This window comes from Sinanaerobacter chloroacetimidivorans (assembly GCF_018128545.1).
GTDB classification, from domain to species: domain Bacteria; phylum Bacillota; class Clostridia; order Peptostreptococcales; family Anaerovoracaceae; genus Sinanaerobacter; species Sinanaerobacter chloroacetimidivorans.
This window is the reverse complement of the sequence record NZ_JAGSND010000006.1, coordinates 57,672-115,012: the sequence shown is the minus strand read 5'-3', so window position 1 is coordinate 115,012 and position 57,341 is coordinate 57,672. Positions and strand designations below refer to the sequence as shown.

Annotated in this window: 59 protein-coding genes and 2 riboswitches (2 of these 61 cut by a window edge); of the genes, 42 read left to right on the top strand and 17 right to left on the bottom strand. The window is 42.2% G+C overall.

All coding sequences use genetic code 11. The features are described from left to right. The 12 genes from KCX82_RS10620 to KCX82_RS10565 all read left to right on the top strand — a co-directional run. On the top strand, positions 1-249 hold the 3' portion of the coding sequence (locus KCX82_RS10620; RefSeq protein ID WP_227018443.1) for a GIY-YIG nuclease family protein. It extends 24 nt beyond the left edge of the window; only the last 249 of its 273 coding nucleotides appear in the window; its start codon lies off the left edge, out of view; it ends in the stop codon at positions 247-249. A 1-nt stretch (position 250) separates the two neighbouring features. Next, positions 251-1,285 carry a MerR family transcriptional regulator gene (locus KCX82_RS10615; protein ID WP_227018442.1) on the top strand — a complete coding sequence of 345 codons (1,035 nt, stop codon included), beginning with the start codon at positions 251-253 and terminating at the stop codon, positions 1,283-1,285. Between the two features lie 178 nt (positions 1,286-1,463). Next, positions 1,464-2,771 (top strand): L-cysteine desulfidase family protein, encoded by a 1,308-nt coding sequence (locus KCX82_RS10610; RefSeq protein ID WP_227018441.1) that lies wholly within the window; start codon positions 1,464-1,466, stop codon positions 2,769-2,771. 110 nt (positions 2,772-2,881) lie between these two features. After that, entirely contained in the window at positions 2,882-4,294 is a 1,413-nt protein-coding gene (locus KCX82_RS10605; RefSeq protein WP_227018440.1) for an amidohydrolase family protein, read from the top strand. 69 nt (positions 4,295-4,363) lie between these two features. After that, positions 4,364-5,743, top strand: a complete 1,380-nt coding sequence (locus KCX82_RS10600; protein WP_227018439.1) for a Na+/H+ antiporter NhaC family protein — start codon at positions 4,364-4,366, stop codon at positions 5,741-5,743. Between the two features lie 76 nt (positions 5,744-5,819). After that, the gene (locus tag KCX82_RS10595; protein WP_227018438.1) at positions 5,820-7,232 is read left to right on the top strand and encodes a Sapep family Mn(2+)-dependent dipeptidase; all 1,413 of its coding nucleotides are present in this window, start codon (positions 5,820-5,822) and stop codon (positions 7,230-7,232) included. A gap of 24 nt (positions 7,233-7,256) precedes the next feature. After that, the gene (locus tag KCX82_RS10590; protein WP_227018437.1) at positions 7,257-8,183 is read left to right on the top strand and encodes a DMT family transporter; all 927 of its coding nucleotides are present in this window, start codon (positions 7,257-7,259) and stop codon (positions 8,181-8,183) included. A gap of 114 nt (positions 8,184-8,297) precedes the next feature. After that, on the top strand, positions 8,298-8,678 hold the full coding sequence (locus tag KCX82_RS10585; RefSeq protein WP_227018436.1) for a RidA family protein: 381 nt from the start codon (positions 8,298-8,300) through the stop codon (positions 8,676-8,678). 293 nt (positions 8,679-8,971) lie between these two features. Then, entirely contained in the window at positions 8,972-10,072 is a 1,101-nt protein-coding gene (gene hisC / locus KCX82_RS10580; protein WP_227018435.1) for a histidinol-phosphate transaminase, read from the top strand. Between the two features lie 373 nt (positions 10,073-10,445). Continuing rightward, positions 10,446-10,586, top strand: coding sequence for a hypothetical protein (locus tag KCX82_RS10575; RefSeq protein ID WP_227018434.1), 141 nt, complete (start codon positions 10,446-10,448; stop codon positions 10,584-10,586). A gap of 1 nt (position 10,587) precedes the next feature. Next, entirely contained in the window at positions 10,588-10,962 is a 375-nt protein-coding gene (locus KCX82_RS10570; RefSeq protein WP_227018433.1) for a hypothetical protein, read from the top strand. Between the two features lie 228 nt (positions 10,963-11,190). Then, a complete protein-coding gene (locus KCX82_RS10565; RefSeq protein WP_227018432.1) occupies positions 11,191-11,850 on the top strand; it encodes a histidine kinase in 660 nt (219 codons plus the stop codon). A 165-nt stretch (positions 11,851-12,015) separates the two neighbouring features. Here the strand turns inward: KCX82_RS10565 and KCX82_RS22965 are convergent, their stop codons facing one another. Continuing rightward, positions 12,016-12,144 (bottom strand): hypothetical protein, encoded by a 129-nt coding sequence (locus tag KCX82_RS22965; RefSeq protein WP_264373251.1) that lies wholly within the window; start codon positions 12,142-12,144, stop codon positions 12,016-12,018. Between the two features lie 224 nt (positions 12,145-12,368). Between KCX82_RS22965 and KCX82_RS10560 the strand changes: the two genes are divergently transcribed. After that, positions 12,369-12,737: an ACT domain-containing protein gene (locus tag KCX82_RS10560; protein WP_227018431.1), complete on the top strand. Its 369-nt coding sequence runs from the start codon at positions 12,369-12,371 to the stop codon at positions 12,735-12,737. A 32-nt stretch (positions 12,738-12,769) separates the two neighbouring features. Here KCX82_RS10560 and KCX82_RS10555 read toward each other — a convergent pair whose 3' ends face one another. Further along, positions 12,770-13,105, bottom strand: coding sequence for a hypothetical protein (locus KCX82_RS10555; RefSeq protein WP_227018430.1), 336 nt, complete (start codon positions 13,103-13,105; stop codon positions 12,770-12,772). Between the two features lie 223 nt (positions 13,106-13,328). Here KCX82_RS10555 and KCX82_RS10550 point away from each other — a divergent pair, with 223 nt between their 5' ends. The 6 genes from KCX82_RS10550 (at position 13,329) to ybaK (ending at position 20,356) form a co-directional block, all read left to right on the top strand. Continuing rightward, on the top strand, positions 13,329-13,952 hold the full coding sequence (locus tag KCX82_RS10550; protein ID WP_227018429.1) for a TetR/AcrR family transcriptional regulator: 624 nt from the start codon (positions 13,329-13,331) through the stop codon (positions 13,950-13,952). A 67-nt stretch (positions 13,953-14,019) separates the two neighbouring features. After that, positions 14,020-14,721 (top strand): ABC transporter ATP-binding protein, encoded by a 702-nt coding sequence (locus KCX82_RS10545; RefSeq protein WP_227018428.1) that lies wholly within the window; start codon positions 14,020-14,022, stop codon positions 14,719-14,721. Next, positions 14,715-17,078, top strand: coding sequence for an ABC transporter permease (locus KCX82_RS10540; RefSeq protein ID WP_227018427.1), 2,364 nt, complete (start codon positions 14,715-14,717; stop codon positions 17,076-17,078). The genes KCX82_RS10545 and KCX82_RS10540 overlap by 7 nt, the downstream gene beginning before the upstream one ends. A gap of 47 nt (positions 17,079-17,125) precedes the next feature. Further along, positions 17,126-18,208, top strand: a complete 1,083-nt coding sequence (locus KCX82_RS10535; protein ID WP_227018426.1) for an efflux RND transporter periplasmic adaptor subunit — start codon at positions 17,126-17,128, stop codon at positions 18,206-18,208. Positions 18,209-18,416: 208 nt separating this feature from the next. Further along, positions 18,417-19,844 (top strand): TolB-like translocation protein, encoded by a 1,428-nt coding sequence (locus KCX82_RS10530; protein WP_227018425.1) that lies wholly within the window; start codon positions 18,417-18,419, stop codon positions 19,842-19,844. Positions 19,845-19,864: 20 nt separating this feature from the next. Further along, positions 19,865-20,356 carry a Cys-tRNA(Pro) deacylase gene (gene ybaK / locus KCX82_RS10525; RefSeq protein ID WP_227018424.1) on the top strand — a complete coding sequence of 164 codons (492 nt, stop codon included), beginning with the start codon at positions 19,865-19,867 and terminating at the stop codon, positions 20,354-20,356. Positions 20,357-20,487: 131 nt separating this feature from the next. Here ybaK and KCX82_RS10520 read toward each other — a convergent pair whose 3' ends face one another. From KCX82_RS10520 to KCX82_RS10505, 4 genes are all read right to left on the bottom strand, one after another. Then, positions 20,488-20,670, bottom strand: a complete 183-nt coding sequence (locus KCX82_RS10520; RefSeq protein WP_227018423.1) for a FeoB-associated Cys-rich membrane protein — start codon at positions 20,668-20,670, stop codon at positions 20,488-20,490. 30 nt (positions 20,671-20,700) lie between these two features. Beyond that, the gene (feoB, locus tag KCX82_RS10515) at positions 20,701-22,722 is read right to left on the bottom strand and encodes a ferrous iron transport protein B (protein ID WP_227018422.1); all 2,022 of its coding nucleotides are present in this window, start codon (positions 22,720-22,722) and stop codon (positions 20,701-20,703) included. Positions 22,723-22,826: 104 nt separating this feature from the next. Further along, entirely contained in the window at positions 22,827-23,048 is a 222-nt protein-coding gene (locus KCX82_RS10510) for a FeoA family protein (RefSeq protein WP_227018421.1), read from the bottom strand. A gap of 47 nt (positions 23,049-23,095) precedes the next feature. Continuing rightward, entirely contained in the window at positions 23,096-23,305 is a 210-nt protein-coding gene (locus tag KCX82_RS10505) for a FeoA family protein (RefSeq protein ID WP_227018420.1), read from the bottom strand. 192 nt (positions 23,306-23,497) lie between these two features. Here KCX82_RS10505 and KCX82_RS10500 point away from each other — a divergent pair, with 192 nt between their 5' ends. The 6 genes from KCX82_RS10500 (at position 23,498) to KCX82_RS10475 (ending at position 27,835) form a co-directional block, all read left to right on the top strand. Then, positions 23,498-23,875, top strand: coding sequence for a metal-dependent transcriptional regulator (locus KCX82_RS10500; protein WP_227018419.1), 378 nt, complete (start codon positions 23,498-23,500; stop codon positions 23,873-23,875). A 493-nt stretch (positions 23,876-24,368) separates the two neighbouring features. Next, a complete protein-coding gene (locus KCX82_RS10495) occupies positions 24,369-24,785 on the top strand; it encodes a Fur family transcriptional regulator (protein WP_227018418.1) in 417 nt (138 codons plus the stop codon). Between the two features lie 11 nt (positions 24,786-24,796). Continuing rightward, positions 24,797-25,798 carry a metal ABC transporter substrate-binding protein gene (locus tag KCX82_RS10490; protein WP_227018417.1) on the top strand — a complete coding sequence of 334 codons (1,002 nt, stop codon included), beginning with the start codon at positions 24,797-24,799 and terminating at the stop codon, positions 25,796-25,798. Beyond that, positions 25,799-26,533 carry a metal ABC transporter ATP-binding protein gene (locus KCX82_RS10485; RefSeq protein WP_227018416.1) on the top strand — a complete coding sequence of 245 codons (735 nt, stop codon included), beginning with the start codon at positions 25,799-25,801 and terminating at the stop codon, positions 26,531-26,533. It begins immediately after the preceding gene. Then, positions 26,526-27,359 (top strand): metal ABC transporter permease, encoded by an 834-nt coding sequence (locus KCX82_RS10480; RefSeq protein ID WP_264373250.1) that lies wholly within the window; start codon positions 26,526-26,528, stop codon positions 27,357-27,359. Before KCX82_RS10485 ends, KCX82_RS10480 begins: the two co-directional genes overlap by 8 nt. Next, positions 27,356-27,835, top strand: a complete 480-nt coding sequence (locus KCX82_RS10475; protein ID WP_227018415.1) for a TIGR03943 family putative permease subunit — start codon at positions 27,356-27,358, stop codon at positions 27,833-27,835. Before KCX82_RS10480 ends, KCX82_RS10475 begins: the two co-directional genes overlap by 4 nt. Before the next feature lie 193 nt (positions 27,836-28,028). Here KCX82_RS10475 and KCX82_RS10470 read toward each other — a convergent pair whose 3' ends face one another. Both KCX82_RS10470 and KCX82_RS10465 read right to left on the bottom strand, forming a co-directional pair. Next, on the bottom strand, positions 28,029-28,865 hold the full coding sequence (locus KCX82_RS10470; RefSeq protein ID WP_227018414.1) for an Mrp/NBP35 family ATP-binding protein: 837 nt from the start codon (positions 28,863-28,865) through the stop codon (positions 28,029-28,031). Positions 28,866-28,996: 131 nt separating this feature from the next. Then, positions 28,997-29,464 (bottom strand): DUF134 domain-containing protein, encoded by a 468-nt coding sequence (locus KCX82_RS10465; RefSeq protein ID WP_227018413.1) that lies wholly within the window; start codon positions 29,462-29,464, stop codon positions 28,997-28,999. A 264-nt stretch (positions 29,465-29,728) separates the two neighbouring features. On the opposite strand from KCX82_RS10465, the gene KCX82_RS10460 reads away from it, so the two are divergent. Both KCX82_RS10460 and KCX82_RS10455 read left to right on the top strand, forming a co-directional pair. Next, complete coding sequence (locus KCX82_RS10460) at positions 29,729-29,968, top strand: 4Fe-4S binding protein (protein WP_264373249.1); 240 nt, start codon at positions 29,729-29,731, stop codon at positions 29,966-29,968. 107 nt (positions 29,969-30,075) lie between these two features. Next, the gene (locus KCX82_RS10455) at positions 30,076-30,669 is read left to right on the top strand and encodes a hypothetical protein (protein ID WP_227018412.1); all 594 of its coding nucleotides are present in this window, start codon (positions 30,076-30,078) and stop codon (positions 30,667-30,669) included. Between the two features lie 85 nt (positions 30,670-30,754). On the opposite strand, the gene trxA is transcribed toward KCX82_RS10455, so the two are convergent. The 3 genes from trxA to KCX82_RS10440 all read right to left on the bottom strand — a co-directional run bounded on the left by trxA (position 30,755) and on the right by KCX82_RS10440 (position 33,293). Further along, complete coding sequence (gene trxA / locus KCX82_RS10450) at positions 30,755-31,066, bottom strand: thioredoxin (protein ID WP_227018411.1); 312 nt, start codon at positions 31,064-31,066, stop codon at positions 30,755-30,757. A gap of 181 nt (positions 31,067-31,247) precedes the next feature. After that, complete coding sequence (locus tag KCX82_RS10445; protein ID WP_227018410.1) at positions 31,248-31,907, bottom strand: glycoside hydrolase domain-containing protein; 660 nt, start codon at positions 31,905-31,907, stop codon at positions 31,248-31,250. 63 nt (positions 31,908-31,970) lie between these two features. Beyond that, a complete protein-coding gene (locus KCX82_RS10440; RefSeq protein WP_227018409.1) occupies positions 31,971-33,293 on the bottom strand; it encodes an FAD-binding oxidoreductase in 1,323 nt (440 codons plus the stop codon). A gap of 185 nt (positions 33,294-33,478) precedes the next feature. Continuing rightward, positions 33,479-33,601: riboswitch (cobalamin riboswitch) on the top strand. A gap of 154 nt (positions 33,602-33,755) precedes the next feature. Between KCX82_RS10440 and KCX82_RS10435 the strand changes: the two genes are divergently transcribed. The 6 genes from KCX82_RS10435 to KCX82_RS10410 are packed head-to-tail and all read left to right on the top strand — an operon-like array spanning position 33,756 to position 39,711. Next, entirely contained in the window at positions 33,756-35,108 is a 1,353-nt protein-coding gene (locus KCX82_RS10435; protein WP_227018408.1) for a stalk domain-containing protein, read from the top strand. Positions 35,109-35,161: 53 nt separating this feature from the next. Continuing rightward, entirely contained in the window at positions 35,162-35,863 is a 702-nt protein-coding gene (locus KCX82_RS10430; RefSeq protein ID WP_227018407.1) for a DUF4430 domain-containing protein, read from the top strand. Continuing rightward, positions 35,860-36,747 carry an energy-coupling factor transporter transmembrane component T gene (locus KCX82_RS10425; protein WP_227018406.1) on the top strand — a complete coding sequence of 296 codons (888 nt, stop codon included), beginning with the start codon at positions 35,860-35,862 and terminating at the stop codon, positions 36,745-36,747. Before KCX82_RS10430 ends, KCX82_RS10425 begins: the two co-directional genes overlap by 4 nt. Then, positions 36,720-38,435, top strand: coding sequence for an ABC transporter ATP-binding protein (locus KCX82_RS10420; RefSeq protein WP_227018405.1), 1,716 nt, complete (start codon positions 36,720-36,722; stop codon positions 38,433-38,435). The genes KCX82_RS10425 and KCX82_RS10420 overlap by 28 nt, the downstream gene beginning before the upstream one ends. Further along, positions 38,402-39,127: an ECF transporter S component gene (locus tag KCX82_RS10415; RefSeq protein ID WP_227018404.1), complete on the top strand. Its 726-nt coding sequence runs from the start codon at positions 38,402-38,404 to the stop codon at positions 39,125-39,127. Before KCX82_RS10420 ends, KCX82_RS10415 begins: the two co-directional genes overlap by 34 nt. A 17-nt stretch (positions 39,128-39,144) precedes the next feature. Continuing rightward, a complete protein-coding gene (locus tag KCX82_RS10410) occupies positions 39,145-39,711 on the top strand; it encodes a DUF2284 domain-containing protein (protein ID WP_227018403.1) in 567 nt (188 codons plus the stop codon). A 71-nt stretch (positions 39,712-39,782) separates the two neighbouring features. Here the strand turns inward: KCX82_RS10410 and KCX82_RS10405 are convergent, their stop codons facing one another. Next, positions 39,783-43,844: an S-layer homology domain-containing protein gene (locus tag KCX82_RS10405; protein ID WP_227018402.1), complete on the bottom strand. Its 4,062-nt coding sequence runs from the start codon at positions 43,842-43,844 to the stop codon at positions 39,783-39,785. On the opposite strand from KCX82_RS10405, the gene KCX82_RS10400 reads away from it, so the two are divergent. The 4 genes from KCX82_RS10400 to KCX82_RS10385 all read left to right on the top strand — a co-directional run bounded on the left by KCX82_RS10400 (position 43,834) and on the right by KCX82_RS10385 (position 46,855). Beyond that, a complete protein-coding gene (locus KCX82_RS10400) occupies positions 43,834-44,094 on the top strand; it encodes a hypothetical protein (RefSeq protein ID WP_227018401.1) in 261 nt (86 codons plus the stop codon). The two genes, KCX82_RS10405 and KCX82_RS10400, sit on opposite strands and share 11 nt — an antisense overlap. 4 nt (positions 44,095-44,098) lie before the next feature. Beyond that, a complete protein-coding gene (locus tag KCX82_RS10395) occupies positions 44,099-44,260 on the top strand; it encodes a hypothetical protein (RefSeq protein ID WP_227018400.1) in 162 nt (53 codons plus the stop codon). An 87-nt stretch (positions 44,261-44,347) separates the two neighbouring features. Further along, positions 44,348-44,536 carry a hypothetical protein gene (locus KCX82_RS10390; RefSeq protein WP_227018399.1) on the top strand — a complete coding sequence of 63 codons (189 nt, stop codon included), beginning with the start codon at positions 44,348-44,350 and terminating at the stop codon, positions 44,534-44,536. Continuing rightward, positions 44,531-44,716: riboswitch (cobalamin riboswitch) on the bottom strand. (Overlaps the previous gene by 6 nt.) 225 nt (positions 44,717-44,941) lie before the next feature. After that, a complete protein-coding gene (locus tag KCX82_RS10385) occupies positions 44,942-46,855 on the top strand; it encodes a sensor domain-containing diguanylate cyclase (protein ID WP_227018398.1) in 1,914 nt (637 codons plus the stop codon). Between the two features lie 62 nt (positions 46,856-46,917). Here KCX82_RS10385 and alr read toward each other — a convergent pair whose 3' ends face one another. The 3 genes from alr to KCX82_RS10370 all read right to left on the bottom strand — a co-directional run bounded on the left by alr (position 46,918) and on the right by KCX82_RS10370 (position 49,748). Next, on the bottom strand, positions 46,918-48,048 hold the full coding sequence (alr, locus tag KCX82_RS10380) for an alanine racemase (RefSeq protein WP_227018397.1): 1,131 nt from the start codon (positions 48,046-48,048) through the stop codon (positions 46,918-46,920). A gap of 141 nt (positions 48,049-48,189) precedes the next feature. Continuing rightward, a complete protein-coding gene (locus KCX82_RS10375; RefSeq protein WP_227018396.1) occupies positions 48,190-49,038 on the bottom strand; it encodes a DMT family transporter in 849 nt (282 codons plus the stop codon). A 32-nt stretch (positions 49,039-49,070) separates the two neighbouring features. After that, positions 49,071-49,748 (bottom strand): YczE/YyaS/YitT family protein, encoded by a 678-nt coding sequence (locus KCX82_RS10370; RefSeq protein ID WP_227018395.1) that lies wholly within the window; start codon positions 49,746-49,748, stop codon positions 49,071-49,073. Between the two features lie 270 nt (positions 49,749-50,018). Between KCX82_RS10370 and KCX82_RS10365 the strand changes: the two genes are divergently transcribed. The 5 genes from KCX82_RS10365 to KCX82_RS10345 all read left to right on the top strand — a co-directional run bounded on the left by KCX82_RS10365 (position 50,019) and on the right by KCX82_RS10345 (position 55,835). Continuing rightward, complete coding sequence (locus KCX82_RS10365) at positions 50,019-50,666, top strand: GntR family transcriptional regulator (protein WP_227018394.1); 648 nt, start codon at positions 50,019-50,021, stop codon at positions 50,664-50,666. 195 nt (positions 50,667-50,861) lie between these two features. Then, the gene (locus tag KCX82_RS10360; RefSeq protein ID WP_227018393.1) at positions 50,862-51,632 is read left to right on the top strand and encodes a dimethylarginine dimethylaminohydrolase family protein; all 771 of its coding nucleotides are present in this window, start codon (positions 50,862-50,864) and stop codon (positions 51,630-51,632) included. Positions 51,633-51,778: 146 nt separating this feature from the next. Continuing rightward, positions 51,779-53,260 (top strand): amino acid permease, encoded by a 1,482-nt coding sequence (locus KCX82_RS10355; protein WP_227018392.1) that lies wholly within the window; start codon positions 51,779-51,781, stop codon positions 53,258-53,260. A 7-nt stretch (positions 53,261-53,267) separates the two neighbouring features. Then, on the top strand, positions 53,268-54,143 hold the full coding sequence (locus KCX82_RS10350; RefSeq protein ID WP_227018391.1) for a dimethylarginine dimethylaminohydrolase family protein: 876 nt from the start codon (positions 53,268-53,270) through the stop codon (positions 54,141-54,143). Positions 54,144-54,161: 18 nt separating this feature from the next. After that, a complete protein-coding gene (locus KCX82_RS10345) occupies positions 54,162-55,835 on the top strand; it encodes a M20/M25/M40 family metallo-hydrolase (RefSeq protein ID WP_227018390.1) in 1,674 nt (557 codons plus the stop codon). A 400-nt stretch (positions 55,836-56,235) separates the two neighbouring features. Here the strand turns inward: KCX82_RS10345 and KCX82_RS10340 are convergent, their stop codons facing one another. Both KCX82_RS10340 and KCX82_RS10335 read right to left on the bottom strand, forming a co-directional pair. After that, positions 56,236-56,895: an HAD family hydrolase gene (locus KCX82_RS10340; RefSeq protein ID WP_227018389.1), complete on the bottom strand. Its 660-nt coding sequence runs from the start codon at positions 56,893-56,895 to the stop codon at positions 56,236-56,238. Between the two features lie 112 nt (positions 56,896-57,007). Further along, on the bottom strand, positions 57,008-57,341 hold the end of the coding sequence (locus KCX82_RS10335) for a transketolase family protein (RefSeq protein WP_227018388.1). 656 nt of this gene lie beyond the right edge of the window; only the last 334 of its 990 coding nucleotides appear in the window; its start codon lies off the right edge, out of view; its stop codon occupies positions 57,008-57,010.

The following is a 57,341-nucleotide window of genomic DNA, read 5'->3' as shown; positions in this document are numbered from 1 at the left end:
GTAATCTGCGGAGATAATACCTTATATACCGGCTGGACCAACAACCTGGAGGCAAGAATGATGGCTCATAATCAAGGTCAGGGGGCGAAATATACGAGAGGAAGACTTCCTGTCCGATTGGTTTACAGTGAAGCTTTTGACACAAAGCTGGAGGCTCAAAAAAGGGAGAGAGAAATTAAAAAACTTACAAGGAAGCAAAAGCTGGATTTGATTTCCGGCAGAGCAAAGAAAGGCGGCACTCTATCGTAATATGAACACCAAAGAAGTTTGCAAACAATTATCTGTCACCCCTAAAATGTTAAGAGTTTATGAAAGTTTAAACCTTATCCGTATTGAGCGGGGCGAAAATAATTATAGAAATTACTCAATAGACGATATCCTGCAGATACAAATCATTGTGACATTACGCGAATTAGGGTTTTCTTTAAAAGAAATCAAATCCATTCTTGATTTTAAAAAAACAGAAAATGATTATTTATACCATTTTTATCTTCAATTAAAAGCAATAGAGTCGAAGATCACTGAATTAATTAAAATCAAAAAAAAACTCAATGCCACAATCAATAAGTTTTTAAATAATGATAGAGAGCAAATCCAAATGAATGCCAACTCTTTTTTTGCAAATTTTAAAAGTGACAATGAGTCAAAGCTGTATGATAAAATAATTAACCGTTGGAATTTTGATCAAATGGCAGTTGATTATGTAAATCGATTTCATAAAGAAGATCAAGTATATTTTGATACGATAATGGCTTTAAGAAATTTAATTGCTAAAATGCCTTCGGGTAAAAGCTATCTGGACGTAGGAGGAGGTACATGCCATATATGGTCGGATTTCCGCCGCGATACTAATTTAACGGTAATTGATAATAGCCTGCAGATGATTTTTGCCGCCAAGAAAAATATACCCTGGGCAACATTTATTTTAGAAGATATCATTACTTTAGATAAAAATAAATTGAATACATATGATGTTGTAGTTTCATCTTTCACCTTGCATCATATCTCTTACGAACATCAAGGAAATGCGATACGAAATATGATCGATTTATGCAAGGAAAAAGGTATGATTATTATATTTGACAAAAGCTATCGAAATGAAGCTGAAAAAGAGCGGATTGAAAAGAATCTTGCAGATCAGGGGAAACATGAGGTCCTGGAAACGATAAGGTCGGAGTTTTACTTGATAGAAGAGAATATCACTCCTTTTATACACTATCTAGGCTATGAGATAAAAACACTTTCTTTTGAAAACCAGGTATGGGGCTTTATGATTCAGAAATAATCCGGCAATATCAGAGCTTTTTGCAAATATTTTGCAAAAAGCTCTTTTCTGCTGTTGACCCTGCCCTTAGGGCAGGGATTATAATGCTATTAAAGAGTATTATGCATAATCTTGTAGGATTTAAGTGTTATTGCAAAAGGTAGGCCGGGAATGGCTAAAGGTTAAATTGAGTGGGATTATGAAACATGAAGCATTTATAAAAATTTTAAATAAGGAATTAGTACCAGCTCTTGGCTGTACTGATCCAATAGGAGTTGCTTTCGCTGCTGCTTATGCAAAAAAATATGCGAAGGGAGAGCTGCAATCAATTACGGCAGAGCTATCGGCAAATATTATTAAAAATGCCGCGGCGGTTTGCATTCCTAAGACGGAAGGAAAGTGCGGCGTTGCACTAGCTCTTGCATTAGGAGCACTGGGAGGAGACTCAGATAAGGGGTTGGAGGTGCTCTCTGACATTACGAAAGAAAATGTAAAGCAAGCAGAAGCTTGTATTGAAAAGGGATTGATTCAAACAACGGTTTCAGAGAATGCAAAAAAACTTTTCATGAAAATCAACATGAAATCAAAAGATACGGAAGTGCTCGTAACGGTGGAAGACAACTATCTGGACATTACTTCCATAATTGTTAACGGTGAAATTATTTTTTGCAAAGAACACAAGAATCATGTCGCAGAAAATGAAATATCATATGATATGCTCTCTCTTGAAAGTATTTTAGAATTTGCGGAAACTGCGCCGATTTGTAAACTGGATATCATTGAGCAGGCAATTAAAACCAATATGCATATCGCAACTGAAGGTTTTTCTAAAGATTATGGTGTTGCTATCGGAAAGAATATTAAGGCCCTTGTCGAAACAGGTATCATGAGTGAGGATTTGGCCAATGTCGCTATGATGTGGACAGCTGCTGCAACCGATGCAAGAATGGCAGGGTGTGATTTTCCAGTGATCAGCAATACGGGAAGCGGAAATCAAGGGCTGGCTTCTACCATTCCTGTTATCAGCATCGCAAAGAAGTTAAACACCGACTATGAGAAAATGGTAAGAGCCGTTACAATCAGCAGTCTTGTAACCATCTATATCAAAGAAAAACTGGGAACACTTTCCCCTGTATGCGGAGCAGTAATTGCAGGTGTTGGCACAAGCTGCGGAGTTGTTTATCTATTAGATGGCAAAAAAGAGAACATGGAGTTTGCTTTACAAAACACTCTGGGGGATATTACCGGTATGCTATGCGATGGAGCAAAAGCAGGATGCGCTTTAAAGGTAGCTACTTGTACGAATACTGGTGTAATGTCTGCTTTGATGGCTATGAAGAACATCAGAATTCAGGGTACAGATGGCATTGTGGGAAATGGTGAAATGCAAACCATAGATAATTTTATCAAAATAGCTACAGATGGAATGCACAAGATGGATCGTGTAATTTTAGACATAATATTAAAAAAAGAAGATATGGATGTATCAATAAGGCAAAATAATTAATAAAGTGCAGGTGGTTCGAAAAATAAAAGGATAGAAAGTATGACTCACTTTAAAAATTTGGGAGGTGATCGAAACTAATTGTATCTATAGGCAAAAGGAGGTTACATAAAATGACACAAATGGAAAATGAGTTTCTGAGGATCGAATATAACTATGTAATTAACAATGGAACCGTAATTGATCCCAGGACTGAAGTCAGAACGATAGCGAATGTAGGAATAAAAAAAGACAAAGTAGCTGTTATTACCAGGGCGGAACTGAAAGGAAAACATGTGATCGATGCCACAGGGAAAATTGTCTGTCCGGGTTTTGTTGACCCGCATAGCCATGCAGACGGACAGTTATTCAGTGCTCATGTTATGGCAAACATGGGTGTCACCACGATCATCATAGGATCCTGCGGGGTTGGACCTTATCCTACACAGAAGTTTCTTAAAGAGTTATATCAATCCGGGTATCCAATCAACTGCGGAGCGCTCACGCCGGAATCATGGATCTTGCGTGAAAAAGCAGGAATCCCTTCTCCTTACGATGAAGCTTCCGAAAAGCAAATCGCTATGATTTCCGAATGGGTGGAACAAGACCTGCTGGAGGGTGCGATGGGAGTTTCCCTAGGGCTGGAATATGCGCCCAAAACATCCTGGGAAGAAATGGTTGCCATTGCAAAGGTAGCAGCAAAATACGACAAACCTGTGCCAATACACTCCAGGGCAGGGGGTTGGAATAGTTTGGCAGCGACAAGAGAAATTATAAAACTGCAGGAAACCACTGGGGCTAGAGTTTTAATTTCTCATCATGTATACCAGTGCGGGCAGGGAATGCTTGCCGAATCCCTTCCGATTATCGAAAAGGCTTATCGACAAGGATATAAGATAGCGGTTGACAGTGGTGCATACTGTGATTTTGCCTGTCCGATAGGTTCCGAAGTCTTTTGCGATGGCTGGCAGCAAATTTATGACTGCACTTACCATGATATTTTAGCAGGAACCGGCGTTTACGCCGGACAGAGACTCACGGAATCAACCTTCCATGAGTTAAAAAGAGATGATCCGGATGCTAGTGTGACGGCATTTGTCGGAAAGCCTTATGAAGTTGCTCTAACTTTAAAACAACCTTATACAATGATTTCTACAGATGGCGGCTTCCCCAACTTAGCTCCAGGAGTGGGTCATCCTCAAAGTGCAGGAACCTATCCTAAGATTTTAGCCGAACTTGTAAGAGAGCAGGACGTTCTTTCAATGATGGAATTTATCAAAAAAGCGACCTGGATGCCTGCACAATTTTTTGGTTTGGAAAATAAGGGATGGATCGGGGAAGGTGCCGATGCCGATATCCTTATTTTTGATCCGAAGACTGTGAAGGATAATGCTGCATTCCCGGGCTTAGGAGATCCAATGGCTGCACCGGACGGAATAGAATATGTTTTCGTAAATGGTGCACCTGTGATAGCTGATGGAAAAGTAATGGCTGATGCTAGACCAGGTAAAATGATTTCCTCAGAAGCCCGCATCTGGAAACTGTAAAAGTATTTATTCATTTTCGTTATTATTTCGATCATTACCCTAATGATCAAGAATTAGGAGGTAATACAAATGGAATATGGCATCTTAACTTTATTGCCGATAGCAGTACTATTTATTTTAATCTTTACTACCAAAAGGATGTTGCTTTCATTAACCGTTGCGTCATTAGTCGGCTCTCTTTTACTTGGGGGCATTAAGGGCTTTGCCGGGGTCTGGCTGGAGAAGGTGCAGGCCGCTTTCTCCGCCGGAACATTGGGATATCTTATTTTATTACTGGCTTTGTTCGGTATCCTCATTGCCTTACTTGATTCCTCAGGAGCTGTAACGGAATTTGCTTCATGGCTCAGCAAATATGCCAACACAAAAAAGAAGGCGTTATTGATTACATACTTGCTTGGGTGGTTAATATTTGTTGATGACTACCTCAACAACATGGCCATTGCAACGGCAATGAAAAAAGTTGCAGATAGCCATAAAATCCCCCGTACATTTCTTGGTTATGTTATCAATTCAACAGCTGCACCAGTTTGCATATTAATTCCGATTTCAACGTGGGCGGTATTTTACGGAGGTCTCTTTGAAGAGTTTGGAGTCACAGTCAATGGAACCGGAACAGGAGCGTATCTGGCTGCAATTCCTTATTTATTCTTCGCTTGGATCTCTCTTATCATTCTGGTATTAGTCATTCTTGGTGTGATACCAATGATAGGAATTACTAAGAAACATAATCAGATTGCCCAGGAAACGGGAGTCGTATGCCCAATGGATGTTAATTTGGATGGCAACGAAATTACAGCTCCGGATTTCTCCTCTATTGAAGGCTTTGATAGTAATGCAAAACCATGGAATTTCTTGGTGCCCCTCGCAATCCTAGTCGCTGTTACCATCATTGCAGGAACCAATGTTTTGATCGGCTGTATGGCTGGAATTGCTGCTACTGCTATTTTGATGCTGGCGCAGAAAAAGATAAAGATTACAGAACTGTTTGATAACGCTTATCAGGGCGTACTGAGTATGGTTATGATCAGCGCAATTATTACGATAGCCTTAACGCTGGTTGAAATTAACAGTGCCACAGGAATGTCCGATTTTGTTGTAGCTACGTTGACACCTTATCTGCACGGTGCATTATTACCTGCGATTGTTTTCGCGTTCTGTGCGGTGTATTCTTATTTCGGAGGCGGCTTCTGGGATATGTCCATGATCTTCATGCCCATTGTAGTACCTCTTGCAAATGCATTGAATGTCAACCCGCTGCTACCATGTGCGGCGTTGGTTTGCGCAGCAGCAGCAGGAAGCACTACCTACGTCTGCGGGGATGCTATCATGATCACTTCCAGAGCGATAGATATAAAACCTTTCTATCAAATGCTGGCGACGCTGCCGTATGCGATAATCAGCTATATCTTAACCATTATCTGCTTTGTTATTGCCGGCTTTACAGTTTAAAAAAGGTTTGGGGGTGCAATTCAAATGATTGCACCCTTTTTATCCCCCATTTAGGGAGAACAAGATGAGGTATAAAATGAATAATAAAATCCAGAAAATCTTAGATTCCTATCAAAACGAAATGGTAGAAACGTTGCAAAAACTAATAAGAATAAAGTCCGTCGTTGAAGAGGGTTCTCCCAGTTCGCCGTTTGGAGAAGGGATTCGGGAATCTCTGGACTTTATCATGGAATTGGGAAAAGCAAAAGGTTTTGAATGCAATTCTTTTGATCATTATGCCTGCGAATTGAATTTGGGAGAGGGCGAAGAATCAGTCGGTGTGGTATCCCATTTAGATGTGGTTCCGGAAGGAAGCGGCTGGTCCTTTGGCCCATATGGAGGCGAACTGGTTGATGGAAAGATCTACGGCAGAGGGGCGGTTGATGATAAAGGACCCTTGGTTGCTTCTTTTTATGCATGCCTCGCAATTAAAGAAAGCGGAGAAACTATCAGCAAAAAAATAAAGCATATTATAGGGACCAATGAAGAAGGCGGCAGGTTTCCATGTATTGAGCATTATAAAAAGAACGGCAGAGTACCAGGCTGCGGGATTGTTCCGGATTCGTGGTTTCCGGTAGCCTATGCGGAAAAAGGTTTTTATAACTACCAATTTACAAAAAAGCTTGAGAGCAGCAGCGGTATAGACTCTGACAGATTACCCCGGCTTGTAGACATCAGCGGCGGTGAGGCGCTGAATATTGTACCGATGAAAGCCCGAGCTTCCTTTTTTTGCGACCACAAAGATTCTGCAAAAATAAAATCAGCGATTGATGCTTTTCCTTTTGCAGACAGGGTTACGATAGAAGAAGAGAAAAACATACTGACGATTATTGTGAAAGGCAAGGCTGCCCATGCATCTACGCCGGAAATTGGCATAAACGCAATTGCAATTCTACTACAGCTTTTAACCAAAATAAATTTCCTGCCTTATGATCTGTTTAATACGATTCATAGTCTTGCTGATCTGGTTGCAAATGACTATGACGGTACCGGCCTGGGTGTTAACTATTCGGATCATACAGGTGATTTAACCAATAATATTGGTATTATTTCTTTTCAAGATGAAACTTTACATCTGAAAATGAACATAAGGTGTCCTGTGACATTTCATAAAGAAGATTTGGAGTCAAAACTTTCGGCTAAAGCAAATGAAAATCAGATGTCATATGAGCTTCTGAATTATTCTCCTCCGTTTTACATGGAGCCCGAGCATCCGATGATTCGGCTTTTGACAGGCATATATCAGGAATTTACAGGTGATAAAGAAACAAAACCCAAGGCACACGGAGGGGGATCCTATGCCAGAATATTGGAGAACTTCGTTCCTTTCGGCCCTTCAATAGAAGGAGAAGAGTTATGTTTTCATAAACAAAATGAACATATATCTTGTGAAAGATTATTTCTCTTAAGTAAAATATATGCGGAAGCTTTGTATCAATTGGCGAAATAGCAGAAAAGGTTACAGATAAGCATCATGGATAAAAAAATAGTTTTCTTTCAAAAGCCAAAGAATGTAATGCTATTGGCAGTATTTACAACATTTTTATGGGGAAGTGCATTTCCTTGTGTTAAAATAGGATACAGACTTTTTCAGATTCAAGAAGGGGATCCCTTCAATCAAATCCTGTTTGCGGGATATCGATTTACCCTGGCAGGCATTCTTGTAATCTTATTTGCAGCTTATCAGCAAAAAAAATGGATATTGCCTGACAAAAACAATATAAAAGGAATTTTTATACTAGGGATGATTCAGACGACTCTGGGATACGTATTTTTTTATATTGGAATCGCAAATACTACGGGAATCAAAAGCTCCATCCTCTATAGCATAAATGCCTTTATGGCGGTTATACTTGCCCATATATTCTACCAAAATGAAAAGCTTACACTGCGCAAAACACTTGGATGTCTCTCCGGTTTTCTGGGAGTTGTTCTTATAAATGTAAAAGGGGGTTGCTTTGACAGCAGTCTCTCATTTTCTGGGGAAGGCATGATTCTTTTAGCGGCAGCATCATTTAGTACCGGTGCGTTACTCAGTAAAAATACAGCACAAAAGAGTGATTCCATGATGATTACCGGTTACCAGCTTCTTTTGGGCGGAGTTATGCTGATTCTCTTGGGAATTGGAGGCAACGGGCATTTATCTGCGTTCAGCCTGGAAGGGAGTCTAATGCTGCTTTATCTTTCATCTCTGTCAGCCATTTCATTTACATTATGGACTGCACTGCTAAAGTATAATCAAATTGGAAAAATAACCGTTTATAACTTTTTAATTCCTGTTTTTGGTGTCACTTTATCAGCTGTATTACTAAATGAAACTTTTTTTGAGTTAAAAAATATATTGGCATTGGTTGCCGTTTGTTTTGGAATTTATATCATTAATAAGCCAGAGAAGGTTTAATTCCTTTTGAAAAACATAAAATAAGAAAAACCCATTTGCATTTGACTTATATTCTGGTAAAGTTGAGTAAGCAAGTGAATTACACAAACTATAATAATCAGGGAGGATATACTTATGCGAAAGATTGTATCAACTACAGCTGCACCGGCTGCTATAGGGCCCTATTCACAGGGAAATATTTTTGGAAATCTGATTTTTACATCAGGACAGGTTCCTCTTGATCCTGCAACAGGAGAGATCGTCGGCACCAACATTGAGGAGCAAACCGAGCAGGTTTTAAAAAATGTAAAAGCGATACTGGAAGCAGCGGGAACTTCCATGGATAAAGTGCTGAAGACCACAGTGTTTATTAAAAATATGAATGATTTTGCAGCAATGAATGCTGTCTATGCGAAATATTTTACAGAGGGATCCTACCCGTCCAGATCTGCGGTAGAAGTGGCAAGGCTTCCAAAGGACGTGCTTGTAGAAATTGAGACGATTGCCTATATATAGCTTTCAGATAAACAGGGGCTGGAATACAGCCCTTTGTTTAGGCTCTATAATGAATGTGAGGGTGACCATCTAAGATGGTTCCCTTTGTTTATTATAAGGCTTTTTATTAAATTTTTTTTATGATATAATGAACGCTAACCATTGAGATGCAGCGTTGCTGCAAGGAAGCGTCCATTGAATCATAAATTGCTTACCAATTTAAGATATAATGAACGCTAAAGATTTTACGGATAAAACTTGTTCGGCGAAATGAAAGAGGCAGTAGAAAGATTTTAAATAAAGGATGTGAATTAATGAGTAAAAACATTTTCAGAAAACAACTTGCAACATTTAAGTCCTATGTTCCAGGAAAGCCTATTGAAGAGGTTAAAAGGGAATATGGACTGGATGAAATACAGAAACTGGCTTCCAATGAAAATCAATTCGGACCTTCTCCTTTGGCAATAGAAGCCATTCGGGAGGAAATTGACAAAATAAATTTTTATCCCGAAGCAACAGCAGTGGATTTGGTAAAGGATTTAGCCTCCTATTTAAACGTAAAGCCTGAGAACGTCGTTGTCGGAAACGGCGGTGAAGGTCTGATCTGGGTAATCGCTATGACCTTCCTAAATGAAGGAGATGAGATTCTCGCTGCTGATCCATCCTTTGATATTTATAAGATTTCAGGAGATTTAATGGGAGCAAAAACCATTAAAATTCCATTTGTACATAAAAAATTTGATTTCAAAAGCTTTGTAAGCAATATTACAGAAAATACAAAACTGATCTATGTATGCTCACCGAACAATCCTACCGGAAATATTGCTTCCAAGGAAGAAATGGATTATCTCCTTGCCAATATTCCCGATGATGTGGTTTTAATACTGGATGAAGCCTATTATGAATTTGCGGAAGAATTTGATGAATATCCAAGCGAAAATATTAAATTGATCGCTTCCAGACCGAATACGATTATTCTAAGAAGCTTTTCAAAGATTTACGGTATTGCAGGCGTCAGATTGGGATATGTAGTAACCTCTGAAGCGCTGGCTGCAGAGATGAATAAGGTAAGGCAGACCCTTGGGGTAAACAGGCTTGCACAGGTTGGAGCAAGAGCTGCGCTGAAGGATGAAGCCTATAAAAAATATGCAGTGGAAGAAAACCGTAAGGCCATTGATGCGCTGGAAGGTTATTTTGCCAGTAAAGGATTCGACTACTTCAAATCCTACTCCAATTTCGTCTGGGCCAATATCAATACGCACTCCAAGGCAGTTTTTGAGGAGCTTCAGAAACGAGGCATCATCATCAGACCGGGCTTCCTTTGGGGCTGGGATAACTGGATTCGAGTGAATACCGGTACCGATAGGCAGATGAAGCTATTTATTGAGAAGTTGGAAGAAGTACTAAATAATTAGTATCAGTATAGTATTCGATAATCAGGTGCCAGTCAAACCACTTGTCATATTGAACATCCATGATATACGCAGGTTTCTGTACCCGGACATTCCGGACGCAGAAACCTTTTTCTAAATTCAATGCGGAAAGGAATCAAGAGGTTCCTCAGCAGAAGAAAACTGATGTCATTAGCTTTTGCGTCATTGATCGCGGAACGCAAACGGAGTGCGGAATAGAATTGGCGAATAGCGAAGCTTCGATGATTACGGGCAAAGAGCATTTGTAATATTTTGCAAATCATTGTCTGAAATTGTGATATAATTAAAATAATTTTACTTGATAGAAACTTCTATTTCGGGTATAAAGGATACATCATGATGAAGGAGGTCTGTTATGAAGACGGAGACCATTAAGGAAATTGGAAAAAGAATGGGGAAGCAGAGAGGCAAGTCGCATAATTTTTATCATGATAGCAAGGGGAGTTCGGGTATCCTGAAAAAGTTCCTGTCCGGCCTAAGTAAAAAGGAGAAGTAATATGTCTAATACGATGAGATTATTGGTCAGAACCCTGTTGATTTTAGTATTGATGGTTTTGGGAGCCTGGCTGAACGCACAATTGGGACAAGCCGCCGGAGGGCTGGGGTCCTTATCCTATATCGTTATGTACATAGTTTACCTGCTCATCGGCATCACGGTGGGAAGTATGGTGAACCCCAGATTTACCAAGCCGAAAAACAAATGGGTGTATTTTATACCAATCGTAATCTTTGCGGTGATCGGGGCTCAGTGGTTTTTTTATCCGCTGTTTTCCGTCGCATCATTGCCATGGGGAATCGGAAATTATTTGCTGCAGTTTTCCTATCTCTCCTGGTCCCTTGTGGGTGTATTTTTGAGCCTGGCATTCCGATAGAAGTACACAATAAAGAGGTGGAAGAGTACCCCGCTGAGCTTGATGCATCAGGCCGGTGGGGGTTTTTATGAGAAGATGTCGAAATTTGATGTAAAAATAAGGCGCAAAAATTCGATATTTTGGTTTATGCTGTATATATTAGAAGAACTATTATATAAATTGACAGAAGGGGGTACTCAGCAGTATGCGAAGGATATAACTGCGCATAATTGAATAGGGGGGATTGATATGACAATTAGAGGTAAACTTAAAATCTATTTTGGGTATACGGCTGGGGTTGGCAAAACATACACGATGCTGAAGGATGCCCATCAGAAGATGAGAATGGGAGTTGACATTGTAGTAGGGTACATAGAACCACATACCAGCTTTGAGACCATGGAACTGGTTGAGGGATTGGAGGTATTGCCTTCAAAGATTATAACCAACAGCAAGGGGCAGTTTTACGAATTTAATCTTGAGGGGGCAGTGCTCCGGAAGCCGCAAATTATTTTAGTAGATGGACTTGCTCATGCAAATGCTGTCGGCTCCAAACATGAGAAAAGGTATCAGGACATTGAAGAGCTCCTGGCTGCCGGAATCAATGTTTACACAACAATGAACGCGCAGCATATTGAAAGTTTGACAAATACCGTAACAGATATTCTCCAGGCTCCGGTTGAGGAGATCATCTCAGATTTTATTTTTGATTGTGCGGAAAGGGTAGAACTGGTAGACGTAGAGCCGGAAGTACTAATTAAAAGGTACCGGGAGGGTAAGATTCACAATAAGGATGAATCCGATAAATTAGTAAAGGGTATTTACAAAAAGAAAAATTTGGACATGCTTAGAGAATTGTCGATCAAAAGAACGACAGAGAGAATTAATCAAGTGTGCAATTGGAATTAAAACTGAAAACTAACAGATTTTAAACAATGATTCGTTATTTTCTGAAAGAGGACAACAATTGTTCAAAATCCTATCACAAATAGAGGGTACAATACTTGTAACGTAAAGGTCAAGTATCCGTACCCTTATTCATTTTGAGAGGAGAAGGAATAATGAATTCTTCATTTATCTCTTCTCATATGCAATCAATATTACTTCTTTCCCATTCTGTGTGGTAATCCCCGATTGGCAGCGGTTGATGCTGTCAATATGCTCAGGCGTTATTTCTGCAACTTTCAGAACCTTATCGCTCATAATGTTCTCCTTTCCGTCTAGATTTGCAGTTATGCATTGCAATATGCTAAGTTTTATCTTATGTAAAATCCATGTTTTTATTTCAAAAATCGGTATTTTAGAGTATAATTACTGGAGGAAAAAATTAGAATTTGATCGGCATAATTCGTAAAACTTCCTGTGATTAAATAAATTTCTTGAAGATTTATTCATGAATAGATTAGATTATGAAAAAGGAGTTTCAAATGAAGATAAAAGTGCTTGGGGGAGATTTCTCCGTATGTAAGATTAAGAAAATCGAAGATGTGAATTTTCGAGATGAATTTGTATTTCTAAGTAAAACCGATGAGGAGCTTTCACTGGTCTGCAAAACCCAGGGGGTACCGGCAGAATCTCTGGCTGCAGAGCACGGATGGAGCGGGCTGAGAATAGAAGGCGAGCTGGACTTCTCCTTAATCGGCATACTATCAAAGATCGCCACGGTTCTTGCGGATCACAAAATAAGTATATTTGCGGTTTCAACGTATAATACCGACTATCTTTTTCTGAAAAAAGTCCAGCTTGCAGAAGCTGTCGAGGCCCTGACTGAAAGCGGGTATGAAATCATATCCTAATGAAGTATATAATCTGATTTTTCCAGGACTGATTATTCTTCTTTTTTTTCTTTTTCGTCTTCCTTACGGCCTTCATCTAAGAGATGACGGATCACGTCCGCCAGGCTGGTCATGGGAATGATGAACTTATCGTCTTCCTGAAAATCATCAATTCCTTTTTGTTTTTCTATAAAGTGCTCTATTTCTTCAATTGTAAAGTCAATGCCCATTCTTTTGGCAAATGGAATCAAAGCAGTTTCCAGATAAGCTAACTGCTCTTTTTCCGTTAAGGATCCTAAAAATACTTTGTTTTTTAAATCTTGAAGTTCTCCTTTTAGCGCTTCATCAGCATTGATTTTGCTGTGAAAATCCTGAAACCGATCAAACATTTCAATACCCTCCTATTTGTAAAAGATTTTTCTAGTACTAGTTATACCATGATTGAAAGAAAATAAACGTTACTTCCAGATTGTATTTTCCCCTTGATTATTTTTAGAGATTATACCCTTGAGTTCATTTTTAGGATTGCATTTGACAGTATAAGCGCGAAGTGCTATATTATTTATAAACCATGTGGTCTAGACCGGCAGGTCCAAAAGGGGGTAAACAGAAATGAAAGAGAAGTCTTTTGACAGGCGGAGCCAGCTGCTGGAAGCAGCTATGGAAGAATTCATGGTAAAAAGTTATGAAGATGCTTCTCTGAATAACATTATAAAAAATGCTGGCATTAGCAAAGGTACCTTTTACTATCATTTCAAAGATAAGCAGGCACTTTACTTAACCCTGCTTGAACTTGCCGTGGAAGCAAAACTAGAATTCCTGACCCGGAATATTGGAAAATTCAGCAATAATGAAGAAAAAAGAAATTTCTTTGATATCCTGAAGCTTCAAGGCAGAGTCGGTGTTGAGTTCGCAAAGACACATCCGAAATATTATCGCATGGGAATGATGTTTACAAGAGAAAAGGGGAATAAAATATATGATGTTGCCAAAAAGCTTCTTGGCAGCAATACGGAGAAAGTATTCGAAGAAATGATTGAGGAAGCCATAGAGAGGGGAGATTTTAAAAATAATATCTCCAAAGACTTTATATTGAGGATCATCACTCATTTATTTGTTCATTATGATGAAATCTTTTCGTATTATGATGACGATGGGACTGCATGGGATTTTGATTCTATGCTTGACCAGTTCGACCACTTTGTAGATTTCATTCAATATGGCCTCAGGAGTTGACTCACGGAGAAATTGGCGTATAATGGAAGTTAGAATGGGCTAACTTGTTTTGGAAAGGGGTTCCACCATGTTTGTTTTAAGAGCAGAAAACCTGTCGAAGAGTTACCAGATGGGAGAAATAGAGGTAAAGGCGTTACTGAATGCTTCCTTTGAAATTGAAGAGGGAGAATTTGTGGTTATCCTGGGCCCCAGCGGATCAGGAAAGAGTACGCTGCTCAATATTATCGGCGGCATGGATCAGCCATCATCCGGAAGGTTCTATATGATGGAGGAAGAAATTACCGAATATGATGAAAGAAAATTAACGGAATACCGGCGCAATAAAGTAGGCTTTGTATTTCAGTTTTATAATATCATGGCAAATCTTACGGCAGAAGAAAACGTAGAGTTGGCTACGGAGATTTCTGAAGACCCGCTGCCTATCGATGAGATTTTGGAAGCCGTAGGTCTTGCGGACAGAAAAGACCACTTCCCTGCACAAATGAGCGGCGGAGAGCAGCAAAGGGTTTCCATAGCCAGAGCCGTCGCGAAAAACCCGGCGATCCTGCTCTGCGATGAGCCTACAGGGGCTTTGGATTTTAATACGGGAATTGCTATTTTAAGCCTTCTGAGAAAAGTAAACAAGGAAATGGGCAAGACCATACTGGTAATTACACATAACTCCGATATTGCTTATATGGCTGACCGGGTTATTAAAATGAGAAGCGGCCAAATTACGAAGAATTATATCAATGAAAATCCCATGGCGGTAGAGGAAATTAAATGGTAAAGCTGAATAAAATTGATACCATGCTTCTTCGCATGGTGAAGAACTCAAAAAGCCAATTCCTGGCCGTATTAATTATCATCATCGTAGGCATCTGTATTTACACTGCGATGAGTATGACAGCAATTAATATGCAGAACACGGTTTCTACATATTATGAGGAAAATAACTTCGCAGATTTATTTATTGAAACTGCTGCAATTCCAAATCAGGCAGCTGATAGGCTGGAGAGAATTCCCGGTGTGAAAAAGGTAACGGGAAGAGTTTCCGAGGATGTCCCCTTTATTAGTGAAAATCTGAATGAGCGGGTAAATCTGCGCATCGTAACGGTAAAAGGGGAAGAAGACGAATTGTGCAAATCCACTTTACTGAAAGGCAGGCCCATCAATGAAAACGGGAAAGAGGCCTTGCTGGTGCATAAATTTGCTGAGGCCAGAGGAATCAAAATTGGCGATATTATAAAAGTTCAGATTCACGGTCTCCAGTATGATCTGGAAGTAGTCGGGATTGTTGACAATCCGGAGTATATCTATCTGATGGAAAATGCCCAGACCATGCTGCCGGATCAGGCTAATTTCGGTGTTTGTTATGTCTCTGAAAAATTTGGTCAGCAAGCCATGGAATTAACGGGCAGCTATAACGAAATCCTGATTTCCTATGAAAGCGGTGCTGACGAAGATCAGATCATTGAAGACGTGGAAGATGAGCTGGACATTTACGGAATCAAACAGACGGTAAAGCAGGAAGAACAACTCAGCAACAATATGATCCAGGAGGAATTAAAGCAGTTGGGATCCATGGCAGGCTCCCTGCCCATTCTCTTCCTAATGGTTGCAGGCCTAATCCTGATCATGATGCTGAGCCGTATGGTAAAAAAGGACAGAATCAAAATAGGCGTCCTGAAAGCCATCGGATATAGCAGCAGACAGGTTCTGATGCACTATGTGAAATATGCCTTGTGTGCCGGCATTTTAGGCGGATTCTTTGGTTCCATACTGGGAATGGGCCTGGCAGGCGCCATGACACAAAACTACTTGCAGTATTTTAACATCCCTTTACTGAGAATAGAGTTTTATTATTCCTATGTCCTGATGGCTATGGTGTTGTCTTCTGTCATATGCGCCGTATCAGGGATGATAGGAGCAAGAGGCGTTTTGAAGATCACACCGGCAGACGCCATGAGAGCCGATGCACCAAAATCCGGTAAAAGAATTCTTCTGGAAAAACTGCCTTTTATATGGAAACGCTTATCCTTCAGCAACAAGATGGTGGGCAGAAATATCTTCAGAAATAAAAAACGTACGTTATTTGTACTCACCGGGGTCATACTTACTTACGGTATGATGCTGTTTACAACCAGCATGCCCGCGGTGATCGATCAGATGATGAATAAGCACTTTTTAGAATTTCAGAAAATGGACTACAATATCAGCTTTCAGACCCCTGTTTATAAAAGTGTCATACGGGATCTGAATCATATTATCGATATTGACTACATGGAAGGAAAAATCGAATATCCCTTTGAACTGGCAAACGGAAATAAAAAACAATCGGTAAGCATTATCGGCCTTTCAAAGAATACGCAGTTCTATTCCTTTATAGACACGGACGAAAAGCCGGTTACCATTCCGGAGAGGGGGATCCTTCTTTCTCAGAACCTTGCAAACATCCTGCGTGTTGAGAAAGGAGATATGGTGCAGGTGAAAAGCTACCTTCCCAATCAGGATGACGTGTATCTGCAGGTGAAAGGTGTTATCAAGCAGGCTTTGGGTATGAATGCGTATATGGAAATCAACAACATGGGAGAACAGCTGCTTGATAAAAATATTGTAACGGGAGTTTATGTAAATTCCTCTGATAAAAATGTAAACGAGAAACTGATCCCGGCTTCAAATATTGCAACGGTACTGTCCACGGCAGAAATGAGAGCGGTGTATGACGAGTACATGACTTTGATGGTGGTTTATGTTGGATTCATGGTAGTTTTTTCAGGTATTTTAGGTTTCTGCATCGTTTATAACGCAACCATTGTGAGTCTCGGGGAACGGGAAATGGAATTCTCCTCCCTGCGGGTACTGGGATTCAGCAAAAGTGAAATTTTTAGAATGATATTGAAAGAGAATAATATGATTATGATCGTAGGCATTCTGTTGGGCATCCCCATAGGCAATCTCATGCTGAAATACAGTTCGGCGGCATTTACCACCAACTTGTATAGCATCGATATGTCGCCGACCCTATCGGCCGGAATTTTTGCCTGTATTTTTACCATCGGGTTTATCCTGCTGGCACAGCTTGCCACCTATCGGAAAATCAACCGGCTGGATTTCTTGCAAGCGTTGAAAAACAGAGAATCATAGACTGATCATTTATCGTTAAACTATTGAAGAATGGAAGGGTATCAACAATGAAAGGTTTAAAAAAGAAGAGAAAGTGGATCATCCTTGGAGCAGCGGCAGCAGCCGTGGTACTTATTTCTATCATAGGAGCCTCGATGAATGGGGCAGAGGTAGAATCCGCTGTTGTGGATAAAGGTCAGGTAATAAAGCTGATCAAGGAGTCCGGCACTGTGGAAGCAGAAAATACAGTAGTGATCGCTGCGAAAAATTCCGGTGAAATTCGTAAAGTACTGGTGGAAGAAGGGGATCGCGTTACTGCGGGCAGCAAACTGATGGAAAGCGAAGTTACAAGTGCCCAGATGGATATCAAAAGTCTGCAGTCTGATTTGGCCGGGCTTCAAGCCCAATACAATCAGGCGAAGAATCTTGCCGATAAGAATAAAACCCTTTATGAGCAAGGCGCTTTAAGCTACGAAGATTATAATGCTTCAAACACCGCAGCCAAGCAGCTGTCAGCGCAAATTTCCTCGCTCAGTTATACGATCAAGAGCTATGAGGAATCCAGCGGGGCGGCAGGGGTTACGGCGCCAATAAACGGAACCGTAACCGAAGTATTCATAAAGGCAGGAGAAACCGTGACGGCAGGAGCTTCCTTGTTCGAAATTTCGGATTTATCCAATATCTATGTGAAAGTAGATTTAATCGCTGAGGATGCAGACCTGGTTCAGGTTGGAGATCCTGTAAAGGTATATAATGAAGATGCAGGCTTTACCGATGAAAACTGCAAGGTAAGAAAGATTCATGTAAAGGCTCAGGAGAAGATGTCTGATCTGGGGATTAACCAGAAGCGTGTTACCATAGAAATTGCTTTGAGTCAATCCACAGCGCTTCGGCTTGGAAGCAACTTAGACATTGAGATTTCAGTAGATCAGCGGGAGAACGCGGTTCGCGTTTCCGATAAAGCCGTATTTGAACTGGAAAACAAGGATTATGTCTATGTTGTCAGCGACGGAAAAGCGGTTCTCCGTGAAGTGGAACTGGGTCTGGAAGGGGAGGACTTCATAGAGGTGCTTTCCGGGTTGGAAGAGGGCGACGTGATTATTCTTTCTCCGGAAGATGAAATCCAGGAAGGAACGAAAGTTAAAGTATAAATATCCTTTTCGAAAAATAAAATAAATAGATAAAATAAGATTTGCTGCTTATTGACAATGCCATTCTATCGTTCTAGAATGGCATTGTTTGTTACTAGCAGGGTTCTGGTATTAGACAAGAGAAAGAAAGGAGTATACCGTGTCTTTATGTAAATTTGCCGGTAAGGCACAATACCAAATATTTTGCTGCTTGTTAGCTGTCGCTTTTATGATTTTGATTACAGGATGTACGTTTGATCCTGTATCAAAAAATCCGGAGGAGGCTATGGCTGAAAGCCGGCTGGTATATGCTGCTTCAGATGGGCTTTATTTGACCAATTTAACCGGGGAGACGCCAAATAAGGTGCTTGATGACAGAGGGCTGTCTTATCCGGTTTTCTCGGAGAAGGGCGACAGAATTATTTTCCGGAAAACGGTGAGAGAAAATAACTCCGATACATACATAGACCGAGTCACCATTTTTGTTTATGATATAGCCTCAGGGCAAAATATAATGCTTGGGGAGGAGGTTCTTTCCTATTGTGCGGGACCTGAAAATTCATTCTTGATATCCACAAAGGATGGGAAACTGCTGCAAGCTGATTTACATGTAACGAGCAGCGAAGGGAAAGAACTGCTGGAGTATGAAACAAGGGATCTCTCCCTCTGGCCGGAGGCGGTTTCTCAAAACCCTGATATTGCTATTACGTATGAGAACTTAAAAGCATCTCCGGATAAAAAATATCTTGCCTATAATGTTAACGTGCAGGATAACCGAATAGAAGACGGCAGAGAAGGAGGCTACTATTACAGCGGAGGTATGTACGTTCTGAATTTACCATCCGAGGAAGCTGTACTGGTGGTGAAGCCTATCCGATCCACGCCCGAAAGTCTTGGCAACAACCCGGAACCCGGCCCATGGTCACGGGACGGAACAATCCTGACTGTTTGGGATAAGCCTCAATCCGGGTCTCTCAGCGCGGATGGTGTGAATTGTCTGTTCTACCATGTCGATACGAAGAAGACCACCACCTTCGACAGCAGCCTGCTGGCTTACGATGAGAACATCAGCTTTTCCAGGAAGAACAATATCGCAGCACTGACCGGTTACGGCAGGGATATGTTTGCCGACAAGCGGATAGATGAAATTACAGATGTGAGCGGCAGCAGTGCCGTCTTTCATACCCTTCAGGAAATTTACAGAAAAGGACTTGTACCGGCTATGCCTCAGTTTTCGGCCGATGGGAAAACCCTTTACTTTGCAGCCATGAAAAAGACAGATCTGAAGGGTCTCGATGAAGGGCAATGGATGTCAGAGGATTATCAAAACGTTTATCCATTGAAAAGACAGCTTTATGCCATGGCGCTTAACGGATCCCGTGAAATCAGGGAAATCACCTCTGATCCTCAGTATCGCTGTGAAAGTCCCATCCTGTTAAATAATGAGAAATATCTGGTCTTTGGAAGGGCAAATGCCGAAGACTATGACGGTTCTATGAGCATCTGGATGGTTTCTGCAGACGGAAAAGATGAACGGCTGCTTGGAGAATGGCAGGAAGAGGAGTATAATGATGTTTGGATGAGTGATAAATATGACGATTACTATGGCAGAGGAAGCTGGCATGGTATATTTGCAATATACGATGCAACAAAATAATAGAAGACAAGGAGGACAAAATGTCCAGTGTGAAAACCAATGCGGTAAGATTGCTAGATGCAAAGAAAATAATTTATAGAGTTTATGAATACGATGCACCGGACGGGTTTCTAGACGGAGTCTCTGTTGCAAAAGCCACAGGGATGGATCCGAAAAGGGTATTCAAAACCCTGGTCACCCAGGGATCGGGGAAAGAAAATTATGTTTGTGTTATCCCCGTAGAAAAAGAATTGAATTTGAAAGCTGCCGCAAAACATTTTGGAGAGAAGAAGATAGAAATGATTCCGGCAAAGGACATCACGAAAATAACAGGGTATATCAAGGGAGGCTGTTCACCGGTGGGAATGAAAAAGCTGTTCCCAACTGTAATAGATAAAAGCGCTCAGGATTTGGATGCCATTGTTGTCAGTGGCGGCAAAGTAGGCCTGCAAATGGAGTTATCTGTGCCGGATCTCTTGAGAATGGTAAACGGCAGCCTTGCAGACATTACTGTCAGTATCGGAGAGTCTTAAAAAACAGCTGGAAACAAAGAAGCATAAGTTAAAAACAAAAATAATGATAAAACAAGGTAAACAGCCGGAAATGACGATGCATTTCCGGCTGCTTTATAGCTGAATGTGTATAAGGAGTTTCTAAGTATAATTTATTTTCCCTTGTTCTTTTCCTGAATTTCCTTTTCCAAATCCTCATACACACGGCATGAGCTTCCTTGTGAACAACCGGAACAACCGCCCGCGCAGCCTCCGTTCTTCTGGTTCTTAATAACCTGTCGGACCGCAAAAATAACTGCGATCAAGACTAATCCACCGATAATAAAATCTACCATAAAGCTGCCCTCCTATTCACTTTATTTTATTTAATTCTTTTCAGTTGATACTTCTGAAATTTCCATATAATCTTTTGAGCTTCTGATCTTGTTTCCTATTGTGATAACCAGTCCGATCACAAGAAGCACTCCGAAGATGATAAAGACGATATTGCCGTTTACTACATCGCTCTCTGCCGCCTTCTCCATAAGACTGATATCAAGAGCGGTTTTCGTAACATAAGAAGTTCCTTTAAAGATGATGTTTCCAATCACATTAATCAGCAATGCAACGACATATGCTACCCCGGTCTGATAACCTACTGCAAATAAGGTCCATTTCCAACTGCCGTACTCGGCTTTCATTGCACCGATAGCGGCGGCACAAGGTGCAGAGAACAAGATGAACATCATGAAGGCAAAGGCTGTAACCTGGCTGAACATGATGGGAATAATTGTACCCACCGATGCAAAAGTGGCAACCACAACTTCTTTTGCAACAAGGCCTGTAATGGCGGCAACCGGTGCTGCCCAGGTATCTCCGAATCCTAAAGGAATAAATACCCATCTTATTGCGTTTCCAATCTGTGCAAGAATACTATTTTCGATAGCTTCCGGCCCTACGTAGCCTGTGAAGCTGAAATTCTGCAGGAACCATATAATCGCACAGGCTGCAAATAAAATCGTTCCGGCCTTTTTGATAAAGGATTTCGCTTTTTCCCACATATGAATGGTAACGCCCTTTAACTTCGGAATCTTATAAGTAGGCAATTCCATTACAAACGGCGCAGGATCGCCCGCAAAGAGCTTGAATTTCTTCAATATGATGCCGGATAGAATCACTCCTGTAATTCCGATGAGATAGATGGAAGGTCCAACCCAGGTCTGCTCCCTGAACATCATGGCAATGAACATGGCAAATACCGGTAGCTTTGCTCCGCAAGGTATAAAAGGTGTCAGCATAATGGTCATTCTTCTGTCTCTTTCGATCTCGATGGTACGGCTGGCCATTACCCCGGGAATCGAACATCCGGTTCCGATGAGCATAGGGATGAAGGACTTGCCGGATAATCCGAATCTGCGGAAGATCCGGTCCATGATAAAGGCTACACGAGCCATATAACCGCTGTCCTCCAGCAAGGACAGGAAGAAGAACAAAATCATAAGCTGAGGCACGAAGGTGAAGATCGCTCCCAGGCTGCCGATTATCCCATTGAGAACCAGATCCATCGTCCAATCAGCTGCTCCCAGGCTCACCAGCAAGGTCTCGGCACCGCCCTGAATCCAACCGAAGAGACTTTCCACCCATCCGATAGACATATCGCCGACGGTTACAATGGATATGTAGTAAATGATCCACATGCTGACGAAGAAGATTGGCAGTGCCAGCCATCTGTTGGTAACGATTTTATCGATTTTATCAGAACCGGTATCCTCCTGAACACCATGTTTCTTCTTTACCGTTTTAGCAACCAGCTCCTGAATATAATCATAGCGTTTGCTTACTGCTTCCTCTTCCTGGTCGTCATCCAATTCACCGAAGGCCTCCTTCAGAAACAGAGGATCTACTTCAGATTTTGTTTTGAAATTGCCGATCTGTATGGCTTTAGCGATCAGTTCCTTTAAGCCTGTACCCTTCACCGCTGAGGTAGGGATTACTTCGCAGCCAAGCTCTGAAGACAGCTTGGCGAGATCAATCTTATCTCCTCTTTTCTCAACTACATCGTGCATGTTCAGTGCGATGATTACCGGTATTCCTACCATCTTTAATTGCATGGTCAGATACAGATTTCTTTCAATATTAGAACTGTCAACAATGTTTATGATGACATCCGGTTTTTCCTTTATTAGATAATCTCTAGTTATGACTTCCTCCAAAGTATAAGGGGAAAGGGAATAGATTCCCGGTAAATCCATAATGGTAACATCCTTATGCTTTTTCAGTTTTCCTTCTTTTTTTTCCACGGTAACGCCGGGCCAGTTACCTACATATTGAGAGCTGCCGGTAAGCTCATTAAACATTGTTGTCTTACCACTGTTGGGATTTCCGGCAAGTGCAATTGTAATACCCATGATCTTTTCCTTTCTTCTATAAGCTTGCAGCGGAATTGTTAGAATAGACTAACATGCCGACATAAAATATACAGAACTTCCATAGGTTCTGCGTCGTTCATCGCTTACTCAACTAAAATCTTTTCCGCATCTGATTTTCTGAGAGATAATTCATAGCCTCTGACGGTAACTTCAATGGGGTCTCCCAGAGGAGCCACTTTCTTAACAAAAACCTTTACACCTTTGGTGATGCCCATGTCCATAATTCTTCTTTTGACTGCGCCCTCACCGTCAAGTTTTACCACGGTAACTGTTTCGCCGAGAGGAGTACTCTTCAATGTTTTCATTTTGTGATCCTCCTGTTTTTCAATATAAAATGAAATAAATAATAAAACTAAACAACAATTCTGCGTGCCATGTTTTTATCCAGGGCAACACGTGTATCTTTAATGTTAAGAATCATATTACCGCCAATTTCTGAAACTACGGTTACAGAACTGCCTACAACAAAGCCCAGGCTTTCCAAAAATCGTTTGGTTTCATCCTGGCCGGTAATTCTCTTGATCGTATTTTTTTCGCCCGCTTTCATTAATGACAATGGCATAATAACAACCTCCTTAACTTTCATTTTGGTAACAGATAATTGGTTAGCTTTTGCTAACCTCAGTTACAGTTTACTACTGCTAACTCGTTTTTGTCAATAGAAATTCTAATATTTTTCTTTTTCTTGAAATTTGAAAAAGAATTTATTTTATGTTAATATATAGAAAATTGTAGATTTTTTTGGGGGTAAGATATGAGAATTCAGGAATCCGGCGAAAACTATCTGGAAACGATCTTAATACTGCAAAATAAGAACGGTTCGGTACGTTCCATTGATATCGCAAATGAGCTTGATTATACGAAAGCCAGCATCAGCAGGGCAATGGGCATTTTGAAAAAGGCAGGGCTCATAACGGTAGAAGAGGGCGGCAGCATCCATTTGACAGAGTCCGGCCAACAGAAGGCAGCCGAAGTTTATGAACGCCACCGGCTGATTGCAAAGTATTTGGTGAACGCCCTGGCCATCGATGAGGAAACGGCGGCTATGGACGCCTGCAGGATAGAACATGTAATAAGCCAGGAATCCTTTAAAAAAATTAAAGCATGGGTGGAAGAGCACCCTGGAGAGTAAGTCGATAAGAAAAATTTTATATTTACACACAGTATCGGATATGTGAAATAAAAGCCCCCAGGCAATTCAACCTGGGGGCTTTTATAAAGTGTGTATCTATTAAAAGAAGGAAAGTGCTCGCATGAGTATCTCCTGCTATGGTTTTATTGTAGAGCAGCTTTGTGTTGTTTTTGTGTAGATCGGGTGGAAAAAGGGTAAAATCATAAATAGGCGCTGCTGAACAAACCGGAAATTAAAAAATTTGTTCAGACCGGATGTAATCGATCACCTTCGCATTAAGAGCAAGGTTTTTTGCCCGATATATGGAAAAACCTTGCACTTAATGAATTCAGAAATGACTGGAATCGTTAATATGCCTTTTCTGAATTGTTCAGTAAGCCCTAAAAAGTCTTTTTTTATTTTGAATATTTTTCCTTGACTTGGTGCAGAATAGGAATATAATATGAAATTGAAAATCAATTTCATATTGGATGAAGCAAGGAGGAACCCGGTAATGAGTGCTGCAACCACTTATAAAACAAAACAAAAGGATTTGATATTAAACTGTTTAATCCAGAATAAAGATAAGCATGTTACGGTAGATGAGATTATTTTTTCTTTGAGGAAGGAAAAAGATGCGGTGGGTAAAACCACGGTTTATCGATATTTGGACAAGCTGGTTTCCCAGGGGACGGTACGGAAGTATTTTATTGAAGAAGGAGCCGGTGCCTGTTATCAATACATAGATACTCTGAATCAATGTCATGAGCATTTTCATTTGAAATGTGTGGATTGCGGTGAACTGATCCACCTGGAATGCAGATATCTTGATCAAATGTATGCCCATGTTTTATCAAATCACAATTTTCATATTGATCAATCCAAAACGGTTCTTTATGGAAAATGCAAAGGATGCTCAGAGAAAAACTAAAGGGGGATTTTATGAATAGAAAAGGAATCATGAGGGTTGCGGCCCTAGCTGTAATCTTAAGTCTTTTGCTGATCGGGTGCGGCTCGGACCCGGAAGAAATGCAGGTGAGCCGAAAAGACAGCACGAAAATCAATATTGTGGCGACGCTGTTTCCTCAATATGACTTTGCCAGGGCCATTGTCGGAGATAAAGCCGATGTTGTTCTGTTAATGCCGCCGGGAGTGGAAGCCCATTCCTTTGAGCCGACACCTTCGGATATCATATCAATAAACAATTCGGATTTGTTTCTCTATACCGGAAAGTATATGGAAGTGTGGTCGGACAGAATTATTCAGGGTATGGATAAAAGCAAGAGTGTGGTTGTTGATGTATCAGAGGGAATTGATCTCGTCAAGACAGAAGACATTGAAGCAGAGCATGAACACGAGCATGAGGACTTAGCAGAGAATGACGAGGAAGAAGGGGAAGAACATGAGCATGAACATGTTTATGATCCGCACATCTGGACCAGCCCTGTGATTGCAAAAGCAATGGTAAATAATATTTTGAATGCAATTTGCCGCATAGATCCGGATAATGCGGAATACTACAGTGACAATGCGGAAAAGTACCTCGGAGAATTGGATCAGCTGGACAAGGAATTCCGTGATATTGTGAAACAGGGAAAAAGAAACGAACTGATATTTGGCAGCAGGTTTGCCCTATATTATTTTGCACATGAGTATGGCCTGGATTATGAAGCCGCTTTCGATTCCTGTTCCACAGAGACGGAGCCCAGCGCTAAAACGGTGGCACATTTGATAGAGGAGATCAAGGAAGAGAAAATCCCGGTGATTTACTATGCAGAGATTGCGGAACCTAAAGTTGCGAAATCAATCAGTGAAGAAACCGGAGCTGAGATGCTGCTTTTTCATTCCTGCCATAATGTCACACGTGAAGAGATGAAGCAGGGGGCAACCTACTTATCCTTAATGAGGCAGAATGCAGATAATCTAAGGGAAGGGTTGAAATAAATGGCGCAGATCAGTTGTAATAATGTATCGATAGGGTATGACAGGAGGCTGGCGGTTGAAGATATCAGCTTTGATGTCCGCTCCGGAGATTATATCTGCATTGTAGGGGAAAACGGTTCGGGAAAATCCACACTGATGAAAGGGATACTGGGCTTGCTTCCTCTGAAATCGGGAGTCATAGCCTTCGGCGACGGTGTGAAACAAAATAAAGTAGGATATTTACCTCAACAGACCATAGTGCAGCGGGATTTTCCCGCATCTGTGTTTGAAGTGGTTCTGTCAGGCTGCTTAAACAGCAGAGGGCTGAAACCATTTTATTCTGTTAGGGAAAAGAAAACAGCCCTTGAAAATATGGAACAGTTGGGAATTGAGGAGCTGAAAAACAAGTCTTATAAAGCATTGTCGGGGGGACAGCAGCAAAGGGTATTGCTAGCAAGAGCACTCTGCGCTGCTGAGACTTTGCTTGTTCTGGACGAGCCTGTGACGGGGCTCGATCCCATTGCAACCGCGGACTTGTACGCATTGATAGAAAAACTGAATAAAGAGAAGGGTGTTACGGTTCTTATGGTTTCCCACGATGTCTATTCCGCGGTTGAGCATGCGGATAAAATTCTACATATCAATGGCGGAATGGAATTTTTCGGAACTACTGCCGACTATAAAAACTCTGCACCCGGGGTACGTTTCCTAAGAAAAAAACAGAACCCGTCTGTGGGAGGTGGCCGTCATGATTGATCTGATTCGGGAACTGCTCTCCTATAGCTTTATTGTTCGGGCACTTATTGTTGGGATGCTGGTTGCTCTTTGTTCTGCCTTGCTTGGCGTCAGCCTGGTATTAAAGCGATACTCTATGATCGGTGACGGACTGTCACATGTGGGTTTTGGAGCACTTTCGGTTGCCATGGCAATGAATCTTGCACCTTTGCAGGTTTCAGTTCCGGTGGTGGTGCTTGCTGCATTTTTACTGCTTAGAATCAGTGAAAACAGCAAAATTAAAGGGGATGCTGCAATTGCTCTGATTTCCAGCAGCTCCATTGCTTTGGGCGTAATCGTCACGTCCTTAACCACAGGGTTGAATACGGATGTATGCAACTTCCTTTTTGGAAGCATTCTGGCAATGAGCAAGAGCGATGTTTATCTCAGCATCGTTTTGTCTATTGTGGTTTTGGTGTTGTTTATCTTTTTTTACAACAAAATATTTGCGGTTACCTTTGATGAAGGGTTTGCAAAAGCTACGGGAACCAGGTCGGGGCTTTATAATATGCTCATTGCGTTTCTTACGGCGATAACCATCGTGGTTGGCATGAGAATCATGGGAGCGCTGCTTATCTCGAGCCTGATTATCTTTCCGGCTTTATCCTCCATGCGTGTTTTTACGAGCTTTAAGGGTGTTATCATCAGCTCTTCCGTTATTTCGGTGGTATGCTTCTTCTTTGGCACCCTGGCATCTTATACCTTTGATACCCCGGCGGGGGCAAGCATTGTGGCGGTAAATTTATTCGTTTTTGGCATTTGTTGTGCAATTGCGTTAATTAAAACAGGAGGCCGGGAACGAGGATGAATTATAAAAGCGATAAAAGTAAAGGCTGCCAAATTAGTCTCTTGATTCTGGCCCTGTTGGTTTTGCTCTTTTTCACAGGATGCAAGGAGAAAGAAAAAGAAGTCGTGACAGCGGAAAACGGCCTGCCGACGATGGAGATCTCCGAAGAAATGTTTGTCACACAGATAAACGACATTTATGTGAATACCGACGATTACATGAACAAGAATATTAAGCTCCAAGGATTTTATTTGATTTCAGAGTATGACGGAAAATACTATAATAATGTTGTACGAAACGGACCTGGCTGCTGCACTACCGATAGCCTTGCCGGGTTCGAATTTTACTGGGACGGGGATCTCCCCGAGGAAAATGACTGGATTGAAGTAGTGGGCACTCTCGAGTGGCTGGAGGAAGACGGAATTGAGTACTTATGCCTTAATCTAAGCAGTCTCACAGTTATGGAGGAAAGGGGCCTGGAGACGGTTACCCACTGATAAAAACAGCTCCGGATCCTATGTTCCGGAGCTTCATTCTTTTTTAGGATTTCAGCTGCATCACCGCCCATTCCGCGTTCTTCTGGCGGGCAGCTTCCATTTCGCTTTTTCCTGGCAGACAGCTTCCATTTCGCTTTTTCCTGGCGGGCAGCTTCCATTTCGCTTTCCCCCGGCGGGCGGCTTCCATTATTATTTATTCTGTCACTTTTTCTATTTTATCAACAATTTCATTTAAATAGTCTCCCTGCAGAAGTTCTATCATCCCCTTATCGCAAAGAGAAGCGATTTCAGGATTTAGCGGAAGTTTTGCAATCACTTGAATTCCGTATTCTTCTGCAATGGTATCTATGTGGCTGTCTCCGAATACTTTGATCTGCTTATGGCAGTCAGGACATTCCAGATAGGACATATTTTCTACCAGCCCCAGAATGGGGATATTCATCATATCTGCCATTTTTACGGCTTTTGAGACTATCATGGAGACCAATTCCTGAGGGGAAGTTACGATAACGATTCCATCGATCGGTAAAGACTGGAAGACCGTTAAAGATACATCACCTGTTCCCGGCGGCATATCAACAAACATATAATCAATATCACCCCATATGACATCAGTCCAGAATTGCTTCACCATTCCGGAGATAATCGGACCTCTCCAGATAACAGGATCCGTGTCGTTTTCAAGCAGGAGATTCACCGACATAATATCAATGCCGGTTTTGGTTTCGATCGGGAGGATTCCTAGTTCGTTAGCTACGGCTTTTTTCTTAATGCCAAAGGCTTTTGGAATGGAAGGGCCTGTAACGTCGGCATCCAGAATTGCTGTGCTATATCCCATCCGCCTCATGGATACTGCCAGCATAGAGGTTACCAAAGACTTGCCTACGCCTCCTTTTCCGCTGACAATACCGATTACTTTCTTAATATTACTGTAATCGTGAGGCTTTTCTACCAGACTTTTCGGCTGCTCTTCTCTTTCGCTGCAATCTTTATCACAGGTACTGCAGGTTTTGCTGCAATTTTCGCTCATTTTTATGCTCTCCTTTTATTGATTTTCATTTTAGCATATACTCGTTACGATTTTAGTATACTCTGTTTTGGACATATGTCAATAAACCCCCTGGTTTATTGTTGCCAAATATACTAAAAAAATGAAATCAATTATAGACTGTGATGACAACAATTTTTATGGCAGAACTTTCCTTTGCAGCTTTTTTCACAAGTTATATCCGGAGAGCCGCAGCTTGGGCAGACATATTCCTTATGTTTAATAGCATCCAGCTTTTCAAAGCTTTCCATCCATTCCTTGCCGCAGCCGGAACATTTTACCGGGCAGATGTTTCTGGTAAAGTTGCCGCCCTCTATCAAAATGGTTTTCCCATTTATCAGACTGTCGGCAATTTTTTCCCTTGCAGAAATCAGGATACGTTGAAAGGTAGGACGGGAAACTTCCATCCTGGAAGCACATTCTTCCTGTTCCAGTCCTTCCAGGTCCTTCAGCCTTATGGCCTCAAGCTCTTCCAGCTTTAAAACATTTTTCGGCAGTTCAGGGATGTCCTGCTCTGAAGGAACAAAGTAAGGGATTGCCGGTATATTCTCGATTTTTCTCCATTTTGTGGGTCTGGCCAATCTTATCAACTCCATTGAAAAATTTATATATTAAATGATTTATAATTAAATGATTTATATTTTACGTAAAGATCAAGACCAAAAGTCTGGTTATAGTTTATCGGGATTCAATTCTTCTGTCAACATTGGAAAAGAACCTTAATAAATTAAAGTAAAATCATTGATTCTTTGGAGTTCTCAAGTGATTAAATCACAGAAGGATCAGTCTGGATACGGTATAATAGGAGAAAATGAATCATAAGTAAGGAATAGAGGGAAATAACTATGAACAAATTTTTTCAAATCCATAAGGAAAATAATAATAAAGAATCTGCAAATGATAAGAATTTGGTGGTAAAGGTAAGCCGATGTCCTCAAAACCATCCCTGCCCGTCCGTTAGGATCTGTCCGGTAGGTGCATTGTCTCAGAAAGGAAATGCAGCGCCCGAGGTGAATGAGGATATCTGCATCAAATGCGGTAAATGCGTAAAGTTCTGTCCGATGAGGGCTCTTGCACTGGAATAAGGTTAGACCTTAAAGATAATTCTGGACTTCTTTTTGAGTTAAAAACAAACCAAAAGAAGTCCTTTTTCATATATTGTAGTATTCGATTCTTTAAGGAGACATATCAAATGGTTAACCGTAACCAGGAAGGGACAATTCCGGAAACACCCTACTTAATCACTCATGAGCAAATGAATATCATTATTGCATTCCTAAGATACTGGATGAATATTGCCTCTTGGACAAGAGCTTATTTACGTTCTACTGTCTATAATCTGCCGAATTTAGAGGCGATTGCAAATCAATTATACAGTGCGCCTTCAGATTTTTATGAAACGATAAGTCTATTTTATGGCACAAAAGTAGCACAGGATTTTGTAAACCATTTGACCAATTTTATTATCAGCGCCATGAATGTAATTGATGGCATGTATAAAGGAGATACGGAGCTGGTAAACACAAGTACAGCCCGATGGTATAGAAGTGCTGGTGAACTGGCATCATTCCTTTCTAAAATTAATATTTATTGGGACGAGAACATATGGAGAAATTTTCTGGATCAATATATCAAAACGACAATAGATGGAATCGTGGCTCAGATGCAAGGCAATTATGATCTGGAGAATACAATTTATAAAAAACTGGAGGATACGGCTGTTCTTATGGGCAGCTATATGGCAAAGGGGATTATTGCATCCGGAATGAGTCCTGCCAGGACCTGAAAACTAAAAAAGACTATGTGTAAAATAATTCAACAACATAGTCTATTTTTTGATGTTTTGCTCCTGCCAAACGCCTGAGCATGGATCAGGCGTTAAGCATGGACAGGATCGCCGACTTATGTTTTGCGCCTACTGCAGTTTGGATGACCTCACCGCCCTTCATGACAGCCAGCGTGGGAATGCTCATAATTTTAAACTTGGCGGCAAGCTCCGGTTGCTCATCTACATTGATCTTGCATACCTTAGCATCCTGGATTTCACTGGCAATTTCGTCAATAACCGGTGAAACCATTTTGCAGGGTCCGCACCAGGCTGCCCAGAAATCAAGTAATACCGGTTTATCAGATTGCAGAACCTCAGATTCAAAATTTTCTTTCGTAATTGTTAATGCACTCATTTTATTCAACTCCTTATTTATTATTATTAATAAGCAATAGCGATTTTGGTGAACAAATTAGAAAATATATTTATTATTATTTGTTCTATAATTCCATTATAATCATCTAAAAAATTCTATCTGTAACTAAATCACAAAAACTTTAATTATTTAAAAAAAATTTTTGATGGGTCTGGGAATATTACCATAGAATATTTACTAAGCTGCTGTTGGCTAAATTAGTATCAATTGAACACTGAGTTACCTTTCTGCTGTATTGCCAAGCCCATACTCTTCCGCCGCAATGAGGGGCCAACGGTCTATAATTTGGAGGATTCCAAGGACCGCTAGGTTCCAACTCCGGCTCGGCGCTCCATAATATATTCAGCATTTTTATTTTTTTATTTTCCTTTGCTGCATTACAAAACGCTTTACTAAAACCACCTGTCACCGGATCGTTGTAAATACCGCTTTTATATCCGCTTGTAAGTATTGCCTCCGTCCAACCTTGAATCCATTCGTGATCAATTTGAAAAAATCGCTCTATATTCGCAAATAATGGAGTACCTTTCGGTATTCCGAGATTTCGAGCATGAAATACTGCAAGATTTGCAGCTTCTCTTCCCTGCATATATCCTATTGCCTCTTGAAAAAAATTATAAATAGGTAATAATTTTATACCTTTACTTCGAATCAATGTGATTTCCTGTTTTGTTAGCCCTTCTGAAACACCAGGAACTCTTACCAGGTATCTTCCCCAAAATTTCGGATATCCGAAATTACACAAAACACATTGAAATAAATCTTCCGTTACATTCTCGGCGGAGTCAACCCCCCATTCGTAAATTGCCAATTCCAACACCCCCCTATACGCTATGCAGAGTACTTCGAAGAATTTTTCTTAAGATTACTTACTGAATATATTTTATTTTGGAATGCTTTGTTCAAAGCGAAAAAGATTCTCAGGATCGTATATTTGTTTAACATTCTTCAGCCTGGCGAAGTTATCTCCGAAGTATGCAGCAGGCCAATCAGGGATCAAGGAGTCGCAGTAGTTGCGAAATGCGCCGCGAGTATAGGGGAGCATAGAGGTACGAAATCGCTCGATCCATTGGATGTTTTTATCTGCTTCCGCATCTTGCTCCCAATAGGATTGGTATTGGATCACGAACAAGGCCTTACGATGCACGAATGACGTTGCATCGGCGCGTACTTGGCCAATCGCCCCCCCATAGGAGTCAAAGGCCGCCACATTAGCCGGGCCGGGTACGGTTTGCAGGTTATGAATCAGTATGTCTAGAGCTGCATCTGACAAAGGTTCGTAGGCATAGGCAGAAGAATTTTTAAATTTCTCTTGCTTTACGGGTCGTCCCGCGAACAAACGGGCTGCTTCGATCCAAGTAGTGGAATGGAACTCAGCGGTCTTGGGCCGAGTCGCCTCTTGCAGGGGGTGTAAAATCTGCCTGAGCTCTTGTTCTGAGCCGACAAATACGCCGCTGGAACGTAGATCGCCCTGATTTTGCGCAGGAAGTAATAGCAAAGAGGTTAGACGGAAATCGGTATGGGGAGCCCACATCTGCCAATAACGCACCACTTTTCTGAGGTCGGCAAAGTTCCATGTTATTCTGTAACGAGCGACATTCCCAATCGGATGAACTCGAAAGGTAAAGGATGTAATCACACCAAAGCTGCCGTCTCCCCCGCCGCGGCAGGCCCAAAATAGATTGCGATGTTGACTGTCATTGGCACGGATAATTTTGCCTTGCGCTGTAACCATTTCCACCTCAAGGAGGTTATCGCAGGTCATTCCAAATAGCCTGGATAACAATCCGTAGCCTCCTCCGAGTGTTATTCCGGATATACAGACTGTCGGACAAGTCCCGGCAGGGATGGTTACTCCTTGATCCCAAAGCGCTTGGTACAAAGGAAGCAAACGGAACCCTGCGCCTATCTGTGCTGTGCCGCGCTCTCTATTGACTTGCAGCGTTAGGAGCCCGCTGACATCAATGATGAGACCGCCGTTAACAAGGGAAAATGCTTCATAGCTGTGTCCGCCGCCACGGATGCGAAACGGGAGCCTGTGCTTACGTACCCATAGGATTGCATTGACAACGTCCTGAGTGACCCCACAGTAAACGATTATTTTAGGGAATTTGTTAAAGCGGCCGTTATAATTTTGTCTTGCTTCGTCATAGCCAGGTGAGCCTTGCAGGATTACACGCCCGGTCAGTCCTTCCATGTTTACCATAGGGTATACCTCCTTAAAATGTGAGACGCAGAGAGCTTTATACAAATCCTTATGCAAAATCAGAAGAAAAAGAACTGATGGACGAAATTCTATTTCTGGCCATGTGAGAAATTCAGGTGAACAGTTTTCTATTCAATTCTTGCTTTGTAAAGTCGGTTATGATAAAGTAATGGCATAGAAATAAGTACATAGCAAAGGATATTGGTGTGCGTAGTAGAAGCGCAATCAAATAATAGGGAATCGGGTGAAAGTCCTGAACAGTCCTGCTGCCGTATAGTCGGAAAACCTGCCAATATTCTGGAGCACCAGATGCTTCAAGCTGCAGCTTCACAGGCTATGGGGTATGCAGTCAATTAAGATGCTGTTGTTTCGCAATGATGCATCCTGCGTTTAGCCAGGATGCATTTTTTAATATACAGCTTCGATAAAGAAGATTTCTCTATAGAAAGGGTGGGATTTTTAATGAGAAGTTCGAGGAAGGGATTCAAAATACCGGTCTGTATTTTACTTGTGTTCACATTGTTATTTGCGATGCCCATTTTTGCTTTTGCAGAGGGCAGCCAAACCGCCGGTTTAACGAAAGCAGACGTTTCGACAAAACTTAACACAATAAGTAAATATATTGTTAACACTGTCAAAAACCCTGTAATTTCATCAATTGGAGGGGAGTGGTCCGTATTGGGCCTTGCCCGCAGCGGTGTTGGGGTGCCTCAAAACTATTACGATAACTATTATCAGAACGTTGTGGCGGAGCTGAAAGAAAAAGATGGGGTTTTAACGAAAACCAAGTATACGGAGTATTCCCGGCTGGTTCTTGCCCTTACCGCCATTGGCAAGGACGTTACCAATGTCGGCGGATACAACCTGCTTGAAAAGCTGTCAGATTTCAACAATGTTAAAAAACAGGGCATTAACGGTCCGATCTTTGCTTTAATTGCCTTTGACAGTAAAAATTATTCTGTTCCTGCATCTGCCGATGCGGAAGTACAAACTACAAGAGAGATGCTCATTGATTATATTTTAAGCAAGGAAATCACAGATGCCAATGGTATCCAAGGCGGCTTTTCTCTGACGGGAAATGTACCGGATCCGGATATAACCGGCATGGCTTTGCAGGCCTTGGCAAAATACAAAAACGAACCTAAGGTGAAAGCTGCCATCGACCGGGCCCTTTCAGTTCTCAACCGGATTCAGAATTCCGACGGGGGTTTTGAAACCTGGGGGGAAAAGACCTCAGAGAGCATTATACAGGTCATTATAGGCAAAGCTGCATTGGGAATGGATGCAAAAGCAAACCTATCTGCTTTAATGGATTACTATTTATCGGAGGGCAGCTTCCGCCATACTCCTGATGGAAATTCGGACTTAATGGCTACAGAACAGGGGCTTTATGCCCTGGCAGCCTACAGCAGGTACCTGGATGGGAAAAACACACTTTATGATATGACGGACGTAATAGCCCAAAGCTCCGAAATAAAGGTAAAGTATAACGGAACCTATCTGACCTTTGATCAGCCTCCGGTGAACCAGGATGGCAGCGTGCTGGTTCCCATGAAAGTGATCTTTGAAGCCATAGGCGCGGCCTTGACCTGGGACCCGGCGGAAAAAAAGGTGACAGCCATCCTCGGAGATAAAACCATAGTACTTGTGATAGGCAACCAAACGGCTACTGTGAATGGTGTTCCGCAAACGCTTAGTGTGCCTGCAAAACTCATTAATAGCAGAACCATGGTGCCCGTTCGGTTTGTTTCAGAAAGTCTGGATGCAGACGTAAGCTGGGATCAGACCACGAAGACCGTTATTATTAAAAATTAAAAAAGTTTCCATTTTATTTCATTAGGACGTGTACTACCGGAAAGGAGTAAGTAATGAAAAAGCGGTTATTGCTTTGCCTGGCGCTGATGCTGTGTTTTGCCGTATTTACCGGATGCAAAGGAGAGGGCTCTGCGCCGGATCAAACCCCGGTGCCTGAAACGAATCTGACCAATACAGAGAACAGCGGTGAAGAAGCAAGCGACTCTGCTCTGGAGGCTGTTCAGCCTGAAAAACTCGATCAATATCAGACAGAAAAAGTACCGGAAGGGAAACCTGCTCCTGTGGAGCCCCAAAAAACACAAATCGATAAAAAGGAAGCATATCACGCATCCTTAACCATCTCTTGCGATACCATACTGGATAACATGGATCAATTTGATCAGGCCAAGCTGGAAGTACTTCCGAAAAATGGGAGCATTTATCAGGCAAACTCTGTGGAGTTTTATGAAGGGGAAAGTGTTTTTGACCTCTTGCTGCGTGTAACCAGAGAACAGAAAATCCACATGGAATTCGTTGCCACTCCTATTTATAACAGCAATTATATAGAAGGAATTAACAATATCTATGAGTTTGACTGCGGTGAACTGTCGGGTTGGATGTATAAGGTCAACGACTGGTTTCCCAATTACGGCAGCAGCCGATACGTGCTGAAGGACGGCGACAAAGTGGAATGGGTGTACACCTGTGACCTTGGCGCCGATGTAGGCGGAGACTGGAATTCACAAAATCAGAAAGAGGAGCAGCAGGCAGAATGAAGGATACCTTTGCAACCTATCATCCCATTATTAATTTTATGTTTTTTGCTGCAGTGATCAGCTTTAGCATGTTTTTCCTCCACCCGGTTTTGTTAGGCATCTCCGTTGTGGCGGCCTTTACCTATTCGATCTATTTAAATGGAAGGAAAGCAGTCAAATTCAATTTGCTGTACCTGCTGCCCGGTATGATTGTTATTTCCATGATAAATCCGTTATTTAATCACGAAGGCATTACGATTTTATGGTATTTCAGAGACAACCCCATCACGCTGGAATCCATTGTCTATGGAATCGTTGCAGGCCTTATGTTTGCTGCTGTCATACTATGGTTTTCCTGCTATAATGCAGTGATGACATCCGATAAATTTATCTATTTATTTGGCCGCATCATACCGGCATTGTCTCTGATCTTCTCCATGGTGCTTCGATTTGTACCTAAGTTTAAGGCGCAGATTAAGATAATATCCAATGCTCAGAAATGTGTAGGCAGAGATGTTAGTAACGGCAGCATGCTGGAAAGAGCCGGACATGGGGTGAAGATCTTGTCCATTATGATCACCTGGGCTTTGGAAAATTCAATTGAGACTGCCGATTCCATGCGTTCCAGAGGATATGGCCTAAAAGGGCGCACGAGCTTTTCCATTTTTCGATTTGACAGCAGAGATAAAGGCTTGCTTCTTATTATGGCTGCTTTTATCTTGTTTATATTGACAGGCGCATTTCTTGGACAGAATACAATTCAATATTTTCCATCAATAAAGATAGTAGAAATTACGGGATTCAGCATCGCTATTTTCTTTGCATATGCCTTGCTCTGCTTTTCTCCTATCATACTGGATCTTAGGGAGGAACTGAAATGGCGGCATTTACAATCGAAAATTTAACCTTCTGCTATCCGATGAAGGAAATACCGGCATTAAAAAATATCAATTTTACTGTTGAGTATGGTGAATTCGTAACCGTCTGCGGCAAATCAGGGTGCGGAAAAAGTACTCTTCTCAGAAATCTGAAAACGGTGCTGGCTCCCCATGGAAGAAAAGAAGGAGAGATATTTTTCTATGGCAGAAAGCTGTCAGAGGTGAATATGCGGGAACAGTCCAAAAGAATCGGATATGTCCTGCAAAATCCGGATAACCAAATTGTAACGGATAAGGTTTGGCATGAATTGGCTTTTGGCTTGGAAAGCCTGGGATATGATACGAAAACCATACGGATGAGGGTGGCTGAAATGGCAAGCTTTTTCGGCATTCAAAGCTGGTTTATGAAAAATGTGCAAGAGCTGTCCGGCGGGCAGAAACAATTATTGAATTTGGCATCCATCATGGCGATGCAGCCGGATATTCTGATTCTGGATGAACCAACCTCACAGCTTGACCCTATTTCTGCCGGCGATTTTCTGGATACTGTAAAAAAGATCAATCGGGAGATCGGAACCACAGTTATTATGACAGAGCATAGACTGGAAGAGGTCTTACCCATGTCGGATAAGGTAATCGTACTGGATAAAGGGTATTTGCTTTTGGACGATATTCCCCAGAAAGTAGGGGATGCACTGCACAGAATGAATCATGACATGTTTAAAGCGATGCCAAGTCCTATGCAGATCTTTGAAGAGGTAAAAAAGAATCACGAAAAGACCTGCCCTATCACGGTCAGAGATGGACGAAATTGGATGACGTTGGCTTTTCAGGGTCATGACATCGTACATACTGCGATAAAAGATGAAAAGGAAGGCACGGCGTCTGCCTGTCAGTCAGCATCAAAGGCAGAGACTGTGGTTGATTTGAAAGAGGTTTGGTTTCAGTATGACAAGAAAGAGCCTTTTGTCATTAAAGATTTATCCCTCCGCATTCCCAGGGGACAGCTTTTCTGTATCGTGGGAGGCAACGGGACGGGCAAATCTACGGCCCTTTCCATTATCAGCGGTATTTTAAAGCCGCAAAGGGGAAAGGTGCTGATTCAAGGCAAAGAGATCGGCAAATATACAGACAAAGAGCTGTTTAGAGGCGGTCTGGGGGTGCTTCCTCAAAATCCGCAGTCTCTCTTTGTGGAGAAGACGCTGGAGTTGGATTTACTTGAAATTTTGAGCAGAGAACCCATTTCCAGAGAGGAGAAAAAGGCTAAGGTGCTGAAGATGGCTGAACTGGTGGAAATTGATCATCTTCTGGAAATGCATCCTTATGATTTAAGCGGCGGGGAACAACAGCGTGCAGCTTTGGCAAAGGTTCTGCTGCTGGATCCGGCCATCCTGCTTTTGGATGAGCCGACAAAGGGCATCGACAGTCATTTTAAGGAAAAGCTTGCCGATATTTTAAATAAGCTTTTGGAACGGGGAGTAACGATTATTATGGTGTCCCATGATATTGAATTCTGTGCAAAGTATGGGGATCAATGTGCAATGTTTTTTGACGGGAATATCGTAACGATGAATACACCAAACAAATTTTTTTCCGGGAACAGCTTTTATACCACTGCTGCCAATCGGATGTCCCGGCATATCTTTGACAATGCAGTGACTGCGAAGGATGTGATTTATTTATGCAATCAGAACTTAATGAAAAATCAGGGCTAAGGAAGAGGACTCTTGCTGCCGCGTTTATGATTCTGATTATGATACCTGCTGCCATATTCTTTGGCATGTATTTTCTCGATGACAGAAAATACTACGTGGTGAGTCTGGTTATTATTTGCCTGACTATGGTACCCTTCTTTATGGTATTTGAAGACCGGAAGCCTCAGGCCAGGGAACTGATCCTGATTGCCGTATTGATTGCCATTGCGGTGGCCGGCAGAGCAGCATTTTTTATGCTGCCCCAATTTAAGCCTGTTGTTGCCATCGTTATCATCTCCGGCGTATGTCTTGGCGGAGAGGTAGGATTTTTAGTAGGAGCAATGACCGGCTTTATTTCTAACTTCTTTTTCGGTCAAGGGCCTTGGACCCCTTGGCAAATGTTTTGCTTCGGCATCATCGGATTTTTGGCAGGAGTGCTTTTTCAAAAAGGCTTGCTGAAGAAAAACAGGCTTCAGCTCTGTATTTTCGGTGGATTAGCCGCTTTCTTTATCTATGGCGGAATTATTGACATTTGGACGATCCTGATGTTTACTCCTGATCCGGCCTGGGAAACAGCTGCACTGGTCTACGGTACCGGCTTCTGGTTCAACCTGATTCATGCGGTGGCTACGGTGATATTTTTGTTTTTTCTGGCTAATCCGATGATAGAAAAGCTGGAGCGTATAAAAATAAAGTATGGATTGGTAGAATAGTAAGGAGGGTGGAGAGGTTGTATCGTAAAGAAGAATGTAAAGGGAAAACGACTATCGAAGACTATCTTGAAAATTATGTGGATGTGGAGACCTTTTTGGAATGCTGCAAGGAATGCGGAAATTACGGCAAAATATGGTCTTGCCCGCCCTATGACTTTCATCCTGAGGACTATTGGAGACAGTATCGGTACATTTATCTTTTAGGAACTAAAATTATCTTCGATAAGGATACCATCGAGAAACTAACTGATAAAGAAGAGATGCAGCAGTATATGAAAGAGGTTCTCAGACAGGAAAAGGAACTTTTATCGGAGAAACTGATGCTGTTGGAAGAGAAGTATCCGGGAAGTATCAGCCTTTCTGCAGGAAGCTGCCATAGCTGTGAACAATGTGCCAAACAACTGAAGGAGCCTTGCCGGAACCCCGGATTCATGCGTTATTCCATAGAGTCCATTGGGGGAAATGTAGGGAAAACTACAAGCAAATTGCTTGGAATCGAACTTCAATGGATGGAAGACAGCCTGCCGGAATACTTCACTCTGGTGAATGGTTTCCTGAGCAACGACGCCAATATAGAATTTTAACGTAAAGGTATATACAATATTGAAATGATTATAAGAAAGACCTGCCATTAGCAGGTCTTTCTATATGATCGTTAAATTCCGGTCTTTATCATAATCGTGATCATCTTAGCAGCCTCTCCTCTGGTTGCATAGTCATCGGGAGCGAAGCTGGTTGAAGTTTTTCCGTTGATAATGCCAAGCTGCTGCATCTTACTTACCGAAGCTTTTGCATAAGAAGCAATTTTGTTTTGGTCATAAAAGACGGAGGTTTTCGTTTCCTGGGGCATGCTCCTCTTTTCTATATCCGTCATGTAGCGATCCAGAACAACAGCCATTTCCTGTCTGTTGATTCTATCGTTTGGTCTGAATTTGCCATCGGAACCTGTTACGATTCCGTTCCCTGAGGCCCATGCCACGGCACCTGCAAACCAGTCGGCCGGCCTTACATCGCTAAATGACGATTGACTGTATTTGCTGAAATCAACCCCCAGTTTATTCCCGAGTATCGTTACAAATTCTGCTCTGGTAATGGAGTCATTGGGCATAAATTTGTTCTCTGCTTTACCGTTTATAATTCCTCTTGCAGATAAGTAACGAATGTTCGTTTCGGACCAGTGTCCGTTTACATCCTGGAAGGAAACTTCCTGATAGCCGATTACATATTTAGAGAAATGGTTTGTGCTAAACACAACGGTTCCTGCAGTACTGTCGTATTTACAGTCCTTCACCATTTCAAGTTTTCCATTGCTGTCAAGATAATAAATGATCAAGGCACTGGGATCTTCGCCGGAGGCCGGGGTATATGGTATGCTGACGGAAACCCTACCATGGAAGTCCGATATAGTTTTCGATCCGTTTGTAACGGTAAACTCATAAACCGGACGATTTCCGATTTGTTTCTTTTCTGCATCTGAAAGCTTGGAAGTATCGAGCTTTGCCGCCGTGATTTTAATATCTCCGGTTCCCCCTTCGGAAATGGTTTTAATTGCATTCTGATCGAAGGTAAGGGTTGCGATATCGCTCTTAATTTTCAGGGAGTTTACTTTGTCTGTTACAAGGGCGCTGAAGTCTTTTTTCGCTATGGTAGCCGTGGCTTTGCCGGAGCTATCTACGACTGCTTCTATAACGGAAGCATTTTCCTCCTTATCCACCCATTGCTCAGAACTTGGGTCCTTTGTGTAATCAAGCGTGTAATACCAAAGAACAACATCGCCGTCCCTAAGAATGTAATCATCAGCCGATGTGGTTGGCGGCGTATAACCGTTAATAGAGTAAAGCCAGCCTGAATTTGCACCGAGATCAAACTCGCCGATACCGTCAATTCGTTCTACATAATTCCCGGCAGCATTTAATTCAACGGTATAGCCTTCTTTTGCCAAAGCTGATTTTAATGCATCTAAAACAGTGGTAACCTTTTCTTCGATCACATAGGTTTTGTTTTTGATAAGGTAACCCTTCTTTGTCTGAACAGAAAGCTTGATTGTTTTGAACTCCAGTACAGGAGCGTTGGGGTCGATAACGGTGACGACAAATGATGCGGTTCTTCCCTGGTAACTCACCCTGACGGTTTTTGAACCTGTTGTTTGATAGTCATAATCCGAAATCGTGTAATCACTGCCGGAGAGGACAACAAGCTCCTGACCTTTATCCGACTTGTACTTGGCCTTTACCTCCAGGTCATTCGGAGTCAGCTTTACTCCTTTATCATGGGTCGCCGGATAGGACGTTACCAGAATATCCGTTAATATCTTTGCATCAGGCCATTGATCATATAAGGTAACAAGGGGACTGAATTTAAAAATGTTACCGCCGTTGCCTGCCATTAAGTTTTTATAGGAAACTAAAGCTTCAAAGCCTTGCTGCGTGGCATAGGCATTATAACTATTATTTAAATAACCGAAGCGATTGTCTGTGGTCCTATATGACAGCAGATCATCCAATGCACTGATGCTTCCTTTTACAAACCTGCTGTCAGTATCTGCATTGATGTTTAATAAAGACAACGCTATAACGACAGCTGAGGAGGAATTGGAATTTTTTGAGCCCCAGGAGGAAAAGCTTCCGTCGGCTCCCTGCTGTGCGGATAGCCAGGAAACAGCATTGTTAATTGCCGTATTCACTTTGTCTATGGTAGCGCCATCTGTTATTTCCCTATTAACCGTACGGTAGGCGGATAAACACGGAAGTACCATAGCCGTGGTATCAACATCCCCTGACCAGGAGTAATCATTGGAACTCTGATTCTCTAAAATGTAATCCAGGACTTCTCTTCTTGAAAGACTTGCTGTGGGATCTACTTCATACTGTCCGGAGTCATAAGCCAGCAGGATATAAGGAGCCGTATAGATACCATAGAGCCCCAGATCAGCGGTAGTAGCCGCATTTGATAGTTTGGACACCAGATTGATTGGGAACCCCTCTGCGTCCGGAACCTGACGCGGATCGATGCCCATGGCAGTAAGCGCAATAATCATTTTGGCAAGCCTTGCAACATCTGTACCGGAGGATCTTGCCTGTATCAATACACTGGATAAATAATTGTTTTTATCCTCAGGACTGATCAGGGAAGCTTTTCCGGCAGCCGCCATGGAGAATATCCAGTCACTGTCATAGGTAAAGTCGCCGGAGGCTATGGTGTTAATCATCGTGGTGATCGTTGTATCTGAAGACTCACTGCCAACCTGGTAAATGATCAATGTATATGTGCTGGATGCCTGGTTTTCCGTAACGGTAAACTGGAACGTGTTTACCCCGTTCCCGATACTGTTGGGAAGTGTTGTTTCGAGTCCATTTTCCATCGTAACGGGACTGCTGATGGTTCCGCCTGCTTTTGTATATCTTGCCGTAATGTTCTGGCCGCTATGGGCCTTGTTAGCAACCGCACTGATTCCTGTAATATTGCTGTCTGCGATATTCAGTCTGGTCGATTCCGCACCGGTGAGAGATAACGTTGATCCCGTACCGCCAGGCAAATTGACTTCCAAGGAGGCTAGTACGGGTTTCCGTATCACGGTAGCCCTGTAAGATTTGATTTCTCCATCTTTTTCCAAAGTCAATTCTAATATATTTCTGCCGACTGCAAGATCATATGCAAATGCTTCCCCGCTGACGATTTCCTTCGAGGTTTGTGTTCCGTCCGCTTTCGTATAGTCTGCTGTTATGGTTGCGTCAGTCTCCGATGAAACTGCAATGGCGCTGAAGGTTGAAACTGCGTTATTTACTGAGATTTCATATGAATAATGAGAATCCATCAACGAAAGAACATCAGTAGGGTAAAAATTTCCCCATTGATCCGGTGTGTTGATAATAAAACTGGATAATCCGATTCCTTCTTCAATGGTAACCTTGCAATAAGGCCGGCTTATAGTATTGGGCGAGCCTTTTTCCGCAGATATGATATACTCTCCTGGAGAATCAAAGGTTAACGAAACGTTACCATTACTATTTGTAGTAAACTCCGACCGCTCATTGTTGATCAATATAGTAGCATTGTCAACTGCCGTTATGGAGCTGTTCCAATAAATATCATATATAATACTTTTTAAAGATAATATGACGGAATTGTTCCCTACACCTTGTACTTCGCTTTGTGTAAAGTACGAATACGCTAGTTCATTATAGCTACGGTCACTCCAAGGGTAGAAAACCAGAGTGTCGCCATTGGAAAGGAGGTCGCTGCCGATACCAAAGCCGCTGCTATTGTTGACAGAGGACATTACTAAGTTTGAATTCCCATAGATAGAGCTTAAAGAAAGACCATAAGACCCAACCACAAAAGTAAGATCCTCTTTTATGCTGCTGATTGCCGCAGGAGAGGCCAAATCATCAGATGTAGGATCATACCCAAAGTTATCGTAAAAAATCGCTTCAATGAGTGCGTGGATTGAATAGATTTGAGTTGGTTCATTATAGGAACCGGCAGGCCCTGTTATAAAAGGCAAGATGTCAAATCTTTCAACCTCCAAAGCAGTGGGGGCCAGCAGAGTGCTGTCATCGTCTTCAATACGTACAGTAACCTCTATTGTACTAGGGCTTGTCCCTCCTCCATCGGCAGCATAGGAGGGCGCTGATAAGACGGACAATCCGATGCTGGTAAAAAGAAGTGCTGCGATCAATGCAAACGCGATTACCCTGTTTTTTCTTTTGTTTCCCATGAGAATTTCCTCCATTCAAATTTCAGAACTAAAAGGAGCAGAGGAAGCACCAGACCGGTCGCAAATCCGGTTCGCTGCCGCCCCTGCGGATGAAAAGGCAACATTCCATAAATGGAACTCCTGGCAAGCAAAGCTTGCTGCGCTGTCCGTTTTGCCGATACAGCTAAAGCTGTGGCAAAAAGGCAACGTTCCAAAGGGAACTCCTGGCAAGCGAAGCTTGCTGCGCTGTCCGTTTTGCCGATACAGCTAAAGCTGTGGCAAAAAGGCAACGTTCCAAAGGGAACTCCTGGCAAGCGAAGCTTGCTGCGCTGTCCGTTTTGCCGGTACAGCTAAAGCTGTGGCAAAAAGGCAACGTTCCAAAGGGAACTCCTGGCAAGCGAAGCTTGCTGCGCTGTCCGTTTTGCCGATACAGCTAAAGCTGTGGCAAAAAGGCAACGTTCCAAAGGGAACTCCTGGCAAGCGAAGCTTGCTGCGCTGTCCGTTTTGCCGATACAGCTAAAGCTGTGGCAAAAAGGCAACGTTCCAAAGGGAACTCCTGGCAAGCGAAGCTTGCTGCGCTGTCCGTTTTGCCGGTACAGCTAAAGCTGTGGCAAAAAGGCAACGTTCTAAAGGCAATCAAAAAGCTGCGGCCAAAAAGCCGCAGCTCCGTATTTACTGCAGTGAAATCATTAACCAATTGCCCGTTGGTGTGATTCTCGTTTTATGCAGGTCTTCTGGCTTGCGTATTGCCATTATTTTCTCCTTCCCGAAAAATTCAGTGGATCTGAAAATAACTACACGCTTACAGCGGCGGGACCGCGCAGGACTTGAACCTGCTTCCCTCTTAGCCGACCCTCTGTGGGAGGGACGGAACATAAAACTGCTATGAAATTACGCTATCATCTTATCAGTAATCTCCTGGAAAATCAATATGTTTTTTCCCTGGAGAGGGGGAAAAAATTTACTTATGACTGTTTTATGACTTGGTTCCTATAAAATATAGAAATTGTGCTAAACTTCAACAAAAATAGAGCTTTCTTTTGGTTTGACTTTTACAGTTATTCGGAATAAAATGGTATTAACAGGGTATGTTTTACTACTATGAGGAGGAATGGATCTTGAAGTCAGAAATGCAGAAGATCGAGAAGAGGATAGTTGTGAAATGCGTAATAGCTACTCTTTGTGTTGTCTTGATTTTTACATTATCCATTGCCCAATCTAAATATATGGAACAAAAAATAAATGAGACAAGTCAGTCTTATCTTTCGGTATTTTCTTTACAAAGCGCATCAATAATCAACCATCAGATCAATGAAAAATTTAAAGATCTTGATGTTCTATCCCACACTATTGAGAAACTGGAGCTACGCTCTGAGGAAATTGCCAAAATCATTACTGAACAAAAGAACCAGGATTTCCTTGAGTACAATATCATTCTGAAAAATGGTGACCTAGTCATGCCTGAAAAAACCATTCTGAACGAGGAAGCAAGAGCCTCGATCTTATCCGCTAATAACTCTTACATACAGAATCTGTTCTCGGGAGAAGCTTTTGCAGCTGCAGACAACTCCCGGAAAATGGGGAAGGACACCATATTTGTATATGGGGTGCCGATTTACAAAAATGACAATGTGGAAGGGGTCCTTGTTGCTTATTATTCCGGGAGCTTCTTTCGCAATCTTGCCTGGCCGAAAAACTTGGACGACCAAAATCATACCTTGCTTGCCGATGCGAATGGAAATCCAGTTTTTGTTCCCGGGAAGCTATCCGGCAGCAAAGAATATGATAATGCTTTAGCGAGGATAGCCGAAGGGTGGAATCTGGAAGGACAAGCCGGTGAACAACTGAAAAAAGATATCCTTGGGGGTAAGGACGGAGTCCTTCGGTATACAAGCGGCAGTGAAGATCTTTATGTAAGCTATCATCCATTGGGAATCAATCAATGGTTTTTGATAACACTGATTCCTGCCCAGACTGTAAAAGTTCAGTTTCATGCAATATATGGCGATCTGATTCCCTCGCTGATCTATCTTGTCATCATATTGGGTACTATGGGAATGTACTTTAGTTATATTCGCAGCCAGAATGTCAAGCGATTGGAATATCGTTTGAAACAGCAGTCTGTCAACGATGAGAGCTATCGTATGATCATGGAGCAGAGTAATGATATTATATTTGAGTATGATACCGTTGCAAAAACTTACTACCATACATCAAACTTTAAAAAAACCTTCGGTTACGAACCAAGAAAACGCGGTTTTCTGGGATTTTTAGAAAGAGATTACATCCATCCTGATGATTTGCTGAGGCTCGTTGAAATGTATGAGAGTATGAAAGAACAGAAGCACCTGTGTGAAACGGAGGTCCGTATTGTCAGGGCAGATGGCGAATATATATGGGTACATATTTATCTGACCGGAATTTTTGACAATGACAGCAGGCTCGTTCGAGTTATCGGCAAGATTGAAGATATCAATGATAAGAAGATGGAAATGGAACGCTTTAAAGAACTGGCTGTTATGGATTCCGCCACGGGTGTATATAACAAGCAGACTACCGAGGATATGATAAACCTTTATCTGAAGGGTGAAGGACGTAACGGAACCCACGCAATTTTTATCATAGATATTGACGACTTTAAATTGATCAATGACGATCACGGTCATCGGCAGGGAGATTTTATCATATCCGAAATGGGTACAGCCATTAATAGAATATTCCGGTCAACAGACATAAAAGGCAGAATCGGCGGGGATGAATTCATGGTTCTGGTGAAGGATATAGAAAGCTTGGATTTCATTACAAATAAAGCAAAAGCAGTCTGTGAAATTTTCAAGGATAAAGATATTGGAGGAAATAAACAGATTTCTGTTTCTGCAAGCATTGGTATCGCCATTTATGATAAAGATGGCACGACCTATGAGGAGCTCTATGAAGCGGCGGACAGGGCTTTATATACTTGTAAAAATGTTAGAAAAGGCACATTTTCCTTTTGTGGCCCCAAAGAATTGATGAAGGTAAGCAGCCGCTGAGAAACGAAAAAAAGAAGCCTGTTATGATAAGCATATCATGATCCTTGGCTTCTTTCTTTATCTTATTTTACATAGACTTTCGGCAGGCGCTGTCCGAAGGCGCAGACAATTTCGTAGTTGATGGTTCCGGTCTTTTCTCCGATTTCATCTGCCAGAATGGTTAAATCACCCTGGCTTCCCATGAGAACCGCTTCGTCCCCCAGCTTTACATCAGGTACCTGTGTAACATCCACCATGCACTGATCCATGCAGATATTGCCCACCACGGGAGCATATACGCCATTGACGATGACACGCCCTTTTCCGGACAGATATCTGGGATAACCGTCTGCATAACCAAGGGCCAGGGTTGCAATGAGGCTTTCCTTCTCCGTCGTGAACTTTCTTCCGTAGCTTACGGAGAATCCGGCGTCTACTTTTTTGAGATGAATAATATTCGCTTTTACGGACATGGCAGGCTTTATGGAAAGCTGGCTTTTATCCACCTCGGCAGAGGGGTAGCACCCATAAAGAATGATTCCAGGCCTTACTGCATCAAAATGTGAAGCAGGGATTTCCATGATAGCCGCACTGTTGGCAAAGGTACGGAAGGCAATGTCAAGGCCATTGCTTTTTAATTTGTCGTAAAACTTTTCATAGTTGGATAACTGTGCGTTGGCATAGGTTTTATCCTTTTCGTCGGCGGTGGCAAAATGGGAGAATATCCCCTTGATTTTCAAGTTGGGAAGCTTGCTGATCTGCAGAATTTCCTCAGCACTCTGATCGTTTGGCAGAAACCCGATTCTGCCCATTCCCGTATCTACTGCCACAAGGGCCACTACTGTTTTACCAGCTTCTTCTGCCATTATGGAAATGGCTTTTGCATTCTCAAAAGAGGCAGTCACCGGAGTGATGTCGTACTTCAGCAGAACATCGGCATAAAGCTCCGGAGTAACACCCAGCATAATAATGGGACAGGTGATTCCGCCTTCCCTTAAAGCAATGGCTTCCTGCAGGGTGGCAATCGCCAGAGTTTTTACACCATTGTCCAATAATACCTGGGAAACCGCTAAAGCTCCGTGACCATAGCCGTCTGCCTTGACAACGCCGATAATTTCCTTATTCCCGACTTTATTGATAATCTGCTTGATATTATAATCGATATTGCTTAAATTGATTTCTGCCCAAGCCGGTCTGATTGCTTCCTTGAACATAAATATAGCTTCCTTTCAAAGTCAATTTTACCCTTGATGAATCGCTTAAAATCTCAGTTACTCATACAAGGTTTTTTAACTGGTATCGTTTTTCGAAATTGATTATATAACGGTTTCTTTCTTTTCGTCAACAAGAGCAAATTAATTTGCATCCTGAGGAGAATAGCGGTAAGTGAGCAAGGAAGCAAGGACTACCAGAGCACCTCCCAGGAATGAGGTGTGGGAAATGGCTTCGCCGAGAATGAAATAACCCATGATCATGGAGAACACAATGCCGGAATAGTTATAAATACTAACCTCGGAGGCCGGAGCCATACGATAGGCATAGGTGAGTGCGATCTGGCCAAAAGAGCCAAATAAGCCGATCAAGGTTAGGAAAACAAACTCCTTCAGATCGGGGACTACAAAATTCATGACCATAAAAGGAATGGAGACGGCCACGCAAAAGGACGAAAAATGCATAATGACGGTAATAACATCTGCTTTGTCTTTGGAATAAGCCAAAAGAGTAAAGGTAATACCGGAGAAAATTGCACATAAAAACGCCATAAACAAAGGAAATAAATTGGACTGAAAGGCTGGATTTGCCACTAAAAATGCCCCGCCGAAAGCAATAATCAGTGCCGGAATTTGAATTCGGGCAATTTTCTCTTTTAAAAAAAGGTAAGCAAACAGAGTGACTAAAAAGGGGGAAAGCTTGCTCAGAATCGTGATATCGGCCTGGTTTGCCCGGGATGCTGCATAAAACAGGGAGACAAGGCCCAATAACCCAAAGCCGGAACGCATAAAAAGCAGAGGCTGCTGGTGTTTTTCGCCAAAGATGGAAAGCCCCTTCCTTTTTAAAATAGGATAGCAAAGAAGGACACTGACGATGTTCCGGAAGAAGACCTGCTCCATAAGCGGAAGATCGCCTGTGAGATTGATGACGATCTGCATAGCAGAAAATAATAATGCAGATAGAAGCATCAGTAAAATCCCTTTTTGTTTCATTGTGAATGTGAAATTTGTTTTTTGTATAAGTTTCATTTGCACGCCTTTTCTGTTTCCTCTACATCTTGTGCATCTTGTAAATCTTGTGAATTTTCTTTTTGGATTAACGGAGCGACCAGCCTGGATTCGATTTGGTTTCTGAAAAATTGGATGGTAGGCCCGTTGCAGATGGCCATAAAAATGGTTCCCCACCCGAAGGCTCCTCCCAGAAAAAAGCCGATCACCACTACGGTGATATCAAAGGCAATCTTGCAATACCGGAACTGCAGGTGCGCTTTATCTGCAACGATCACAGGGATCATATCTGCCGCAGAAATTCCGAAATTCGCTGAAAGATACAAAGCCACTGCAAAGGCCAGGCATAAAAAAGCCATGGTAAAAAAGAGCAGCCGGATGATCATGGGGGACTCTGGAGTCACGGCATGAGAAAATAATTTCATGAAAATATCGATGGAAGGCCCCACAATGATCAGGGATAAGATTGTTGCCACGCTGATATAATGCCGATCGACGAAAGCGGTAACAACGATAACGATAAAATAAAAAGCCAAACTTCCCAAACCAACCGTAATGCCGAAGGTATTGGCAAGCCCGGCGTTAAAAACGCTGATGGAATCTGCCCCAAATCCGGATAACAGATAGAAACTGACCGCAATGCCGTTAAGGATGAGTCCGATACAGACCATAATTGTTTTTGTTTTATAATTCATGAATGCCTCCTAAATACCAGCCATATATGAGATGCTCGCAGAACAAAACAAATGCTGAGAGAATGGTTTGATCTAAACAATAATTATAGCATAAAAAAACAGGATCTTCAGACAAAATTACCTATATTTGAAAAAAGATAATGAAAATAGGAAGGAAAAGCGATATACTTTACCTAGTCCTCTGTAACTCTTAAATGTTGCAGCAATTAGATGTTACAAGGCACTGGAGTCTGCAGTTTCGGAAAATTGGGAAGACAAGAAAGGGAGCATATGGAAGAGTTTTTAACCCTGAAAGATCATGTTTATAATTATATTGCAGATCAAATCAATAGAGGAAATCTGCTGCCGGGAGAAAAGGTAAATGAAAACAGCATTTCCGAAAAGCTGAATATCAGCAGAACACCTGTGAGGGAGGCATTGATTCAGCTTTCTTCCGAGGGACTTTTAGAAAATGTTCCGAGAAAGGGCTTTGTCATCAAGCATTTGAGTGTTGATGAAGCAAAAGAGACCTATTTAATCATTGGTGTATTGGATGGGCTTGCTGCCTCCCTGGCTTGTGATCATCTTACCGAACAAAATGTGAAAGAGATGGAATATTATATCGGCAGTATGGATCTTGCCATTGATACGGGTAACTACGGAATGTATTACAAGCTGCAGGAGGAATTCCATAACGTATACCTTTCCGTTTGTCCCAACAAAAGCTTAGCACAGATCCTGATGCAATTGAAAAAGAAATTTCTGAAAAAGGATTATGAACCGGATTCTCCGGATAAGATCCGGCAGGTCTTGTTTGCAACCAATGAAGAGCATAAAGAAATGCTCGGTCTTTTCAGGAATAAAAATTCGAAGGAACTTGAGGAGTATATGAGGAATGTCCATTGGGATGCCCAAAAAGCATATATGGAAAGTCTGTAGAAACTTTAAATTATTTTGTAGAAAAGCAATTCGTCCAGAACAAAGATGAATTGCTTTTTTTTATTTAAAAAACAGACCAAAAAATTCTTTTAAAACGATAATCTGAGGTGTTGACACATATACTGTATATAATATATTATATATTAATAATTATACATTGTTGTGAATAATATAAATAGAAAGGGGACTGAAAGAATGTTTAAGAATGTTATTGTAAAAAGACCATGCAAAGCCATGACGGAAGGAATTACCTCTGCGCCGGAGCTGGGGAAACCGGATTATGAACTGGCGCTGAAGCAGCATGACACGTATATTGAGGCTTTGAAGCAATGCGGCGTGGAGGTTTTGGTGCTGCCTGCGGACGAGGGCTTCCCGGATTCCTGTTTTGTGGAGGATACGGCGGTTCTTACAAGAAACTGTGCCATCATATCCAACCCCGGAGCAGCTTCCCGCAATAAGGAAGTGGAATCCATGATCCCGGTAATTAAAAAATTTTATACGGAAGAGAAAATTGCTTACATTCAATCTCCGGGAACGTTGGAAGGCGGAGATGTGATGATGGTGGGAGATCATTTTTATGTGGGCCGATCAGCAAGAACCAATGAAGAAGGGATCCGGCAGTTTATTGAGATCCTTGAGCGATTTGGCTTAACCGGGTCAGAAGTACCGTTGGAAAAAGTGCTTCACCTGAAAACCGGAGTAAACTACATAGAAAACAATACCATGCTGGTGGCAGGAGAATTTGTTGAGAAGGATGATTTTAAACCGTTTAAGAAAATTCTGATTCCGGAAGAAGAAGCTTATGCAGCAAACTGTATCTGGGTCAATGATAAAGTAATTGTTCCGGAGGGCTACCCTGAGGTGACCAAGGCCATAGAAGAGGCGGGATATGAAACTCTGCTCGTTGATACCTCGGAATACAGAAAACTGGACGGCGGATTGAGCTGCCTGTCCCTCAGATTTTAATTCCGGGGTGAAAAAATTGCCGTTATCGCTTATTATAAAGAGCAGTAGAAATCTACAAATCCACAATTTGTGATTTCTTTGCATAAGTTTGCCGACAATTTGTTTCACAAATTGGGCGAGCTAAGAAAAGAAAGGAATGATACTGAATGCAGCAAAAAATGGGAAAATATGCTGAGGATTCAGCAAAGCTCCAACGTAAACTGAAGGCCAGGCACATGAATATGATTGCCATCGGAGGCGCCATCGGAACGGGGCTTTTTGTAGCTACCGGCGCATCCATTCAAACAGCAGGACCTGCGGGAAGCGTAATTGCCTATGCAATTATAGGCCTGGCGGTATTTTTTATTATGAATTCTTTGGGAGAAATGGCCACCTATACGCCGGTTCCGGGTGCATTTGAATCTTACGCTACCAAATATGTAGACAAAGCCTTCGGATTTATGATGGGCTGGAATTATTGGTACTGCAGTGCCATGACCATTGCGGTGGAATTGGTGGCTGCCTCGATTATTATTAAATTCTGGCTGCCTGACAGTGATTCGGCCATGTGGAGCGCACTATTTCTAATCATTCTTATTGGACTGAATTTATTCTCTGCCAGGATTTTCGGTGAAGCCGAATTCTGGTTTGCCGGTATCAAAGTCGTTACCATTATTATCTTCCTGATTGTAGGCGTTTTGATGATCATCGGAATTTTCAGCGGTGAATCCGTAGGTTTTCAGAATTGGACCATTGAAGAAGCGCCCTTTGTCGGAGGCGGCTATGCCATCTTCAGCATCCTGATGATCGCCGGATTTTCCTTTATCGGTGTGGAAGCCACCGCAGTGGCGGCAGGGGAGTGTGAAAATCCGGATAAGACTGTTCCCAAGGCAATTAATAATGTTTTCTGGAGAATTATGCTGTTTTACATAGGGGCCATTTTGGTGGTGGCTACGCTGCTTCCCTATACGGATCCTAATCTTCTGGAAAGTTCCATAGAAAACGTAGCCGTAAGTCCCTTTACGCTGATCTTTGAAAGAGCAGGTCTTGCAATAGCCGCATCTCTGATGAATGCTGTCATATTGACATCGGTTTTATCCTGCGGAAATTCTACCTTGTATATAGCAAGCAGACTTTTATACTCTATGGCCCAGGATGGAAAAGCCCCCCGTTTCCTCGGGAAGGTAAGCAAAGGAGGTGTACCCGTTTTTGCAGTTTTGATTACCGCTTTGGTATCCTGCTTGTGCTTCCTGTCTTCCCTGGCCGGCGACAGCGTTGTTTACACATGGCTTTACAACGCAACGGGCTTGACTGGATTCATTACCTGGTTGGGCATCTGTATCAGTCATTTACGGTTCAGAAAAGGCTTCAGGGCTCAGGGGAAAGACCTTTCCCAATTGAAGTACAAGGCGAAGCTGTATCCTATCGGGACTTTATTTGCATTGATCGTTTGCGCGCTTGTTATAGCAGGCCAGGGATACTATGCGATTACAGATTCCGGAATTGACTGGTATGGAATTCTGGTTGCCTATATCGGGCTACCGATTGCCATAGTATTATATATCGGTTATAAAGTGGTGAACAAAACGAATATCATTTCGCCGAAGGATATGGATTTAACTGCAGGAGACGGAATAAAAGGGAGGTAGGATACTGATGAACTATGGCTGTCAATCCATGGTAGGAAAGCTCGGAGCCGTGCTCTTAAAAAAGCCTCAGGAAGCTTTTGTCAACCAGGATCATCTGATGAAGGAATATGAAAAATATAACTATATCGCTTGCCCCGACTATGGAAAAGTTTTGGAGGAATATGCTGTTTTTGAGGAAATCATCAGAACCCATGTGCCGGAGGTTTATTACCTTCCCTCAGATGAAAAGTCAGGGCTGGATTCCATTTATACTCATGATACGGTAAAGATTACGAAAAAAGGAGCCATCTATTTCCCCATGGGAAAAGATCTGCGAAAAGGAGAGCCCGGCGCTACACGTGCTTTTCTGGAGCATCTTGGAGTGCCTACTCTTGGCGCCATTGCAGGAGAAGGACGTATGGAAGGCGGCGACGTAGTATGGCTCGATGAACGTAAGGCGGCCATTGGCATGGGATACCGTACCAATGCCGAGGGGATACGTCAGTTCAAAGAGATGATGGGTGATGGCCTGGATGAAGTGATTGCGGTTCCTATGCCTCATGGCGACGGGGAGGAAGCCTGCCTCCATCTGATGAGTATCATCAGTATGGTGGATAAAGATTTAGCGGTGGTATATTCAAAATATATGCCAGTATTTTTCAGGGAATTTCTGATACAAAGTGGGATCAAACTTGTAGAAGTGCCGGAAGAGGAGTATGATTACCTGGGATCCAATGTACTGGCTCTGGCTCCGGGGAAATGCCTGGTGCTGCAGGGAAATCCCAAAACCAAGGAGCTGCTCCTTGCTGCCGGAGCCGAGGTATATGACTATCCCGGAAAAAACCTATCTTATTATGGTACGGGCGGACCGACCTGTCTGACCTGTCCGATACAAAGAGACTAGTATTTAAAGAGGGGAAGCATGAGCACAAAAGTAAACTTGAGCGGAATCGAAGAAGATATTCAGGATCTTCTGGAGCCTTTTCTTACCATCAACAGCCAGACCGGAACCGATGGTGAAAAGGAATGTGAAGACTTTATCTTAAATTACTATCATAAAATACCGTATTTTCAGGAGCACAAAGAACATTACGGCAGCTATGAAATTGCCGGAGATCCGTTGTCCCGATCTGTGTGCTGGGCTATGGTCAGGGGAGAAGGTCCCGATACGGTGATTCTGATCCATCATTATGATATTGTAGATATCGAAGACTTTAAAGGCTTAAAGGACTATGCCTTTCAGCCTGAGGCCCTGGAGGGGCAGCTGCTGCCTATTGCAGATACTTTACAGGATGAGGCCAGGGAAGATCTCTTGTCCGGTGACTATCTTTTCGGAAGAGGTACTGCAGATATGAAGGCAGGAGGAGCCATTCAAATGGCTTTGCTAAAACGGTATTCCCAGATGACAGGGTTGAAGGGAAATCTTCTTGTTCTTTCGCTTCCTGACGAAGAGAATATATCTTCAGGGATGAGAGCCGGTGTGAGTTTACTGACGGAGCTCCGGGAAAAGCATGGACTAAAATATGTTTATGCGTTCAATTCTGAGCCTCATCAAAGAAAGGCAAAGGATGTCGGGGTCCTCTCCGAAGGATCTGTAGGAAAACTGATGGCCTTTGTTTATGTCAGAGGATTTCTAGCCCATATCGGCAAAGTTTTTGAGGGTCTAAATCCACTGGGGCTTCTCGCTGAGATGGTAGCCCAAACGGAGCTTTCGCCGCTGTTTTCCGACAGGATAAATAGCGAAACCTCGCCCCCGCCCACCTGGCTGTATTTCCGGGACCGAAAGGAGGAATACAATGTCTCCATTCCCCTTGGAGCAGGAGGATGTGTCAGCGTACTTACGTTAAATTCCGATCCGTTAAAAATACTGGAAGCTTTAAAAGAAGTCGGAAAAGAAGCCTTTGAAACGGTTCTGTCTCGAATGAATGACCGGTATCATCAATACTGCGAGGGAACCGGAAAGGAATCAGGCCGACTGCCATGGAAATCTTCTGCGATGACCTTTGATGAGCTTGTCAGGGAGGCCGGGGACGAATATGGCGAAGAGTTTCAAGCTCATTACAAAAATAAACTCACGGAGCTGAACGAAAAAATAAAAGCCGGAGAAATAGACTTGATGGAAAGCAGCTTTCAGCTGACGGAATTTGTCTACCATTATATCCGGGATTTATCCCCAAGGATCATTATCGGGTTTGTTCCGCCTTACTATCCCAATGTGTCCAACTTATTTCTGCGGGAGGAGCTGCCTGACCGTATAAACATATTATCGGAAAGCCTTTGTGAATTTTCCCGGGAGCATTTTGGAGAATCCTATGACAGGGAGTATTTCTATACGGGGATTTCTGATATGAGCTACTTTTCTTTAAAAAACAGTGATGAAATTTCATTGGCGCTGAAGGGAAGTATGCCTTTGTACGGGAATGCCTATCATCTTCCGCTGAACGAAATCGAATCCTTGTCCGTACCGACGATGAACATCGGCCCCTGGGGAAAAGATTTTCACAAGCTTACGGAACGGGTGCTGAGACGCGATGTTTTCGAGAGGACCCCGGCATTGCTGAATAAAGCCATTGAGATCGTATTGAATCAAAAATAAAGATCCGATCATATAAATTCGATGATACTAAATTATACTGAATAAAAGTAAAAAATCCATAAAATTTCCAAGGATGAGGTTTACTCTTGTGGCACTATTTACTAAAGAAATTTAAGAATATCCTTCAATGTTGTGGATACTATAATAGTAAGTCCAAAACACAAAACTGAAATACCCCAAAACCGCATAAAGCGATGAAACGCGTATTGCAAATACCCTTTGGTATAATTTGAATAACAGCGCGTAACGGTATTTCAGATGTGTGAGGCTTGAATTGCCGATGTACAGCTCGATTGCATATGTATTGCAAAACGATGTACATCGGTTTTTACTTTTTTGTTTTACTAATGCCAAAAGGGAATGATAGAACAATAAGGAGCCGCTGTAAAGCGGCCCTTTGCTATCTAAAATAATATAGAATCTCTTCCGGTCTATGGATAATCACATCCGGGTTTTGGGACTGCAGCATTTCAATGGTCTGATAGCCCCAGGCAGTGGCTATGCTGAAAACTTCTGCTCTTTTAGCGGTGAGTATGTCGATATCCGTATCTCCTGCGTATAGGCATTCTTCTTTTGATAAAGACAATTGCTGAATTAAGGCCAATAAGGAATGGGGATCCGGCTTGGACGGATTTCCTGCAATGTGGCCGATGCACAGATGGAACATATCCGGGAAAAGGCTGGCAATTATATTTTTTGCAATGTGATCCGGTTTGTTTGTTAGAACGGCCAAAGTAATTCCTTTTTCTTTCAGTTCTTTTAGAACGGCGGAGATACCGTCGAAAGGCCTGGTTAAGTAGAGATAATCTTCCATATAAACCTTTTGGTCGTAGGCACCGATGATGTCGCGAAGCTCATCGATTTTCCCCTCGGGACACCCGCCGAATCTCAGTAATGTTTCGTAATATTCTTTATAGGACAGTCTGCATAACACCTGGTATTTTTCCTGTGGAAGCTTCTGAAAACCGAAGTGCTCCAGAGCTTTGTTGCTGTAATATGCAATGGTATCCAACGTGTTTAACAGAGTACCATCTAAATCAAATATGCAGGCTTTGTACATCAGTTACCTCCTTTAATGCAACGTAGCTGCGGCGATATAATAACAAAGGAAAGGCCTCTGGAATAAAATCTTTCAGAGGTCTTTCCAAAATGGAGAGAGCTTTTTATCCGTTTTATACGGCGGTATAATCCTCGAAACGTACGGTTTCCAAATCTTCTTCCTGAATTCCGTAAGATTTTCCTGTTAATTTTTCTATCGCTTTTATTAAAGTCATGGCATCAAGACCATATTTTTTCATCAGGTACATCTTGGATGCACCATGGGTGTAAGTGTCCTGAATTCCTACTTTGACAAGCTTGGTACCAATTCCTTCTTCCGCAATGACATCTGCTACGGCAGTGCCAAGGCCGCCGATGGTTACATGATTTTCAATAGTCACTGCACCATATTTTACTTTTTTTAATGTCTCTACTACGGTAGGGTCGGTAAAAGGCTTTAAAGTTGAT

Excerpts from the sequence above, each read along its gene's own strand:
- KCX82_RS10615 (WP_227018442.1), top strand. The coding sequence starts at position 251 with ATGAACACCAAAGAAGTTTGCAAACAATTATCTGTCACCCCTAAAATG.
- KCX82_RS10610 (WP_227018441.1), top strand. The coding sequence starts at position 1,464 with ATGAAACATGAAGCATTTATAAAAATTTTAAATAAGGAATTAGTACCA.
- KCX82_RS10605 (WP_227018440.1), top strand. The coding sequence starts at position 2,882 with ATGACACAAATGGAAAATGAGTTTCTGAGGATCGAATATAACTATGTA.
- KCX82_RS10600 (WP_227018439.1), top strand. The coding sequence starts at position 4,364 with ATGGAATATGGCATCTTAACTTTATTGCCGATAGCAGTACTATTTATT.
- KCX82_RS10595 (WP_227018438.1), top strand. The coding sequence starts at position 5,820 with ATGAATAATAAAATCCAGAAAATCTTAGATTCCTATCAAAACGAAATG.
- KCX82_RS10590 (WP_227018437.1), top strand. The coding sequence starts at position 7,257 with ATGGATAAAAAAATAGTTTTCTTTCAAAAGCCAAAGAATGTAATGCTA.
- KCX82_RS10585 (WP_227018436.1), top strand. The coding sequence starts at position 8,298 with ATGCGAAAGATTGTATCAACTACAGCTGCACCGGCTGCTATAGGGCCC.
- hisC (WP_227018435.1), top strand. The coding sequence starts at position 8,972 with ATGAGTAAAAACATTTTCAGAAAACAACTTGCAACATTTAAGTCCTAT.
- KCX82_RS10575 (WP_227018434.1), top strand. The coding sequence starts at position 10,446 with ATGAAGACGGAGACCATTAAGGAAATTGGAAAAAGAATGGGGAAGCAG.
- KCX82_RS10570 (WP_227018433.1), top strand. The coding sequence starts at position 10,588 with ATGTCTAATACGATGAGATTATTGGTCAGAACCCTGTTGATTTTAGTA.
- KCX82_RS10565 (WP_227018432.1), top strand. The coding sequence starts at position 11,191 with ATGACAATTAGAGGTAAACTTAAAATCTATTTTGGGTATACGGCTGGG.
- KCX82_RS22965 (WP_264373251.1), bottom strand. The coding sequence starts at position 12,144 with ATGAGCGATAAGGTTCTGAAAGTTGCAGAAATAACGCCTGAGCATATT.
- KCX82_RS10560 (WP_227018431.1), top strand. The coding sequence starts at position 12,369 with ATGAAGATAAAAGTGCTTGGGGGAGATTTCTCCGTATGTAAGATTAAG.
- KCX82_RS10555 (WP_227018430.1), bottom strand. The coding sequence starts at position 13,105 with ATGTTTGATCGGTTTCAGGATTTTCACAGCAAAATCAATGCTGATGAA.
- KCX82_RS10550 (WP_227018429.1), top strand. The coding sequence starts at position 13,329 with ATGAAAGAGAAGTCTTTTGACAGGCGGAGCCAGCTGCTGGAAGCAGCT.
- KCX82_RS10545 (WP_227018428.1), top strand. The coding sequence starts at position 14,020 with ATGTTTGTTTTAAGAGCAGAAAACCTGTCGAAGAGTTACCAGATGGGA.
- KCX82_RS10540 (WP_227018427.1), top strand. The coding sequence starts at position 14,715 with ATGGTAAAGCTGAATAAAATTGATACCATGCTTCTTCGCATGGTGAAG.
- KCX82_RS10535 (WP_227018426.1), top strand. The coding sequence starts at position 17,126 with ATGAAAGGTTTAAAAAAGAAGAGAAAGTGGATCATCCTTGGAGCAGCG.
- KCX82_RS10530 (WP_227018425.1), top strand. The coding sequence starts at position 18,417 with ATGATTTTGATTACAGGATGTACGTTTGATCCTGTATCAAAAAATCCG.
- ybaK (WP_227018424.1), top strand. The coding sequence starts at position 19,865 with ATGTCCAGTGTGAAAACCAATGCGGTAAGATTGCTAGATGCAAAGAAA.
- KCX82_RS10520 (WP_227018423.1), bottom strand. The coding sequence starts at position 20,670 with ATGGTAGATTTTATTATCGGTGGATTAGTCTTGATCGCAGTTATTTTT.
- feoB (WP_227018422.1), bottom strand. The coding sequence starts at position 22,722 with ATGGGTATTACAATTGCACTTGCCGGAAATCCCAACAGTGGTAAGACA.
- KCX82_RS10510 (WP_227018421.1), bottom strand. The coding sequence starts at position 23,048 with ATGAAAACATTGAAGAGTACTCCTCTCGGCGAAACAGTTACCGTGGTA.
- KCX82_RS10505 (WP_227018420.1), bottom strand. The coding sequence starts at position 23,305 with ATGCCATTGTCATTAATGAAAGCGGGCGAAAAAAATACGATCAAGAGA.
- KCX82_RS10500 (WP_227018419.1), top strand. The coding sequence starts at position 23,498 with ATGAGAATTCAGGAATCCGGCGAAAACTATCTGGAAACGATCTTAATA.
- KCX82_RS10495 (WP_227018418.1), top strand. The coding sequence starts at position 24,369 with ATGAGTGCTGCAACCACTTATAAAACAAAACAAAAGGATTTGATATTA.
- KCX82_RS10490 (WP_227018417.1), top strand. The coding sequence starts at position 24,797 with ATGAATAGAAAAGGAATCATGAGGGTTGCGGCCCTAGCTGTAATCTTA.
- KCX82_RS10485 (WP_227018416.1), top strand. The coding sequence starts at position 25,799 with ATGGCGCAGATCAGTTGTAATAATGTATCGATAGGGTATGACAGGAGG.
- KCX82_RS10480 (WP_264373250.1), top strand. The coding sequence starts at position 26,526 with ATGATTGATCTGATTCGGGAACTGCTCTCCTATAGCTTTATTGTTCGG.
- KCX82_RS10475 (WP_227018415.1), top strand. The coding sequence starts at position 27,356 with ATGAATTATAAAAGCGATAAAAGTAAAGGCTGCCAAATTAGTCTCTTG.
- KCX82_RS10470 (WP_227018414.1), bottom strand. The coding sequence starts at position 28,865 with ATGAGCGAAAATTGCAGCAAAACCTGCAGTACCTGTGATAAAGATTGC.
- KCX82_RS10460 (WP_264373249.1), top strand. The coding sequence starts at position 29,729 with ATGAACAAATTTTTTCAAATCCATAAGGAAAATAATAATAAAGAATCT.
- KCX82_RS10455 (WP_227018412.1), top strand. The coding sequence starts at position 30,076 with ATGGTTAACCGTAACCAGGAAGGGACAATTCCGGAAACACCCTACTTA.
- trxA (WP_227018411.1), bottom strand. The coding sequence starts at position 31,066 with ATGAGTGCATTAACAATTACGAAAGAAAATTTTGAATCTGAGGTTCTG.
- KCX82_RS10440 (WP_227018409.1), bottom strand. The coding sequence starts at position 33,293 with ATGGTAAACATGGAAGGACTGACCGGGCGTGTAATCCTGCAAGGCTCA.
- KCX82_RS10435 (WP_227018408.1), top strand. The coding sequence starts at position 33,756 with ATGAGAAGTTCGAGGAAGGGATTCAAAATACCGGTCTGTATTTTACTT.
- KCX82_RS10430 (WP_227018407.1), top strand. The coding sequence starts at position 35,162 with ATGAAAAAGCGGTTATTGCTTTGCCTGGCGCTGATGCTGTGTTTTGCC.
- KCX82_RS10425 (WP_227018406.1), top strand. The coding sequence starts at position 35,860 with ATGAAGGATACCTTTGCAACCTATCATCCCATTATTAATTTTATGTTT.
- KCX82_RS10420 (WP_227018405.1), top strand. The coding sequence starts at position 36,720 with ATGGCGGCATTTACAATCGAAAATTTAACCTTCTGCTATCCGATGAAG.
- KCX82_RS10415 (WP_227018404.1), top strand. The coding sequence starts at position 38,402 with ATGCAATCAGAACTTAATGAAAAATCAGGGCTAAGGAAGAGGACTCTT.
- KCX82_RS10405 (WP_227018402.1), bottom strand. The coding sequence starts at position 43,844 with ATGGGAAACAAAAGAAAAAACAGGGTAATCGCGTTTGCATTGATCGCA.
- alr (WP_227018397.1), bottom strand. The coding sequence starts at position 48,048 with ATGTTCAAGGAAGCAATCAGACCGGCTTGGGCAGAAATCAATTTAAGC.
- KCX82_RS10375 (WP_227018396.1), bottom strand. The coding sequence starts at position 49,038 with ATGAAACAAAAAGGGATTTTACTGATGCTTCTATCTGCATTATTATTT.
- KCX82_RS10370 (WP_227018395.1), bottom strand. The coding sequence starts at position 49,748 with ATGAATTATAAAACAAAAACAATTATGGTCTGTATCGGACTCATCCTT.
- KCX82_RS10365 (WP_227018394.1), top strand. The coding sequence starts at position 50,019 with ATGGAAGAGTTTTTAACCCTGAAAGATCATGTTTATAATTATATTGCA.
- KCX82_RS10360 (WP_227018393.1), top strand. The coding sequence starts at position 50,862 with ATGTTTAAGAATGTTATTGTAAAAAGACCATGCAAAGCCATGACGGAA.
- KCX82_RS10355 (WP_227018392.1), top strand. The coding sequence starts at position 51,779 with ATGCAGCAAAAAATGGGAAAATATGCTGAGGATTCAGCAAAGCTCCAA.
- KCX82_RS10350 (WP_227018391.1), top strand. The coding sequence starts at position 53,268 with ATGAACTATGGCTGTCAATCCATGGTAGGAAAGCTCGGAGCCGTGCTC.
- KCX82_RS10345 (WP_227018390.1), top strand. The coding sequence starts at position 54,162 with ATGAGCACAAAAGTAAACTTGAGCGGAATCGAAGAAGATATTCAGGAT.
- KCX82_RS10340 (WP_227018389.1), bottom strand. The coding sequence starts at position 56,895 with ATGTACAAAGCCTGCATATTTGATTTAGATGGTACTCTGTTAAACACG.